Genomic DNA, 53,610 nt, shown 5'->3' on the forward strand with positions numbered 1-53,610 from the left:
GCGCGGTGCACGCGGCTATCACGCAACCATGGTCCAATGGCCAAGTGGAAGCTCAGATCACCAAGCTCAAGCTGGTCAAACGGCAAATGTACGGGCGCGCTAAGCTCGATCTCCTTCAGGCTAGGCTGATTGGCGCGCCATAAAAACAATCACGATCATCGAATATGCGTCAGAGCCAATATTGCAGGCCGAATGACAGGCAACACCGGCAGCCGAACGGTCGGCGTTCACGAGGTCGTCCAGAGATTTGCCGGGCCGGACTGCATCGGCGTCTGTATCGAAGAACCTTTCTCCGGACAGTTCTCCAGCGTCAAAGCTCTCTTCCCCATGCTCGGAGCTGCCGTACTCGCCTGCGAGCTGGCGGGCTCCCATGGTCGGCGATCCACCTCAGCAAACTGAAAATCCCCGCCACCGGCAAAGGCAACGCGAAGAAGCGGGACATGCAAGCGGCTGCGAAAACTCGTTGGGGCAAAGACCTTGGCGAAGATGAAGCCGACGCTGCCGGGGCCGGGGCATAAGCGCTGGACTGTGACCTGTTCACAGCAGCCCGTTTGAGACATTGCGATGGGCACTTAAGATGTCCGCTCATCGGGGCCGACGGGAAATCGTCGCGGGAGCACTAACCGACGCCATTGAGCAAGGAGCGGCTCATTGGTTCCCACTTGTGGCCCTAAGCCGAAGATCGTTTCAGCCGCCGTGATGTCCGCTGTAGTCGGTTAGCTCGACGCCGAGCTACGCTTGTCTCGCCAGCCGCTTTCGAGCCGTTGCGCGTTAAGCGCGGTCCAAATCGACAAGATATGCTAGAACCAAGTTTTCGGTCTGGGCTTGGATAGCGGCGTTGCGATAGATGACAATCTCGGCTTCGTCAGCTCTGCGAACTGTCAACTTCGCCGTGGAGGAGCAAAGCGGCACGCCGTTCGATGTCATCGTAATCAGGTCTTCACGAACCCAACCCTCTTTGCATAGCTCGAGTGCCTCTGGGAAGTTCTTCGCCTCGAAGGCGAACGTAGCTTTGCTGTCAACGTCCATTACGAACACCGAGCCTAAGAAAACAGTCATTGGCACTCGCTTTTCATCGGCATCGGGCGGCCGGAGCCATATGGTCACACACATTAGTTTAAGGCGCAATGATACGAACCGGACGATTAAGTCGAGTCAGCGGCGGGTTCGCGGCGGGCCTAAGATTGCTTAGCCGATGGTCGCTCGAACCCGTGTCATGTCGGCTGTCAGAGGCAAACCCGACGACAATCCAGCATCGCGGCTACCGCTGCTGTTGACCCGAAGCGGACTCCAGGACATCGCGCTGCCCCTGAGAGAGCAAAATAGGATGGACGGGCGAGGTCGACAGTTGGCATCCGCGCGCAATTGACACGGAGAGTTCGAGATGCCCCTTACCCCAGACCCATCCGGCGACTTCGAGGAGGCGCCGCCTGAAGCCGTTCTATTCGCGATGTTCAGCGGCGGTGACCGTATCACTTGCCGGGTCGAATGGACCACCTTACGCGAACGTGCCGCCGCCGACGGCGCCGATCCGAATGACATCGCCGGACGTTCAAAAACCATCGGTCTACCATCGAGCAGATCGCCAGCGACCTGTACGACGGCGGCAAGAAATCCCAGTGGTTCGCACTGAGCAGCTTGTGCCGGCCCGCGGACCGGGCGCGCCTTGCGATTTTTGAGGATCAGAGAGAAGCCGGGGGCGGCGATGAAACTGTTGACTGAATACCTAGAGCGCGCCGTGAGCCTGGAAAAATTGGCGGCGGGCGAGCAGGATTCGACCTTCAAAACCCAACTGTTGAACCAGGCGGCGGCCTATCGAAAGCTGGCGGCAAAGCGCGCCATGGAATATGGACTGCCGCCACCCAGTCCGCCAGAAGAGCCGCCGCATCGCTGAGGGAGTAGACCGCAAAGGGCGTTGTGGCTATTTTCGGCTCATGAGCCAAGAGGATGCAAACGGTTCCGCGAGCAGGCGGATGAGTGCCGCCAACAGGCGGCGACAGCGGTCAGCCTAGACGCCGCCGAAGTATGGTTGCGGCTCGCGGGCGACTGGATGAAGCTCGCCGAAGCCGCCGAGAAACGCGGAAGCCAATTTTGACAGAGATCCCGGCGGCACCGGGTTGGACGGAGAGAGCAAGAATTTCACGATGCCATCAGCGAAGGTCGCCAAGTACCTGGAGCGGGCCGACTTCTATCGCCGGCTCAAAGAGCAGATGTCACATCCGCCCACCCGCCACCTCTACGAGCAGATGGAAAGCAGCTACCGTTTGCTCGCCCAGAGCCAAGAACAGCTGGAACGGTCAGAGCAGCCCGTCGAAAATCTGGACCGTCGTAAAACTCCGCGCCCCTGAGGCGAGCGGCCGCTGCCGTGAAGGGGGCGGACGGATGGTCCGCTATTGAACCGAAGCGGAATGCGCATCCAAATGGCTCCCGTGCTTAGGCGAGCTAGGCAAATGCGAAAATTAACGGGCGGCTGTATCAATTGATACGACTAGGGAGATCGACGCCTGTACAACTAGCCTCAAGTCGGAGCGCGGCTTATGGACAGCCGAAGCGATCCCGGCGAATGGCGACTCAACGGTCCATTCGAGGGCTTGGCCATGGGTATCGAACGAATGCACACAGCGAAGTACTGGCGGATGCGCGCCGAGGAATTTCGCACCAAAGCCGACTGCTGCGAATTCCCGCAGACCAGAAATACGCTCCGCCAAGTTGCGAATAACTATGAGCAGCTGGCCCGGAGCGTCGAACAGATAGTCACCGTCACTGAGCTGGATGAGCGCACTTCAGAAGCTCGCCGAGTGGCGCGGGAATACGCTGACGACCCGCGGGCTATCATGCGCCAACAGCGGCATCGGATGACTTAACACCATCCCACCCCGCGGCTCTCCCGTTAAGCCGCAAGCAACGGCCGCTCGTGGCCCTTACCCCTGGCCTAGCCGCGCGGACTCCTGAGGGCAGTAAACCAGCATCCCTGAGGGAGTGCATTGGGCCGGTTCTGCCCTTAGCGGACCTGTGCTGCACGCCGTTGCATGGGCAGCTATTGACCCGTAGCAGACGTTTGTCGGATTCGGCTTCGTGCCGCGTTAACACAACCCGGTTATACGAGCCACCACGCTCCGAACGGATCGCCTTTCTTGCGAGGCATTGACCCAATGAAACGCATTTTTACGTTTCTCATAGTCGGGCCGCTGCTTATGGGCGGCGTGCTCGACTTTCTGTTTGGGTCGACGAGTGCTCTTGGTTGGTTGGTTGGGCTTCCGTTCTTGAGTGTTTTGGTTGCGTTTCCAAGTGCGCTTGTCGATTACTCTCTGGAAGGGCGGCGCTGGCAGCTCGCTCTCGTTACAGCGTCCGGCGTTGTTGGATCGTCTCTCGCGGGCTTCTCTTCCCAAAGCCATCTGCTTTTGATCGCCGCTGCTGGAGGTGTCTCGATGGCGTTCTTGGATGACCAATCAGAGCTGGTCCCCGGAACACAGGGCGTGATCAGGGCCGCCTCCTTTGCATTCACTTCCGCTTGTGATGCTGTGGACGGCTCCTCCACGGGCACGAGAGTGCCAAACAATGGGCGCCGTTTAAGGCTCCCACGATTCGGAGGAGCAGCCTATGCAGTCAATTTCAACGATTGGTCTGGATATCGCGAAGTCGGTCTTTCAAGTGCATGGGGTTGATACAGCCGGCAAGGTGATCATACGCCGTCAGCTCAAGCGCCGTTTCGTGCTGTCCTTCTTTGAGAAGTTGCCGCCGTGCCTAGTCGGGATCGAGGCTTGCGCTTCATCGCACCATTGGTCCCGCGAGCTGCAGGCGTTGGGGCATACGGTGCGACTGATGCCACCGGCCTATGTGAAGCCCTACGTCAAGCGGCAGAAGAACGACAGCACCGACGCAGAGGCTATTTGCGAGGCGGTCACAAGGCCCAACATGCGGTTCGTGCCGACCAAGACGATCGAGCAACAGAGCTGTCTGATGCTTCATCGCGTGCGCCATCTCTTCGTTCGCCAGCAGACTGCCGTCATCAACTCGATCCGCGCATATCTGGCCGAGTTCGGGATTGTTGCCCCCGTCGGGCGCAGGGGTGTGGAACAGCTGTTGGAAGTCGTCGCCGATCCAGCCGACCGCCGGGTCCCGGAGGTGGCCCGCGCGTGTCTTGCGGCTCTCGGCGGTCAGTTGCGGGGACTGAAGGCTCAGATCCTGGAGTTCGATAAGGGCATTATTGCCTGGCATCGATCAAACGCGACGAGCAAGCGACTGGATGCGATCCCTGGCGTCGGTCCAGCACTGGCAACGGCGCTAGTCGCAAGCGTTGCCGATGCCAAGACCTTCCGATCGGGGCGGGACTTCTCGGCTTGGGTCGGGCTCGTGCCGAAGGCTGCGCGCCATTTGCCCTCTGCCCGCACGGCCTCGAGCTGATCAGGGTTGGTTAAAAGACCGTAAAGCACTGTCAGCAGGGCGTCCCGCGGCTCATTGATGCCGCCGCCAATTGCGATTTTCACGTTGGCGATCATCTGGCTTTCCGGAATCGGATTCTTTGCATTCACCATGAAGGAGAGAGCGGAGGAGTCCGGCTCGGCTCGCACCCGTTCGGCATTGGCTCGGATACATCTATCATGCAGCAAGAGGCCCCGCGAGCGCTGGAAACTGTCGAGCGGCAACTTAAAAGAACGCGAATGAGTCAGAGGCCATGACCCAACCTGAAGCCGTGCAATTCTGCTAGGTTTCGAAATCCGGGCGTATAGCCCGTGCGGGAGGCGGCGGTGACAAACTGGGAGGTCTCCAACGATCCATCTGGCAAGCCGCCATCCGATAACAGGCAGCCGGACGAAGCAGAATCCGATCAGGGCGACCGGGGAAGCGGCCATCTGATCGCAGTTTAAGGATCCGCTTGCGGGCACGATTGCAGTTGATCGGCGGCGCGCTCGCCTCAATTGCGGCTGTGGGTGCTATCGCGGGTGGCCTCGTCGGGTACTGGACTGTTTGGAAGACGCTACGCACAGACGTCTTTCCGGAAAGCCAGAAAACGCAAAAAGAGGCTACGGCCCGGCCCGACATTGCTCCCCGTTTGTCTCTCGTTGTCCTGCCATTCGCAAACCTCAACAACGATGCAGAGCAGGACTATTTCGCCGACGGCATTACGACCGATCTGACGACCGACCTCGCGCAAATGCCCGATACATTCGTGATCGGACGCGGGACGGCTTTCACCTATAGGAATAAGCAGGTCGATCTCAAGACGCTCGGCAAGGACCTTGGTATCCGATGGGCGGTGCAGGGCGCCGTGCAACGGGCTGGAGATCGGGTTCGGATGAACGTGTCGCTTGCAGACCTTTCGACCGGTCGTGACGTCTGGTCGGATCGTTTTGACGGCGATCGGATGAATCTTGCCGCCCTGCAGGACCAGGTGACGGCGCGGCTTGCCCGCTCTCTCAACGTTGAACTCATCCAGGCCGAAAGTCGTCGCAGTTTGATGGACCAGCCCGCGAATCCAGATGCCGTGGATTTCACGATGCGCGGGTGGGCAAAAGTCTATGGACCTCAGAGCAACGTAACGATCACCGAGGCAAAGGACTTGTTTGAGGCCGCGCTGCATCTCGATCCGGACCACGTTGATGCGATGCTCGGTAAAGCGTGGTGCATAGCGAGCGGCATACTCAGCGGCTGGTCAACTGCCGTGACGGAAGACAAAAAGATCGCCACCAGCTTAATTGATAAAGTTCTTTCAAAGCGGCCGACGAGCGCGAATGCGCACATAACCAAAGGAAACATTTTACTCTATGGAGATCCCGAGGGAGCGTTATCTGAATTCGACGCCGCTTTGGAAGCCGACCCAAATTCGCCGCTTGCATACGCAACAAAAGGAATTGCACTTGTCACAGCGGGACGCGCGCACGAATCCTTCGACCCAGTTCAGATTGCTTTACGCCTAAGTCCCAAAGATCCGGCGCGTAGCACCTGGCATTTCTTCCTGTGCCATGCTCACGCCCATGTGCAGCAATACAACGAGGCCATTGAGGAATGCAGGCGCTCGATCAATCTGAACAAATTATACTGGATGCCGTATGTGGATCTGATTTCAGCTTATGGAGCCACCGGCCAACTTGAAATGACCTCCCAAGTGACGACCGAATTGGATGCAATCTTGCCGGACTTCACGGTCCAATGGTTCCGTCAAATAGGCTACGCACGTTCGAGCAATGCGCAGTTTCGCCGTGAGTACGACAGCATCCTTGATGGACTTAGAAAGGCTGGCGTCCGCGAGCAATGAGATCACCAGGATCCTTCGTTGCTTGCTTACCAGCAGAGTGTTCTCTGGCCCTGAGCCGAAAAGCACTGGAGCCGCGGTGACGTCCGCTGTCGCTGGTGAGTCAGACGCCGAGCAGCCTTAGCTCAACAAGCGCCCGTCCCCAAAACCGACATCAGTGCCGCGCTCGACGGCATTCACCAATACCTTTTCCCCACTCGCGCCAAGGCTATGTGCAAGCTGGCGGGGGGCTGTCCGAGTGTGGTGCTTGCTCGCCGATAGCGTTCCCACATTGCCTTTCCGTCTAGATCTTCAACCAGCTCAAGTCCAACACAGGCGAGATCGTTGATGATTTCATCCGGATAGAATCCCGAAATCCAAGGTTCGCCGGTCTGCGCTACCAGGTTAGCATTCTCGTTGTGTGGTGATTGCGATGTGTTCTGGGCGAACTCGGCTTGGTCCATATAGGTGAATACAAGTTCGCTTCCCGGAGCACCGCAAGTTGCCACTGCACGCAAGGTTGCCAGATTGGCTTGGCGTGTCAGGTACACCGAAACGCCGAGCCACGAGAAGAATGCTTTCTTGTCTTTCTGGAAGCACGAGCAAGCCAAAGCAGACACCAAATCGTCGTTCGTGAGGTCGGTAGCGATGAAATGTACAGACGGCGGAAGCGACATGCCGCATTCTTTAATACGCTGGATCTTCATCGTTTGCGTCGCCGGATGGTCTATCTCGAAGATCGTCAGGGCGTAGGAAAAAGCGGGCCGGCGAAGCGCGAAGCTATCCAACCCGGCGCCGATAAGGACATACTGACTGATGCCCCTGATTGTCGCCTCGCGCAGCGCGTCCTCTGCATAGCGAGAGCGGATTACCACTCCAGGCAGTGCGGTATTGGCGAGCAGGAAGTCGTCCAACACTGTATTGGTTCCCTGCAGGGCACGGGCACGCGCGTCTTTATCCATGCGGGCCAATACACGCTCAGTCATCCTTTCGCGTTCAGCTTCGGGAACGAGTCGATCGCCCCAGGGATCGTCGAAAAGGGGAGACGGGTCGAACCGCGAATGCAGCGCTCTCATCAGCGACGTTGCGAGTGCGGTGCGGCTGGGCAATGACTCCATCATCCCGATCCTTCCTGGGACGGCTTGTCTCGCTGAGTACTAGGGCGATCTGGCGCGTACGGACGATAGACTAGAATAGGCGATGGTTAAAGCTGCCCATCGACTGAACAGAGCAGCAACAACTTGCGCACCAGCCGCACTGAAGGCTTCGGAAGGAAACGCGATTGAGAGCGCTGCATAAGTCTGGACATGGCCTGAAGCCGGCAAACATCAATGACCGATTGAGTCGGCTTTAAAGCGGACTTGATGAATCTATCAGTTCGCGCCCAAGTACAAATCAGGTCGGCCTTTCTTTTTCAACGCCAGCCTACGACGGCACCAATTTAGCCAAGCCCACAAAAAGCTGGACGCGCTATCGGCTCGCACGAACCGATAGCAACGGAGTGAGCCAGCATGCAAGCCTTAACAGCATGGCGTCGAATCGCATGCGTTTTTCTACCTTTTGCTGCTGGATATTATCTCTCGTACGTGTTTCGAACGATCAACGCTTTGATTGGCGGTCAGCTGAGCTCGGATATCGGTCTGGAGACTGCCGATCTCGGGTTGCTTACGTCGGTCTATTTCCTTGTCTTTGCGGCGGTCCAGATTCCCATCGGGATATCGTTGGACCGCTTTGGTCCGCGCCGCATTCAGAGTGTTCTGCTCCTGGTCGCAGCGGCGGGGGCCGCACTGTTCGCGGTAGCGACTGGTTTCCTGTCACTTTTGATCGCGCGTGCCATGCTCGGGCTTGGCGTGGCCGGGGCGCTGATGGCAGGACTGAAGTCCATCGTCCTTTGGTTTCCCAAGGAACGAGTTGCCTTGCTCAACGGCTACATGATCATGCTGGGATCGCTGGGAGCTGTGACCGCTACGGCCCCCGCCGAATACCTGCTCCGTTGGATGAACTGGCGGCAGCTCTTTGAGATCCTGGCGTTCGCTACCGGAGCGACGGCAATTCTAATCTACGTCGTGGTGCCTGAGCGCATCATGGGCCGATCTACCATTCGCAATACCCTTAGCTCTGTTTTGGGCGATCCGCGTTTCTGGCGAATTGCCCCATTGTCAGCCGCTTGCATCGGATCGGCCTGGTCTCTGCAAGGGTTGTGGGCATCGCCATGGCTAACCGACGTGGAGAGATTCGACCATCCGAGGCTTGTTGGACAGCTGTTCACGATGTCCATCGTTCTTTGCGGCGGCGCCTGGTCGTTCGGGACATTGGTCCATTGCATCCGACAAAGACGGGCTGGAGTAGAGATCATCGTGGCCGCGATCGCAGGGCTATTCATCGCGGCCCAGCTATCCTTGATCCTTCGCTTGCCCTTGCCATCAATCTTGCCGTGGTCAGTGATCGCAATCGCTGGAACCGCGACTGTGGTCAGCTTCGCGGCAATCGCTGAATACTTTCCGCCGGAACTCACCGGTCGTGCCAACGGCGCCTTGAATGTGCTGCACTTCGGTTGGGCATTTGTTTCCCAATGCGGGACCGGCCTCATCTTGCAGCAGTGGCCAGTGGTGGATGGCCACAGGACCGTCTTTGCCTATCAAGTCGCGTTCGGTCTCAATCTGGTGGTGCAGATCGCCGCGTTTGTCTGGTTCGCTCTACCATGGCTTGGATCCTTCGGGCGGCGGATGGGTTCAAACCCGCTCCGTTTGCCCGCTAGCGTTTCCGACGCAGTCGAAACGTTCATGCCGTGCGAACAATTGCTCGTGGTCATGCCGGCGAATACCGATTCGGAGTGGTGAGGCACGTCCGCAGTAAGCTTGCCGACGAATAGCATCAATATTCAGCAGCGCTCCGGTTAGCTCCGCGGTGCGAATATGAGTTTTTGATCTTTCTTTTCCTACGCCAATCTACGCTTACCGTAAGCGCTTGTTGCGCCAAATCCATTGGTGCGTTTTCTAATCAACCGATCCGAGAACGCTCCAGACGTTCTCATTCGGTGGGGACGGCAGTGGCAATCAAATCTATTCAATCGGAAGCGAATTCGCGCGGTGCGCGAATGCTCCGCAGCGCACTTGGCGCGGCAATCGCAGGCTACCTGGAAGACGATACGATCGTCGAAGTCATGCTCAATCCCGATGGGCGGCTTTGGATTGACCGATTGTCGAGTGGGTTGGTTGACACTGGCGAAACCTTGTCGACGGCGGACGGCGAGCGCATCGTTCGTCTGGTGGCCCACCATGTAGGCGCGGAGGTGCACGCAAGCTCACCACGCGTCTCGGCTGAACTTCCCGGAACCGGCGAGCGTTTTGAGGGCCTGTTGCCTCCGGTCGTTGCTGCCCCCGCTTTCTCCATCCGCAAGCCCGCGGTCGCCGTCTTCACGCTCGACGACTACGTCGCCGCCGGGATCATGAGCTCCGGGCAAGCCGACGCCCTGAGGAGTGCGGTCGCCACTCGCAAGAATATCCTGGTGGCCGGTGGCACATCGACCGGCAAGACCACCTTGACCAACGCGCTTCTGGCCGAGGTAGCGAAGACCGCTGACCGCGTCGTCCTGATCGAAGATACGCGCGAACTTCAATGCAAGGCGCCCAATCTCGTAGCGCTACGGACCAAGGACGGCGTAGCCACTTTATCCGACCTTGTCCGCTCCTCGCTTCGACTGCGTCCTGACCGCATCCCGATCGGCGAGGTCCGCGGCGCCGAAGCTCTCGACCTCCTGAAGGCGTGGGGCACCGGTCACCCCGGCGGAATCGGCACCATTCATTCGGGTAGTGCGCTCGGCGCTCTGCGGAGGCTCGAGCAGCTCATCCAGGAAGCGGTCATCACGGTTCCGCGCGCCCTGATCGCCGAAACCATCAACCTCGTCGCCGTGCTCGGGGGGCGCGGTGCTGACCGTCGCCTCGCTGAACTCGCCCTTGTTACAGGGCTTGGCGCCGCCGGCGACTACAGCCTTTCCCCAGCAGGAGACTGACATGCGTCCACGATTCCGTATTCCCCGAGAAGCTGCTTTGCTGGCGATTGCCAGCCAGGTTGTACTGACGACAGCGCCCGCATGGGCGGCCGGCTCGAACATGCCATGGGAGCAGCCGCTCAACCAGATCCTGCAATCGGTCGAAGGCCCCGTCGCCAAGATCATCGCCGTTATCATCATCGTCGTAACCGGCCTTACCCTCGCTTTCGGCGATTCATCCGGCGGGTTTCGCAGGCTGATCCAGATCGTGTTCGGTCTGTCGATCGCATTCGCCGCCTCGAGCTTCTTCCTGTCGTTCTTCTCGTTCGGCGGCGGCGTGGTGATCTGATGGACGAGGCGGTCGCAGGTTTTGTCGTGCCGGTTCACCGTGCGCTTACCGAGCCGATCCTGATGGGCGGTGCGCCGCGGGCGGTCGCCATCGTCAACGGCACGTTGGCGGCCGCCCTTGGACTCGGACTGCGGCTCTGGATCGCAGGTCTTGTCCTCTGGTTCATCGGCCACATGGCCGCCGTCTGGGCTGCCAGGCGCGATCCCGCCTTTGTGGATGTCGTGCGGCGCCATCTGCGCATTCCCGGTCATCTCAACCTCTGAGTTCTCGGTCATGATGAACCTTGCCGAATATCGCCATTCCAATGCGCGTCTTGCCGATTTCCTGCCTTGGGCCGCCCTCGTCGACAAGGGCATCATCCTGAACAAGGATGGCTCGTTCCAGCGGACAGCGAAGTTCCGTGGACCCGACCTCGATAGCGCGGTGCCAGCTGAACTTGTCGCGGTCGCCGGTCGTCTGAACAACGCACTTCGCCGCCTGGGATCCGGCTGGGCCGTGTTCGTTGAGGCGCAGCGCCATTTTGCCGGCAGCTATCCTCCGAGCACATTTCCGGATGTCGCATCCGCGCTGGTCGACGCCGAGCGCAGGGCCCAGTTCGAGGAGGCCGGCGCCCACTACGAGTCCAGCTACTTCCTGACTTTCCTCTATCTGCCTCCGGAGGAGGGCGCAGCCAAGGCAGAGCGACTGCTCTATGAAGGGCGCGATCGGACCGTTGGAGCCGATGCTCGCGAGGTACTTCGCGGCTTTATCGATCAAACCAGCCGCGTACTCGGGCTTCTGGAAGGATTCATGCCCGAATGCGCATGGCTCGATGATCAGGCCACGCTGACCTACCTGCACTCGACGATCTCGACCAAGCGTCATCGGGTTCGCGTGCCCGAAATTCCCATGTACATCGATGCGTTGTTGGCGGACCAGCCGCTGACCGGCGGTCTCGAGCCGATGTTGGGCTCGGCGAATTTGCGAGTCCTCACGATCGTCGGCTTCCCGGGGGCAACGACGCCGGGAATTTTGGATGACCTCAATCGCCTGCCATTCTCGTACCGCTGGTCGACCCGGGCGATCATGCTCGACAAGACCGATGCCACCAAGCTTTTGACCAAGATCCGCCGCCAGTGGTTCGCCAAGCGAAAGTCGATTGGCGCCATTCTCAAGGAGGTCATGACCAATGAGGCGTCGACGCTGCTCGATACCGACGCCCACAACAAGGCACTCGATGCCGACGCGGCGCTGCAGGAACTGGGATCGGACCAGATCGGACAGGCCTTTGTCACGGCAACGATCACCGTCTGGGACGGTGCTGCCAATGTTGCGGATGAAAAGCTCCGCCTGGTCGAGAAGGTCGTTCAGGGCCGCGATTTCACCTGCATGATCGAGACGGTGAACGCCGTCGAAGCCTGGCTCGGCAGTCTGCCCGGACATGTCTATGCCAATGTGCGGCAGCCGCCGGTGTCGACCCTCAACCTCGCCCATATGATTCCGATGTCGGCTGTATGGGCGGGCGAGGCTCGGGATCTGCATTTTGGCGCTCCGCCGCTCCTGTTCGGCAAGACCGAGGGATCAACGCCGTTCCGTTTTTCGCTTCACGTCGGTGACGTCGGCCATACCCTGGTGGTGGGGCCGACAGGTGGTGGCAAATCCGTCCTGCTGGCGCTGATGGCAATGCAATTCCGCCGTTACCCGAACTCCCAGGTGTTTGCGTTCGATTTCGGCGGTTCGATCCGGGCAGCCGCGCTCGCCATGGGCGGCGATTGGCATGATCTCGGCGGTGCCTTGTCCGACGGAGGCGATCGGCCCGTCTCGTTGCAGCCGCTGGCTTGGATCGACGATCCTTCCGAGCGCGGATGGGCCACCGAGTGGATCGGCGCGATCCTGTCACGGGAAAGGGTCGAGATCACCCCAGAGGTGAAGGACCATCTGTGGTCGGCACTGACGTCTCTCGCGTCCGCGCCGAGGGAGGAACGTACGCTTACGGGCCTGTCAGTCCTCTTGCAATCGAACTCCCTGAAACGCGCCCTGCAACCCTATTGCCTGGGCGGGCCTTCCGGCCGGCTGCTCGATGCTGAATTCGAGCGCCTTGGCGAGTCCTCCGTCCAGGCGTTTGAAACCGAAGGTCTGATCGGAACGAGTGCTGCGCCCGCCGTGCTGGCGTATCTGTTTCATCGCATTGAGGATCGTCTCGACGGCCGTCCCACACTTCTCATCGTCGATGAGGGTTGGCTTGCCCTCGATGACGAGGATTTCGCCGGCCAGCTCCGCGAATGGCTGAAGACGCTTCGCAAGAAGAACGCGTCCGTCATCTTCGCCACCCAATCGCTTTCGGACATCGACGGCTCAGCAATCGCGCCGGCGATCATCGAGAGCTGCCCAACACGCTTGTTGCTGCCGAACGAACGGGCCATTGAACCTCAGATTACGGCCATCTATCGCCGCTTCGGTCTCAATGACCGCCAGATCGAACTACTGAGCCGGGCAACGCCCAAGCGTGACTACTACTGCCAGTCCCGTCGCGGCAACCGGATGTTTGAACTTGGCCTTGGCGAGGTTGCGCTCGCATTCACGGCGGCCTCATCCAAGACAGACCAGGCTGCCATCGCACAGCTCCTCGCCGAACATGGACCTGACGGGTTCGTGCCGGCCTGGCTTCAGCACCGCGGCGTTGCCTGGGCCACGGACCTGATTCCCGGTCTCATCAATCTGGAGAAGTCGCAATGAGACGCCTTGGTCTATTTGCCGCGGCCAGCACGATCGCCCTGACGCTTTGCGTCACGGTGCCCGCACGAGCGCAGTGGATCGTCTTTGATCCCAACAACTACGTCCAGAACGTGCTGACGGCCGCGCGCGAGCTGCAGCAGATCAGCAATCAGATCACCTCGTTGCAGAACGAAGCGCAGATGCTGATCAACCAGGCCAGGAATCTGGCAAGCCTGCCGTATTCTTCGCTCCAGCAACTGCAATCCTCGATCCAGCGCACCCAGCAGCTGCTGGCCCAGGCCCAACGCATCGCCTACGACGTCCAGCAGATCGATCGCGCGTTCTCGACCAGCTATGCGCCGGCCAGCGGCAGCCAGTCCAGCCAAGCGTTGATCATTAACGCTCAATCCCGGTGGCAGAATTCTGTCGCGGCGCTGCAAGACGCGCTCCGGGTCCAGGCTGGTGTCGTGGGCAACCTCGATACCAATCGCGTCCAGATATCGGCGCTTGTGACGTCGAGCCAGGGTGCCAGCGGCGCCCTGCAGGCGACCCAGGCTGGCAATCAGATCCTTGCGCTTCAGGCGCAGCAGCTTGCCGATCTCACTGCCACTGTCGCGGCGCAGGGCAGGGCGCAAAGCCTTGAAGCGGCGCAGCGTGCGGCAGCCCAAGACCAGGGGCGAGAACAACTCCGCCGGTTTTTGACGCCGGGGCAGGGCTATCAATCCCAAAACGTGCGGATGTTCCATTGATGACTGATACAGGCCCATTCAAAGCGCTATCGCTACTCATGTCGGTCGGGGTGCTGGTCGTCGCAGGCTGCGCGATCCAGCTAAGTGGCGGAGAAGATACGTCTTCGCCGCCTAAGGCAGAGCAGGCCAAAGACGTTGACCGTTCCGAGCTTGAGCGCTGCCGCACCGTCTCTTCGGAAGATGCCGCCGGCTATCAGCATTGCCAGAAGGTCTGGGCCGAAAACCGCCGTCGCTTCTTTGTCAGGCGGGACGGTGCTGCCGCTGCAGACACCGGCGTGACAGCCGCGCCAAAGGATCAGAGCCGGATGCCGCAAGGATATCCGTCCGTCGGGGTGCCCGAGGAGGATAGGCCATGACCGGCACCGGCATCATCGACCAGTTCCTTGAGACATTCACCCGCTACATCGATAACGGCTTCGGGCTTTTGGGTGGTGAGGTCGGGTATCTCGCGACAACGCTTGCCGCCATCGACATCACGCTCGCCGCGTTATTCTGGAGTTGGGGCCCGGACGAGGACATCGTCGCGCGTCTTGTCAAGAAAACGCTATTCGTTGGCATTTTTGCGTATGTGATCGGCAACTGGAACAGTCTGGCGCGCATCGTTTTTGAGAGCTTTGCCGGGCTTGGTCTGAAAGCGTCCGGTTCAAGCCTCTCCGCATCAGACTTCCTGCGACCGGGAAAGATCGCTCAGGTCGGGCTCGATGCCGGTCGGCCGCTGCTCGACTCGATCTCGAACTTGATGGGCTACATCAGCTTCTTCGAGAATTTCGTGCAGATCGTCGTTCTCCTGTTCGCGTGGGTCGTGGTGCTGCTCGCCTTCTTCATCTTGGCGATTCAGCTCTTCGTCACATTGATCGAGTTCAAGCTGACGACGTTGGCCGGCTTCGTTCTCATTCCCTTTGGCTTGTTTGGCAAGACGGCATTCGCGGCGGAGCGGGTCCTCGGCAATGTCATATCGTCCGGGATCAAGGTTTTGGTCCTGGCCGTCATCGTCGGCATCGGTTCAACCCTGTTCTCACAGTTCACGGCGGGCTTTGGCGGCGCGCAGCCAACAATCGAAGATGCGATGACCCTGGTGCTCGCGGCCCTCTCCTTGTTGGGCCTCGGAATCTTCGGCCCGGGAATCGCAAACGGCCTTGTATCGGGCGGACCCCAGCTCGGCGCCGGCGCCGCGATCGGGACGAGCCTTGCTGCCGGCGGGCTTGTTGCGGCAGGTGCCGGCCTTGCCGCTGGTGGCGCTGGTCTCGCTGGTGGTGCGCTCGCAGGTGCGGGGCGCGGTGGAGCTGCCATCGTGAGTGGCACATCAGCGGCGTATCGAAGCGGCGGTCTTGCTGGTGTCGCCGAGGCGGGTGGCTCGGCTGTGTTGAGCCCTTTACGTCGAGCCGCGGCCACATTCGCCGGCAGCGGTCAAGCGAGTGAGCCGACTGCGAGCACAGGCACAGACGGGCAACCCGATTGGGCGCGCCGCATGAAACACGCCCAGACCATTCGGCACGGCGCGTCGGCGGCCGGTCATGCTGTGCGCTCCGGCGATCATGGCGGCAGCGGCTCCTCAGTCGATCTCTCGGAAGGAGAGCGCTGACAGCCTGCCAACACCCGCCGGTTCGCCGGGCGCCAGCAGCGGCGTCAATCGGCACACCGCGACACTCGCAACCAATCACTCGATCTCAGGGGCGACATCCATGTTCAGACGACCTTCCGTTCACTACGGGCGTATGCCCGAACCTGTCACGCCCTACCAAAAGGCAGCGCAGGTCTGGGACGAACGCATTGGATCGGCGCGCGTGCAGGCCAAGAACTGGCGCTTGATGGCATTCGGTTGCCTCATGCTGTCAGCCGGTCTCGCCGGAGGCCTTGTTTGGCAGTCAATACAGGGATCAATCACGCCCTGGGTGGTCGAGGTCGATCGCCTGGGCCAAGCCCAACGTGTCGCGCCAGCCAACATCGACTATCAGCCCACCGACGCCCAGATCGCCTACCATTTGGCGCGGTTTATCGAGGACGTCAGAGGCTTACCGGCTGACGGCATCGTTCTGCGCCAGAACTGGCTTAGGGCATATGACTTTACGACCGATCGCGGCGCGGCCGCGCTCAACGATTTTGCACGTAACAATGATCCCTTTGCCAAGCTGGGCAAGGCGCAGATTTCCGTCGATGTCTCGAGCGTCATCCGTGCGTCTTCAGAGAGCTTCCGGGTCGCCTGGACCCAACGCGTTTACGAGAACGGCTCCCTGAGCGCGACCGAGCGCTGGACCGCAATTCTCACGGTGGCAATCGAGACGCCGCGCGATGCCGAACGCCTGCGCAAGAATCCCCTTGGCGTCTACGTGCGCGCCATCAACTGGTCAAAGGAGCTGGGGCAGTGATCAAGACGATGCGTAACATGCATTCAAAAGGTCCGATCCAATATCGCAGGTTCAGCTCGAGCAGGTGCAAGCTCGTGGCTTCGAGGCGAGCCCTTTTATCAGCTCTGCTGCTTGGCACATCGGCCCTTGCTGGATGCGCCACCTACATTCCGCCGGAAATCAGCTATGACGCGGAGGTCCCGCCCTTGCCAGTGCCTCCAGCGGCACTCGATGACCGACCTCAGCCGCTTCACGTTCCGCCGCTATGGAAACCGGTTCTCGGCGGCAAGTCGGGGGCCAAGGAAGAGGCTGAACCCGTGAGCCGGGTTGAGACCGCAAATAGCGCGGCGCGAGTCGAGCCGTGCAAAAGGGGATACTTTAACGCGGCGCAAATTTACGCCTTCAGCCCCGGTGCGCTCTACCAGGTCTACGCCGCTCCGGGACAGATCACGGACATTGCGCTGGAAGAGGGAGAGCAATTGACGGGATCTGGACCGATCGCGGCCGGAGATACCGTGCGCTGGGTAGTCGGAGATACCGAGAGCGGGAGCGGGGACACGCGTCGCGTCCACATCCTGGTCAAGCCGACGCGGGCGTCGATCGGGACCAATCTTGTCGTCAATACCGACCGGCGCACCTACCTGATCGAGCTCCGCTCCCGCGAGCGGCCGTACATGCCGTCTGTTGCCTGGTACTATCCGGAAACCGTTCGCGAACGGTCGCGCTCAGTCGCCCTTAGACCCGTCATTCCAAATCCAGCGCAGCGTGTGTTTCGGTATGCGATCGAGGGCGACAGTCCGCCTTGGCGGCCGCTAGCGGCCTATGATGACGGCCGGAAAGTTTATATCGAATTCCCACAAGGGATCGTCCAGGGCGAGATGCCACCGCTCTTCGTTATCGGCCCGGACGGCAAGACCGAACTCGTCAACTATCGTGCCCACGGCAATGTGCTGATCGTGGACCGGCTGTTTGCAGCCGCAGAACTGCGGCTAGGCAGTGAGCACCAGCAGAAGGTCAGAATTGTCAGGACCGACGGGAGGCCGTCGTCATGAACACGCAGAACGAACATCATCCGGAGGCGATTCCGCCGCAAACACCGGAGGAGCAATCCAGGAGCTTCCGCCTCCGAGCCGAACCTCCGCGGGTTACCCGATTGTCTCGCAAGGTACTGGCGGGAGGGAGCGCGGTTGCCCTGTTGATTATCGGCGGAGCCGTATTGTGGTCATTGCAAAGCAATCCCCCACGCAACCAGGCAACCGACGAGCTCTATAGCACCGATCATCACAATATTGCCGATGGTATCGAGGCGCTGCCGAAGGACTATACTTCACGCCAAACCGTGCCGCAGCTTGGTCCGCCGCTCCCAGGCGATCTTGGACGGCCAATCCTGGCCGCTCAAGGCCAGTCGCCGGCGGCCGGCGGAGATCCGGAACAGCAACGTCGGGATCAGGAGAGCGAGGCGGCCCGTATCAGCCATCTGTTCGCTTCGACCAACGGGAGAGAAGTGCGTCCACTCGCCGCGGTGGCAGCTGGAGGCGAGCGCGTCGTGCCGCTGAACGCAACGAGCACCGGCGAGGATGGATCCGCGCAAAACGCGCAGGACCGAAAACTTGCCTTTGTGAGCGCTTCTGTGGACCGTCGCACGGTGAGCCCTGACCGCGTCAGCAGGCCCGCTTCACCATACATTGTGCAGGCCGGGACGGTGATTCCAGGAGCGCTGATCACCGGGATCAGGTCAGACCTTCCCGGCCAAGTCACAGCGCAGGTGACGGAGAATTTATACGACACTCCGACCGGCCGCTTTTTGCTCGTGCCCCAAGGAGCGAAGCTGATCGGCAGTTATGACAGCCAGGTTTCGTTCGGCCAGTCGCGAGTGCTGCTGGTCTGGACCCGGTTAATCATGCCGAACGGCCGCTCGATCGTTCTGGAGCGGCAGCCTGGTGCTGACAGCGCAGGCTACGCGGGGCTCGAAGACCAGGTCGACAATCATCTGGGTGAACTATTAAAGGCTGCTGCGTTATCGACGTTCTTGGCTGTCGGGACGGAAGTAGGCGCAGGCTCCGACACCAATAGAAACGACAGCGCCATCATTCAGGCATTGCGGCATGGCGCCTCCGACTCACTAAACCAAACTGGACAGCAGGTGGTTCGGCGCAGCCTCAATATTCAACCTACTTTGACCGTACGACCTGGTTTTCCGGTCCGTGTTCTCGTCAATCGTGATCTCATACTCGTGCCATACGGGGGGTAACAGCATGCCCAAGCTTAGAATAGGAGCACTGCCCGACGACAAGCCGGTCAAGGTCCCCGTTGAACTTCCGGCATCTGTGCATCGGGATCTTGTTGCCTATGCAGAGGCAATGGCACGCGAAAGCGGGCAGCGGATCGATCCGACAAAGCTGGTCGCGCCCATGCTGGCCCGCTTCATGGCCACGGACCGCGGATTTGCAAAGGCAAGGCGAACCGGTCATCCGCCGAGAGCCGCCGGGGGCGAGGGATAGCGCTCTGCCAGTAGATCGAGGAAACGCTTCAGAGCCGGATTTTCGTTGTCATCGCGCCAATGCGCATAGAAGTCCAACCGGCTTGGTCCCGATCCGTCCTGCAACTCCCTGTACACGAGGCCTGCAAAACTTGCACCAATATCCGATTCCATCACCAGGCTGAGCCCCATGCCCATACTCGTCAGACTCTTGATAATGCCGCGGCTTACGTCATGGCGCTGCACCCTGGGTCGGTCGTCGGGTAGTAGGAGTTTCGAGATCAGCAGATCCTCAAGTTCTCGTCCGGGATCATACTCGCTTACAAGAATCGTCTGGTCACGCAAATCGGTCCAATAGATGATCTCACGTGACGCGAGGCAGTGATCCTGAGGCAGCGAGATCAGGATGCGTTCGCTCCAGAGCAATAGTGATCTGGTGCCCCTTGAAGGCAGACGTCCAGGGCTAACGACAACGTCGACGGTTCCGCTACTTAGCGCAGTCATCAGACGGAAGCGAGAGCGCTCCATCGTTGCCAATTCGAGCTGTGGGAGCAGCTTCTTAAGCTCACCTATCGTCGCTCGCAAATTGCCGGTGGACATGGAGGTGAAGAAGCCGATCACAAGATGGCCAGTCTCTCCACGACCACCGGACCTCCCGGTGTCAACGAGCATGTCGACTTGTTCCAGAATCAACCGTGCGATCCGCAGAATGGCCTGTCCAGCCTGAGTAGGCTTAATTCCTCCGCTTGAACGCTCAAACAGTGAAGTACCCACGAGGTGCTCGAGTTGACCGATAGAGCGGCTGAAGGCGGTATGTTTGATTGCAAGCGCCTCCGCGGCTCGTCGAAAGCTTCCGCAATCACAAGCGACAACTGCCAGTCGAAGCTGTTGCAGGTCAATAGCTCTGGCTGCGTTCCGCCGATGATTCCTGATCTTAATATCCGTCATGTTCATAGCTCGCCAGGCAAAGCGCAAGATACGGCGTCCCCGCTCTAGGCGGGGACGCGCATATCGTTTGTTGACATGGACCGTTCTAGGCGGCCGCGAAGATTACTGGCGTCCAAACGGCCGGTGCCGAAAGACCGCCGGCTTTACGAAGGCTGGCCAGAATATCGCGCGAAATCTCCAGGTAACCCGCCACGGCTAAGGTGTTGCCAATTGCGGAAGGATTGCCAATGCGCCGTAGGGGCCAGCCGGCTCGCCGAAGGATTCTCTCCATACGGACGTCCGTTACGGTGACGATGTCAGTGAGTTGTCGTGAGAGCCCGAACTCGACCATTCCCGCAAACAGCTCGTAAGCAGCACGAGTGATACCGTGGTCCCCTTTCGGGGCATCGGCAGCAACATCGATTGCGAATCTACTACTTTCCCAAACGAGAGGAGTTGACGGCGCCGGTCGGCCTTCAAGAAGCGCGGGGAAGGTGTCACAAAGCATGGTCGGGCCAAGTGTGGGGAGGAGGCGTACGGAACCTTGCACCTGCCCGTTGTCACATAGCTGGGTTAGGTAAGCGGGATGCAATGCATCAAAATCGTCGATCTCCATGTCGCCACTGGTTTGAACGTCCCATGCCATGCGAAGCTTGAAAACGCGATACCGTAGCCGATGCATTTCGACGAGAGTTTCGGCGAACTGGCCATACAAGGGTGGTGTGATAAGCTGAATCATAGTCCCTCCAGGTGTGTACATCGCCACCTTTGGAGCGGATCACGGATCTTAAGTCATTACCTGTAGTTGTAGGGGGGCTGCGTCCCTAATTTTGCTCTTTTCTTTTCACGGCGGCTAAGCGGGCTACCGCTTGTACAATCGTCCGAACACCGAGTTTTTTCTTCGCGCCTTCTAGGTAGAAGGCAACCGTGTTGCGCGAGATGCCGAGAATGCATCCAATCTCCCAAGCGCTCTTGCCCCGAGCTGCCCACTCCAAGCATTCGAACTCGCGCGGGGATAGGCATGCCCCCTCTATTTCGTGTGCATTTGCTAGCTTTCGCCGGGTATGAGCATGGAAATACATCGCCATTAGCTGAAGAACGCGTCCATGCGATTCAATGAACCGTTCGAATTGTGGGCGGCTCTGGTCAACGGCAAAGGTCAATGCAGCGATGGGGCCGTGGCCATCGTGAATGGGCACCGTAAAGCCAAACCGAATTCCGAATTCCGCGGCCTCTTCGAAAAGCCGATGCTGTGCTTTCGATGTGAACTTCGAGTTGAAATTAACCCCCCATCGAAAGGGCTCGGGGTTTCGAAGAGCTTCTCCGATGACGGGATCAAGCACTTGATAATTGTTTCGTAGATAGTGTGCTACCCACCGCGATGGATATGTAGAGATTAGGCGCGGTTTGCCTTTGCTTGAGTGCTGGAGGGCTAGATAGGCAAAACACGATAGGTCCAAAGCGGTCGCTGTGTCCGCCATGGCTTTGGAGAAGTCTTGAAGATCTTCTGCGGTCGCTAGGAGATCAATGAAATTTTGAAAGATGCGGTGCATCGCTGCCAAGCAAGCCGTGCATGGTGCGAGAGCAGAGATCTCGCCCAATTCGTTGATTGTGCCTACAACAAGTGACCAAAGAGCCGCGCTTCGCGGCCGGTGAAGTCAAGGCAAGACCCTCTTGTACCAAACACCACAACGTCGTGCCTCGTACAGTTTGTCTTTGCCTATTCTCATAACGCCCCCGGCATTTTGTGCCGAAATCGCAGCCGTCACCCCCAAAGCGCCGAATGTGATGCGGCTACGGTAACAAACGCTAGTTGTTTCAATGCTCCGGACCAGACTACGAATCTGAGGGTCGGACGTTCGAATCGTTCCGGGCGCGCCATTCGGCTTTGTTTTCATTAGATTTTCTTGGCGCCGGCTGAGCGCGTTACCGAGCGTTACCGTAAAACGCCCATGGTGTTTGGCGGTGCGTTGCGGTTTCCAACATTGACTTGCACCGTCGCAGTCGTTCCGACGATCAGGCGATCGACATCTTTGCGCGGGATGCGGACCCGAACCGGAATGCGCTGGGCGAGCCTGACCCAAGAGAACGATGGATTGACGCTGGCGAGCAGGCTGGACCCCAAACTTCGATCGCGGTCCTCGATTCCGCCAGCGATACTCTCGACCCGACCGCTCAGCGTCGCTCCGCTCATCAGCTTCACGTCAACGGCGTCACCGAGGTGGATCCGCGGGATCTTGGTCTCCTCGAAATAGCCTTCGACACGCACGGTGTCGATGTCGATCAGCGCCATGATGCCGCGCCCCGCGGCGAGATAGGTGCCGGGCCGTAAATCGAAATTGGTCACGCGGCCGTTCGCGGGTGCCCGGATTTCGGATCGATCGAGATCGAGCTGCGCGATCTGAAGGTCGGCCACGGCCTGACCATAAAGCGCCTTGGCTTGCAAATCCGTAGCGCGGATCGTCTCGCGCTGTTGCTGCGACACGACACCTTCGCTCAGCTTCTCGTATCGTACGCGGTCGCTCGCTGCCTTCTCCGCGGCGGCTTCGCGGTTGGCCAGAGACGCCTCTGCTTGTTGGACGGCGAGGCGGAAACGGTCGGGATTCAGCCGCAGCAAAATATCGCCCTTGCGGACGACCTGATTGTCCCGGACCAGCACCTCGTCGACCAGCCCGGAGACATCGGCGGCAACGGCGATGATGTCGGCGCGGACGCGGCCGTCCCGTGTCCATGGTGCCGCCTCATAATGCTCCCACATGCCGATGCCGACCGGTGCCGCGACGCTCACCATCAGGACAGTGAGCATCATGCGGGGAAACATCGAACTCATCGTTGTCATAGCGGCAGCTTTCCCAGAACAGCGTAGAAGATCTTGGTCAGAATGACGAAGACGGCGAGGTCGAGCAGCGCGGGGTGCCACGCATACCTTCGAATATCGACGCCGATGAATTTGCGGTTGGCCGCGGAGGCGATAAAGAAGGCCGCGAGCGCACAAGCACAGGCCAGCGCAAACGTCGGAACGTAGACGCCGGCAATGGCGATTTCTTCGTTCACGGCATGGCCTTGCTGGACAAAGCATGAGCATCCGGAAACATCGTCCGACGCAGGCCGATCAGCGCGAGCGTTCGCTGCTGGCAGGCGGTCGTGTCTTTGCGCGTGTCGCACAGCGCGTTGTCGATCGCGGCCAGAAGGGCGCGCGCAACGTCAGGCTTCAGTTTCGCGTTGCCGCGGGCCAGCCAGCGGAATGCCTGCGACAGCATCGGCAGAAGCTGCTGGAGGCCAGGGTCGCTGCGCGCGTCCTCGTGCACTGCGGCTTGCCTGAGCGCGAGCAGATCGAGGCCGATTTGCAGCCAAGGACGGGCTTCCACCGCGATGTCCGTCGTCGCGCCAGCCAGCCGAGGGATCACCAGGCCGAATCGATCAAGCATGATGCTGGTCCATCTGGCGCGGCTCATCGGCCGCCGTGCAGCAGCCAGCCTCGCCAGATCGGACCAGCCGTGGCGCAGCAGACGCTGCGCCGCTCCCGATGCTGACAGTGAACGCAGCAATCGAATTGCGATGAACACTGTGAGAAGTCCGATCATCGCAGCCGCATTGCTATTGATGAATAGAGCGAAGTCGGCGCTGAATTTGTTCTGGAGGTCGAGCGCGCTGATCAGTCCGAGACCGAGCGCCAGCGCCTTGATGAAATGCCGGGGATTGGCCTGCAGATAGCCGATCACCAGAAAGGTCGGCGCCAGCGAGAACACCAGCATCGGAAAGCCGGTGATGGCCGGGAAGATCACGAACAGGTAGATCGCGGCGATCGGCAGGCAGGCCAGCGTCCAGAGCGCGTAGGAAATCAGCGTTGGCGCGGGATCGTCGAGGCTGCTGTAGAGCGCCGCGGCGATGGCGGCGATTTGCGTGGCGACGCCGCCTTCCGGCCAGGCCGTCGTGATCCAGACCGTGCAGCAGCCGAGCACGGCGACGCTAAGAGCCACGACCGACAGAACGGCAAGGCCGGGATCGCTGTGCAGGCGGCGCCTCACGTGTCGATCCCGCAGGCCAGCTTGGCTCCAAATGGCAGGGTGAGCACCGCTGTGCAATGCGCGCGACAGGTTTCGCGCGGCAGCCAGCGCTTCGATCAGCGTGGCCAATCTGGCCGCGGTTCCGGCCTCGATCAGCCGATCCCATTCGCTGCGATCGTTGCAACAGGTCGCTTCGAACGATGTGCACTTTCTGATCAGTTCGTCGGAAGTGGCCGGTGATCGCTCCGGCGCACGTGTCCAGTCGGCGAGTTCAGACAGCAGGTGGTTCAACTCGGCCGAGCGCCGCTCTCCCAAGGCGGCGAGTCCGTCCTCCACCGACAGCAGCATCGGCAAGACCAATGCGAGCTGGTCCTGCACGGCACCGATGGCGCGCAGGTCCGGCTTGCTCGCGGCGGTGTCGTAGCGCAGGTGCGTCGACAGGATCTCGATTTGCGTGATGTCCGCAGCGAGCTTCCAGCGCCCCGTATTCGGTGCCTTGTCGACGCGCGCGCAGAGCACATCGGTGGTCCGGGCGAAGGCGTCCGACAATGCGGCGCAGAGGGATTTCAGCACAGGAGTAGTGACGTCGCGCGGGAACAGCAGGGTGTGCACCAGGGTCGCACAGCCGATGCCGAGCAGGATCTCCTCGACACGCGACAGCGCGGTCACAAATACCATCGCCGGAACGTTGACGCTCGAGAACGCGATTGTCGTCGCGGTGTAGCCTGCCAGCAGGAAAGCATAGCTGCGCGGCGTGCGGTCCTGCAAGGAGATATAGAGGCAGAGTCCGGCCCATGCGGTAACGGCAACCGACAATAACGCGGGTTGATCGACCAGGATCGGGACCAGCGCCAGCGCCGCGCAGGCGCCCAGCAATGTCCCGACAAAGCGGTAGACGGCGCGTGACCGAACCGCGCCGGCGAACGGCTGTGCGGTCAGATAGACCGTGAGCATCGCCCAATACGGCCGCTCCAATCCGAGCCGGAAGGCAAAATAGATCGCGAGCATTGCCGCGATGAAGGAGTTCGCCGAGAACAGCGCCCATTTCGGATCGAGCCGGCCGGGCGCTGCTGCTGCGAGAAGCCGAGACAGAAATGGTGAAGGCATGATGTGATCGTCCGTGAAGCACGGAGACCATAGGCGTTGCTGCGTCGAGAGAATTTCGTTATTCTGCCAATTAATTGCTAAAGGATGACAATGCGCGGCACGCTCTATCAGCACTATCGGCGGTTCGATCCTGACATTTTGGACCGTCCGATCGTGGCCGGCATGGTGGATACCCGGGAGCAGGAGGACGAACTGCCGGTTCATATCCATCGCAAGGGACAGCTCGTCCTCGCCCAGCGCGGCGGTGTGACGTGCGAAGTGCCGAGCGGCCTGTGGATGGTCCCGCCGCGCTGCGGCGTCTGGATTCCCGGCGGTATGCCCCACAGCAATCGCGTCAGCGGCAACGCCAGCCTGCTGTTTCTCTATGTGGACATGGATGCGGCGAGCGTGCCGCAGGAATGCTGCACGCTGTCGATCTCACCGCTGTTGCACGAGCTGATCCATCGGATGGCGACGCTGCCCCCGCTCTACGATCCCGACGGCCCGCCCGCGCAGATCGCCGCGGTGCTCCTCAACGAGTTGATCGCCATGCCGACCGAACGGCTGCATCTTCCGATCACGCGGAGTTCGAAACTGCGTATGATCGCCGATGCCTTGATGGACAATCCGGCCGACCGTAGGACCGTGGCGGAGTGGGCGCAAGCCGTCGCGCTCGGCGAGCGGACGCTGATGCGCATTGTGCTCGCCGAGACCGGCATGACCTTCAGTCGCTGGCGTCAGCAGCTTCAGATCATCGTCGCCATCCAGAAATTGTCTGCTGGCAACACGGTTCAGTCCGTGTCCGAGGCGCTCGGCTACGAGTCGGTGAGTGCGTTCATCACCATGTTCAAGAAGGCGCTTGGCAAATCGCCGGCGCGCTACTTCTCCGAGCGCGAGGCCGGCCAGGCTGGCCCGGGGGAGACCTGCCGCGAGACGAACTGCAAGCTTCGCCGGATGCCTGAGGTGCGGGACGCGCTCAATGGACTTTCGCAACGCGGATGGCTGGAGTTAGAGCGCTTCGTTTCGGACGATCTCGATGCCGAAGCCTGACAGTCCCTTGAAGTGATGCGTCGACGACGTGAGGTGACGGATGGAGCTGATCTTGAGATCCCGCAGGATCTGGGCGCCGACGCCGATCTCGCGCCATTGCCGATTACGGTCGTCTTCGCGCGAACTGATCGGGCCTAGCGGCGCAGGCGGAACGCCCGCCGCGCCGTCGCGCAGATAGACGAGCACGCCGCTGCCATTATCCTTGAAGCGTTGCAGAATGACGTTCATCTTGGCCTGTTCCTGACCCGAGAACAAATCGCGCAGGATGTTGGGTTTGTAGAAGCGCGTAAGGACGTTGGTGCCGTCGCCCAGTTCTCCGTAGATATAGGCGACGTGATGAATGGGGTCGAACGGCGAGCGATACGAATAGCCCTGGAGCGGGCCGATCGGGCTCTCCGCCGTGACGCTCGAGACGCGCTCGATCAGCGTCTCGCGGGCCTGCCGGAAGCTGATGAGGTCTGCGATGGTGACCTGTTTCAGCTTGTGCTTGTCGGCGAACGCCGCGACTTGCGGCCCCTTCATCACCGAGCCATCGTCGTTCATCAGTTCGCTGATGACGCCGACCGGCTCGAGACCTGCCAGTCTGCACAGGTCGACGGCGGCCTCGGTGTGACCCGAGCGCATGAGTACGCCCCCTTCTTTTGCGATCAGCGGGAAGACGTGTCCCGGCCGGCAAAAATCGCCGGCGCCAGCGTTGGGGTTGGCGAGTGCACGGCAGCACGAGGCCCGCTCTGCGGCCGAGATGCCCGTACCGTTATCCGGCCGGTAGTCCACTGACACGGTGAACGCCGTGGTGTGAGCCGAGTCGTTGTTGACAACCATCGGGTCAAGCCGCAGGCGTCTCGCGTCTTCGAGGGTAATCGGAGCGCAGACGATTCCCGATGTATGGCGAATGATGAAGGCCATCTTCTCAGCGGTACACCGCGAGGCGGCAACGATGAGGTCCCCTTCGCCCTCGCGATCGTCGTCGTCGGTGACCACGACGATTTCGCCGTCGGCGAGCGCCTGCAGGGCCGCTTCGATCACACCCGTCATCTCGGTCGCTCTGCTCGCTGGAACCGACGGGTGGTCGCGTTGGGTCTTGTGCGGATTGTCAGGCTCGCAGCGCCGCTCGAGCACTCTGCCGATCTTAACTTCACCATTATTGTCAACTGGCCGGAGCGCATGGCGGGGCGCCTCATAGTCTTTCCACGCTGTAGCTGGGACGATTGGTGTCCAGCCCGATCGGCGCATCGGACAGCAAAGGACCAGTTGGGTCGTATCGGGGTCTTGGTGAGCGCTCCAGAGGGCGCGAGGGGTTGGCGCAAGCCTTGACGGTGACCGGCCGATTGGTGTCGATCGGCAGCACGGTCTTGTACGAAATGCGCTTGAGGGCCAGATTTGATCGAATGCTGCTGACGCCGGGGATGCGGGATAGTTTGTTGACAATCAGGTCTTCGAGATCTTCGATGTCGGCCGCCATGACGCGGAGCATGTAGTCGCTCTCACCGGTCATGAGATAGCATTCCATTACCTGGGCCAGCCGGTCGATGGATCGTGTGAAATTCTCGAGGGACGTCTGGACCTGCTTTTCCAGCTTGATCTGGATGAAAGCCGTTACACCAATGCCGAGCACGGCGGGATCGAGAAGGGCGATCCGTCGATCGATCACACCGAGCTTTTCGAGTGTTCTGACGCGTGCCAGACACGGCGACGGCGAGAGATTCACGCGTGATGCGAGCTCGACATTGGTCAAGCTCGCATTCTGCTGGAGCTCGTTGAGGATCTTGATATCTATTCTGTCGAGAGAGGTCGTTGACATCGCGTATCTCCCAATTATGGCAGTCTTCTGCGGCGCGTATCACCGTCGTTTGCGGGGTGATGACAATCGCGTGGTAAAAGCTAACCGCAATTGCGCTTGTGGGATTTCGACAAATCATCGACTTATATTGAAAAACCGTCAACCTTCGCATTGTGCATTGCGATCAGGAGGTTAGTTGCCTAATTCTGATACATTTTTTGCGTATGCGATATGCAGGCCGACGTTGATCCGCGGATTCGGTCAAGATGTAATGCCCGCCGCTCCATCGATTGGCTCCCCGTGTCACTTGACGGGATGTGCAGCAGAGCTCGATGTCGAGAGCTGCCTGTTTCGTACAACCGCCTGTCGTCGCGTGTGGCCCTGGTCCCACTTCGCTGACCACGCCGCGGGCGTTGCGTGAGACAAAAGGTTCGGCAGCAACGACGCCCACCCTCGTCAACCAGAAAATGGCAAAGATCGGCCGGATGCAGAGTTGGATCTAGCGACTCGACAAGTTGTTACAGCATAAAATGCTGATGAAGTTTCTGTGACAGGCGTTGTTCAAGCAGTAATGCTGAGAGGCTCGGGCGACTATCCACCCACGATCGCACTTGGGTAGCGACGGTTTGGATGTCGAGCGTGAAACTGAAGCAAGTCTATTTGACAGCGAACGATCCTGGACGCCTGGCCGAGTTCTACGAAGGCCTGGGTCTGAAGGTGCGCTTCGCTGACCCCGGCAAGTGGATCCAGTTCGTGAGCGATGCGGCTGCGTTCTGCGTCGCCGGACCGACGGAGTCGGTCTCGGACCAGCTGCAAGATGCCGTTCTTGTCTTCGATGTCGATGACCTCGAGGCCGCCATGGAGCGTGCCGCAGCCATGGGGGCGCAAGTCGGCGCAGTTCGGGACATGGCCAGTCACGGCCGTGCGGTGAAGGTGCGGGATCCGGGCGGCAACGTCATCCAGTTCTATCAAGCAGCCGGATAGCTCAGACGTTCACCGGGGCAGCGCTGCATGCCCGGACTCACAACCAGACAAAGAGGGCGCATCCATCCCATGAATCCAAGGGTCGTAGCCATGCCGTCCGCAACACCGCCGCTGTCCGAAACGAGCCCACTCGATGCCGCAGCATTCCGCGCTGCAATGCGCAGCGTGCCGGGCACCGTGTCGATCGTCACGACAGGCCGGGCGCCGAACCGCCATGGTCTGACACTGACGGCGGGCTGCTCACTGTCGGCGGCTCCGCCCAGCGTGCTGGTTTGCGTCAATCGATCTGCCGGTGCGCACGACACCATTCTCAGCAGTCGGTCGTTCTGCTGGAATATTCTGGGGGTCGAGCATCGCGATCTGGCGCTCAAGTTTTCCGGGCAGGACGGCAGCAAGGGCGATATCCGCTTCGGCGACGGTTTGTGGTGCGATCTCAAAACCGGAGCACCGAGTCTGGTCGGCGCGGTCTGCAGCTTCGATTGCCGCGTGGTGAATGCTTACAGCGACAGTAGTCACACCATTTTCACCGGAGAGGTGGTGGCTCAGACCACGAGAGCCGGATGTGAGTCGCTCGTCTACATCGACGGATGTTTCGCCGCGCCAAAGGCGGTCTGAAACACAGACGACGTCAGGCGCCGCTACGTTTCCGCTACAGCCAAGATGGAACCGATCAGCATGCAAGGAAGACGAAGACTTTCCATCGCGCATCCATCAGCGGTCGGTCGCTGATGCTGTCGCTCTGGCTCAATGTCATCGCCGGCGGGGTGCTCATCGGACTGGTTTACGGGCTCGTCGCGCTCGGTCTCACGATCATCTTCGGCGTCATGCGCGTGGTCAATTTCGCTCATGGCGAGATGGTCGTGTTCGGGATCTACATCGGATACTGGACCGTTCGAATTTGGGACGTCCCGATCTTTCTAGCCGCTGCGGTCGCCGCGGTCGTCATGTTCGTGTTCGGCTATCTGCTGGAGACGCTCGTCGTGAAGCGGTTCGTCAATCGGCCGCATCATTATCAGTTTATCGTCTTCATCGGCCTCTCACTGCTTTTCAGCGGCGTATTGCTGATGTCGTTCGGTCCGGATCCGCGGCCGACGGCGTCTCAGCTGTCCTTCCAGACCGTGAGCGTGGGACCGCTCACCTTGGATTGGGCCCGCATCCAGGCGGCCGCTACGGCCGGCCTGCTAATCGCCGCACTGGGAGCCTATCTGAAGTACTCCGCATTCGGCCGATCGCTGCGGGGCGCCGCCAATAATCGACTCGGCGGACTGGTGGTCGGGCTTAATATCCCTCGGGTCTATGCGGTGACCTTCGGCATCGGAGCCGCCTGCGCTGGCGTCGCCGGCGCATTGATCTCGCCGCTGTTCGAAGCGCAACCCTATCTCGCCGTCGACTTCACGCTGCTGGCCTTCGTGACGGTGATCGTCGGCGGTCTCGGCAGCTTCGGCGGCGCTCTTCTGGGCGGCCTGACGATCGGAGTCGCCGAAGCGATCGCGGCCTTGATGTTCACGCCGTCGATGAAAACTGCACTCCCTTACGCGCTCCTGATAATCATCCTGATTTTACGTCCGAGGGGGTTTTTCGGTGCAAAGGACATCTGATCAAGCCAGCGACACCAAGCGTTGGGGCGCCGGCGCTCTGGTCTTCGCCGCCCTGGCCATGGTGGGTGGCATGTCCAACGCCTACGTCATCTCGCTTCTGACGATCGTCCTGTTGTTCACCTTCCTGGGACAATCGTGGAACCTGATGCTCGGGATCGGCGGGCAGCTATCCATCGGTCACGCGCTGTTCGTTGGAATCGGTGCGTATGCGGTGGCGATCCTGAACATCAAATACGGCGTCACCCCGTGGATCGGTCTGCTGCTGGGCGCGGTGATTGCGGGCTTCGTCGGCGCGGTGCTGGCGTGGCTGAGCTTCCGCTTCGAGGTCCGTGGCATCTATTTCGCGCTGCTCACGATCGCAGCCGCCGAATTCGCCCGGATCATGTTCGGCGGGTGGGACTATGTCGGCGGCATGCAGGGCCTGTTCTATCAGGCGCCGAGCGGCACGATGGACCTCGGGATGCTGCGCGGTGACGCGCGGTTTTACTACTTCGTCGCGCTCGCGCTTGCGGCCATCGGCGTCGCGGGAACGGAGCTGATCTCGCGGTCCTATTGGGGCTATGTCTGGCGGGCGATGCGGGACGACGACGAGGCCGCCCGCGCGCTGGGGGTGCGGACGTTTCGCCACAAGGTGCTGGTGGTCTCGATATCGGCCGCGACGGCCGCGATCGGCGGCGGCGTCCTGGGCCTGGTGCAGGGCGCGATCTTTCCGGATTCGATCATGGGCATGGCGATCTCGGTCGATGTCCTGATCGGCCCGGTGGTTGGCGGATTGGGCACTGCATTCGGCCCGCTGGTCGGCTCGATGGCCGCGATCCCGCTGCATCACGCCATGGGGGCGCTCGGCGACAGCCTGGGGCTCCCCGGACTGAACAGCGTCGCCTACGGGGCGGTGCTGATCCTGGTCGTGTGGTTTCTGCCCGACGGCATCTGGCCGGCGATCGTCCGGCTCTACGGGGCGATCCAGCTGCCGGCGCGCGGCCGGATCTCACAACTGCGGAAGGCCGAGGAATGACCGCGCTGCTCGAAGTGAAGAACTTGACCAAAGCGTTCGTTGGATTGGTCGCGGTCAATGACGTCAGCTTCTCACTGCAGGCAGGCCGCATCACCGCCCTGATCGGGCCGAACGGCGCCGGCAAGACCACCTGCTTCAATCTCGTCGCCGGGGCGCTGAGACCGACCGCCGGGCAGGTGTTGTTCGAGGGGTGTTCGCTCGAGCGCGAGCCGCCCGAAGCGGTGTGCCGCATGGGCATTGCGCGCACCTTCCAGATCGTCCGGCCGATGAAAGATATGTCGGTGCTCGAGAATGCCATGGTGGGCGCCTTCAGTTGGACGACGAACGTCAAGGAGGCGCGGGACAAGGCGTATGAGTCGCTCGAAAATGTCGGGCTCGCCGGCAAGGCGAATGCCCGGACGGATCAGTTGACGTTGCCCGATCGCAAGATGCTCGAGATGGCGAAGGCGCTCTCGACTCGCCCTAAGTTGCTGCTGCTCGACGAAGTGATGGCGGGGCTGCGTCCGACCGAAGCGGCCGGCGTCGTCGGCGTGCTGCACCGGCTCGCCGAGAGTGGACTGACGATCCTACTGGTCGAGCACGTGATGCGGATCGTGATGGAAGTGGCGTCGACCGTGGTGGTGCTTCACCACGGCGCCAAGATCGCCGAGGGCAAGCCGTCAGAGGTGGTAGCGGATCCTGCGGTGCTGGAAAGTTATCTGGGAGCCGGTTTCCATGCCTGACGACGCGCTTCTCGAAATCGACGACCTGTGCGTGGCCTATGACGGCTCCAATGCGCTGAACGGCGTGTCGCTCCGCATCGGCAAGGGTGAACTGATCTGCGTGGTCGGCGCCAACGGCGCCGGCAAGACCTCTCTGATCCGATCAATCGCGGGGATCGTGCCGTCGTCGCGCGGTTCCGTCAGGATCAACGGAGTCGAAATCTCGCGGCGACCGCCGTGGGACATCTGCGAAATGGGCATCGCTCAGGTCGCCGAGGGCCGCCAGATCTTCAGTGCGCTTTCCGTCGAGGACAATCTGCTGATCGGCGGCTCGCTGAAGCGGGCCAGGCACGACCTGGCAAATACGCTTGATTCCGTCTATCAGCTGTTCGGGCGACTTCGCGAGCGCCGCGACCAGCTCGCCGGCACGCTGTCCGGCGGCGAGCAACAGATGCTGGCGATCGGTCGGGCGATCATGTCGAAGCCAGAAATCGTGATGTTCGACGAGCCGTCGATCGGACTTTCGCCGGCGCTGACCGATGTGATGTTCGGCGTCGTCAAATCCCTTAACGAGCAGGGCATCACGGTCCTTCTCGTCGAGCAGAATGTCGCCAAGTCGCTCGCGATGAGCAGCCGCGGCTATGTGCTCGAGAACGGCTCCGTGGTGTTGCATGGATCTAGCCGCGATCTGCTCGAGAACCCCGATGTCCAGCGCGCCTATCTGGGATTGTGAGGCGCGCCGTCTCGGCGAGGCGTCGGGCGTTGCGGCTCTCGTCGCGCCGCCGTTCGGTCCACCGCTCCCGGCTGTTGCAGCCGCCTCTCGCTTGGGTCTCATTGATGAACACTGCCACTTCTCTCCTGATCGAGCGTGATCAAGACCTGGTCACGATCACGATGAACCGGCCGCCGGCCAATGCGCTGAATGCGCAACTCATCGTCGAGTTGCTGGAGGCGATCCGGCGCCTTGCCGACGACGAGAATCCGCCCGGCATCGTGCTCACCGGAAGCGGCGACCGCTTCTTCAGCGCAGGCGGCGACATCAAGGAAGTCGTCGGGATCGACGTCGCGAGGCCGCGCATCCGGTTCTTCCACGAACTCCTCGTGGCGATGGAGAACTATCCGGGCCCGATCGTCTGCGCCGTCCGCGGCTATGCGGTCGGAGGCGCCCTGGAGTTTCTGCTGCATGCGGACTATGTTGTGGCCGATGCGGTGTGCAAGATTGGATTTCCGGAAATCAACCATGGCCTGCTGCCGGTGACCAAAGGCATGCGCCGGGCCGTCGAGAAGCTCGGCGTGCGGGCGGCGCAAGAGCTGCTCTACTGGGGCGAGCTCGTCGGCGCGGAGCGCGCCGTGGCGATCGGCGCCGTGAATGAGATCGTCCCGACCGAGGAGGTCGCGTCCCGTGCGCGAAACGTGTGCGGCGTGTTGCGGCAGAAAGACCGCAAGCTGTTCCATGCCATCAAGCGATCGCTCAACCTCACCGCGCAAATGAGCGATCAGGCGCTCGAAAAAATGACCGTGGCCGACCTCGATGCCTATGTCACAGCCGAGAGCTCAACCAACGCGCGTGCGAGATTTTTGTCGAAGAACAGTAAGGGCTGAGCCGATGACGCGCGGATATCCCGATCAGATCTATCTGGAGCAGATGAGCCACGAGGAAGTCGCCGCGGCGCTGGCCGATGGGTGCACGACGGTAGTGATCCCGCTGGGGGCCGTCGAGCAGCATGGGCCGCATTTGTCTTTGGGCATGGATGCGGATCATGCCGATGCTCTGGCCGAGCGGATCGCGCGCAGCCGCGGCAACACGCTGGTGGCGCCGACCATCACGGTCGGCTGCTCGTCTCACCATCTGCCATTCGCGGGTACGATCTCGCTACGGCCGGAGACGCTGGAAGCGATTTGTGTCGATTATTGCACAAGCCTGGCGCGGCACGGCTTCAAGCGTATCCTGATTCACTCGGGTCACATCGGCAATTTTCCGGTCCTGAAGGACATGCTCGGTCGCTTGCGCGAGGCCGTCCCCTCGGATGTCGAGATCCTGGCGTTCTTCGACTCGACGAAATGGATCGACACGTGGCGCGATGCGGTGCGCGAAGCCGGAGGAGACGTGTCGGCCGTCGGCGGGCACGCCGACATCGCCGAGACGTCGCTGATGATGGTCATTAGGCCCGACAGCGTCAGACCGGACCGCTTCGAGGTGGGCCATCTTGGCGGCTTGTCGGAGGCTGATCTCGAGCTGATGTGGAAGAACGGCATCCGATCGGTTTCGCAGAACGGCGTGATCGGAAGTCCGATCGGCTCGAGCTACGCCATCGGCGAAGCGTGCCTCGCGGCGGTCGCCGAGTTGCTGATCAAGACCTTCGATAGCGAGGCCGGAGCCGCCAGCGCCCGCCGTTGACGGTCAGCCCGTCCGCTGCGTGGCGAAGCTTCCCGGGGCGTCTACCATGTTGCGAATGCTGACAGCATAAAATTCGGAAAGCGTTACTACGCAACGCGGCTTTCGGGCGAAAATATCGCCACGCCTATGAAACCCTGTGCCATCTCGCAAGCTAAAAGGATTGAGACATGGCACTTACGTTTGGGTTCTGGTCTGAACAGGAAACCCAGGTCGGCCACAGTTACTCGCGCAGGCTTCACGAACTGGTCGACGAAGTCCGTCTGGCCGAGAAGGTCGGCTTCGACTGCGTCGCGCTCTCCGAGCAGCACGTGGCACTGGGCGGGATCTCGAGCTCGGCGCCCGAAGTGGTGTTCGGCTATCTGGCCGCGGTGACGTCGCGCGTCAAGCTGCGCGCGGCGGTGACGCTGATGCCGCAGCGCATCAATCACGCCTTGCGTTCGGCCGAGCGGCTTGCCGTGACCGACATCCTGTCCAACGGCCGCATGGAATTCTACGGCGGCCGCGCCAACACCACCATCGCGATGCGGGCGTTCAACGTCGATCCGAACGAAACGCTGGCGCAGATGGAAGAAGGACTGGCGCTGCTGAAAACGGCGATGCGCCAGGACATTTTCACGTTTGACGGCAAGTACTACCAGATCCCTCCGCGCCAGCTGGTTCCGAAGCCGCTGCAGAAGCCGCATCCGGTGATCGGGATCGCGGCGACCAGCGAGCGCAGTCATCTCTGGGCGGCCTCGCAGGGCTTCGCCGTGATGAGCAGCAACATCTATCAGGGCTGGGAAGCTCAGCAGAAGCTGATCGACGCCTATCAAAAGAACTGGAAGTGCGACGCGGAGGGACCGCTGCAGCGTCCGCGTATCGGCATTCCGCTGTTCATCGGCATCGGGAAAACGGACGAGCAGGCCAAGGCAGATTATGCCGGCCCGCTAATGCACTATGCCAAGATCTCGACCGATGCCTATCCGCGTCTCGCGGCGATTGCCGACGACTACAAATACATGGGGGAGAGCGTGCCGTCGATGGAGCGCGCCGCCAACGACTGGGACTATCTGGTCAACGAGTCGGCCACGACGGTGTGCGGCAGCCCCGATACGGTCATTCGTCAGATCGAGAAGTTCGAGGCCATGGGTATCGACGAGGTGCTGCTGCACATGGACTCCGTCCCGCACGAAAAGATCATGGAGGCGATCGACATGGTCGGTCGCTACGTCATCCCGCATTTCAACGACGGGAACAATGTCGTGCGGCCGACCGAGGAGATCCTCGGGCAGATCCGGCTGATGCGGACCCAGAAGCAGTAATCGAACGGTGAAATCAATGTCGCAATACGGCTACAAGTACCTGATCGTCGAGCAGCGCGCCACTGGCGTCGCGATCGTCACGATGAACCGCCCGGAGATCCTCAACGCGATCAACTGGGAGATGCACGAGGAGCTCGAAGGCGTCTTCGTCAAGCTGGATCACGACAGTTCTGTCAACGCGATCGTTCTCACCGGTGCGGGCCGCGGATTTTGCTCTGGTGGCGATCAGAAGTCGCTGGATAAGGGAACGCTGCCGTCGCCGACGCGCAGCGGTCGCCACCTCATCCGCAACATGCTGGAAGTCGAAGTGCCGATCGTCGCGGCCGTCAACGGTGTCGCGGTCGGCCTGGGTGCCACGCTCGCGCTGTTCTGCGACGTGATCTATGCGAGCTCGACAGCCCGTTTCGCCGACACGCACGTCAATGCCGGCGTCGTCGCGGGCGATGGCGGCGCGGTGATCTGGCCGCTGCTGATGGGGCCGGTACGCGCGAAGCACTATCTGATGACCGGCGAATTCATCTCCGCCGAGAAAGCGGCTGCTATCGGCATGATCAACGAGGTGGTCGCAGACGGCAACGTTCTCGATGCCGCGATCGAATACGCCGAACTGCTGGCAAGCGGGCCGAAGGAATCGATCGTGTGGACCAAGTACAGCGTCAACAAGATCATCAAGCAGTACGCCCACCTGCTGCTCGACACCTCTGCGGCGCTGGAGATGTTGACGTTCAAGTCGCCCGAGCGGGCCGAGGCGGTTGCCGCATTCGCAGCCAAGCGCAAGCGTTTCGCGGAGCGCTGAGATGAACGTCGCTGAGATGACATCCGGCGCCCAGTTGGCGGATACGACCGTCGTGCAGCTTTTGGCCGCGCGACTCGCGGAGCGGCCCGACAAGATCGCCTTGCAACAAAAGCGTCACGGCGCCTGGACCGCCATGACGTGGGGCGCCTATGCGCAGCGTGTCGTGAACCTGGCCAGCGCGCTGCGGCGTGCTGGTCTCGAGCGCGGCGATCGGGTCGCGATCATGGGCGATTCGTCCGAGGAATGGCTGATCGCGGACATGGCCACGATGTGCGCCGGCGGCGTCATGGTGGGCGTGTACTTCACCTCGTCACCCGAAGAAGTGGCTTACTGCTTCACGGATTCAGGCGCGAAGTTCGCGTTCGTCGGCGGGGAGCCGCAGCTTCGCATCGTGCTCGCCTCCGGTCGGGCCGAGCAGCTCCGCGGCATCATCGTGCTCGACCTGGATTGGACCGGCGAGGCCTCGGCGTCGATCAAGTCGCTGGCCGACTTTGTTGGAGCACTCGATGTCGATGCGCATGACTATCTGCAGAAGGAGAGCGCGACAGCAAAGGCGTCCGATGTCGTCAGCATCGGCTATACGTCCGGGACGACCGGAAACCCCAAAGGCGCCATGCTGACGCACCTTTCCATTCTCGCCGGCGTTCATTGCATCACCCTGTTCGGCCCCAGCATGCGCGAAGAGGAGCACCGGGTGGTCGTGCATTTGCCGATGTCGCACACCGTGGCGCGCGGGCAGGCGACCACGTTGCCGCTGATCGCCGACGCAGTTCCATATTTCGGCGAGACGACCGCGGATTTCGCCCAGACGATCAAAGAGGTGAAGCCGACCTACTATATGGCGCCGCCGCGGTTCTACCAGCGCTTTGCGACACAGATCCTCAGCAAAGTGCATCCCGCCGGGGAAGCGGGAGATCAGAACTACACGCTCGCCATGACGATCGCGCGCAGGGCGCTCGAAGACCGTCAGCGCGGCCACGAGGATGCCTTCGTCTCGAAACTGTTCGCGGCCTGCCGCGAGCAAGTGTTCCTGCCGCTGCTCGCGGAGGTCGGTTTCGACGAGCTGAAGGTCGCGTTCACCTCGTCGGCGGCGATGCCATCCGAGCTGATGTCGCTGTGGCAGTTGTGGGGCTTGCAGCTCAAGGAGTGCTACGGCCAGACCGAACTGGTCGGTGCCAATCTGGTGCAGATGGCGGAGTGGCCGAAGGCCGGCAACGTCGGGGTCCCGCTGCCGGATCCGGCCTGGGAAACCGCCGTGCTCCAGGACGGCGAGATGATCGTCCGTGGACCGGGATTGTTCGCGGGCTATTGGAACAAGCCGGACGAGACGAAAGCGGCGCTTCGCGACGGCTGGCTCTACACCGGCGACATCGTCGAAGTGTCGCCGGAAGGAACCTTCAAGCTTGTCGACCGGAAGAAGGAGATCATCAACACGTCGAACGGCAAATCGATCAGCCCGACTCAGATCGAGAACCAGCTGAGGCACAGCCCGTTCATCTCCGAGGCGGCTGTGATCGGCGAGGGGCGAAAATATCTCGCCGCCCTGATCGAAGTGGATGCCACCGCCACAATGGACTGGGCGAAGTCGCGCGACGACAAGATCGCGAGTTACGCGGACCTGGCAGGCTCCGAGATCGTCAACCGGCTGATCGAGGCGGAGATCGGCAGGGCCAACGGAAGGCTGGCGCGAGCCGAGCAGATCAAGGCGTTCCGCATTCTGCCGGAGGAGCTGTCGCTCGAGAATGGCGTGATGACGCCGACGCGGAAGAAGCGTCGCAAGCAGATCAACGAGCGCTATCAGTCGCTGATCGCGTCGCTCTACGACGAATCCGAGGAGAAATTGATCAAGGCCGAGATGGGCCTTTGACGTCGGCGGTCGCTCCTCAAACGTACGAAACCACTAGTCGAGAGAGATTTCACCCCTTAGCAACAGGACGTTGAGATGACCAAGCGAAGCGGAATCACGCGGCGGACGATTGTAGGAAGCGGATTGGGAATTGCGGCAGGCCTGGTATCTAGGCCATCGTTTGCGGCGAACACGAAGGTGAAGGTGGGAGCGATCATGCCCAGCAGCGGCGTGCTGGCGTTTCCCGGTCAAGCCTGCGTGCGCGGCATCGATCTCGGCGTCAAATTCGCGCGTGAGAAGTTCGGCCTCGACATCGAGATCGTTCACGCCGATACGCAAAGCCGTCCGGAGAACGGTCGGATTGCCGCCGAGAGCCTGATCCGGCAGGGCTGCGCCGTGCTGATCGGCGCGTGGGATTCCGGCGCCACCATTTCGGCGTTGCAGGCCTGCGAGGCCGCCAAGGTGCCCATGGTGGTCCACATCGCGAGCGCTACCCAGGTGACTTCGCAGGGCTTCACCCAGGTGTTCCGCTATTATCCCACGTCGCTGACCATCGTGCGGCAATCGCTGACCGAGCTGAAGTCCGTGCTCGGCACGCTGAAGGATCCGCCGAGCAGCGCGGTCGTTCTCCATCTCAACAACACGATGGGGCAGTCGACGGCGGCCAGCATCGATCAGGCGTGGAAGGAAGTGGATGTTCCACTCAAGATCGCGCAGTACATTGCCTATGACGAGAAAGCGAAGGATCTGTCGGTGGAGGTCGCCAAGGCGAAAGCGTCGGGTGCCGATGCTTTGATCTCGGTCACGCGCGTCAACGACGCGATCATGATCGCGCGCGAATGCATCAAGCAGGGCTGGGACCCAAAGATGGTGTTTTCGCCCAACTCCAACGGCGTGTCGGACAAGGCGTATCACGACGCGCTCGGAAAGTATGGTGACGGTCCGATTCTGTCGGCGTTGTGGCTCAATCCCAAGGGCGCCGAGACCGACAAGATCGTGAAGATGTTCGCGGCCGACTACCCGAATGACTGGTTCGATGCCAATGCGGGCTGCGCGTTTGAGGCGGTGCAGATCGTCGCAGACGCCGTGACGCGGGCGGCGTCGCCGGAGTCGGCGGCGATTCACGGCGCGCTCAAGAAGACCGACATGAAGCCGATCCTGATGTACGGCGACAACACCAAGTTCGACGAGACCGGCCAGAACATCCACTGTTCGATGGTGATGCTGCAGGGTCTGAAAGGCAGGCCGCGGGTGGTGGCTCCAAAGGCCATTGCGGAAGCGTCGCTCGAGTATCCGCTTGCGCCTTACAGCAAACGCTGACGTCGTTACGGGCGGCCCCACGAAAGCGTCGTGGGGTCGCGGTCGTCAAAGGCTCAGGCAGGGACGTGCGAACTAGGGCAAACCGTCCGAATTGATCAGGCGCGACCGCTCGGCAAGGAAGCGGCGGGGGCTCTTTCCCATCGTCTTCTTGAACATCGTGATGAACGCGCTGGGCGTTTCGTAGCCCAGTTCCAGCGACACAGCCTGGACCGAAGTGCCCGCCGTGAGGCGCTGCATGGCGATCAGAATGTGGAGACGCTGGCGCCAGCGTCCGAAGGTCATCCCTGTTTCCTTGGTGATGAAGCGTGCGAACGTACTCTCGCTCATCGCGTAGCGCGAGGCGACTTCGTCCATCGTGCTGCGGTCGCCCGGATTATTCAACAAGGAGGTCGCGAGGTGTTGAAGACGGGCGTCGGGGGAGATCGGCAGATACATTTCATCCGTTGTCGACATCTGCACGAGTTCGTCGAGCAAAACGCGGCCGAGACGGCTGGTTGGTCCTTCCAGCGGATAGAGCGGTGGGAACACCGAGAGACGGTGGATCAATTCGCGCACCAGCGACGTGATCATCAGCGTGCAGCAGGTCCGCGGCAGCATGCTGACCTGCGGATCGATGAACACGGTGTAGAGTTTGCCGAAATCGGCCACGCAATTGCTGTGCTGCACGCCGGCCGGGATCCATACCGCGCCTTGCGGAGGCACGATCCACAAGCCGCCAGGCGCCCGGCACATCACCGAGCCATGAGATGCGACGACCAATTGGCCTTTGCGGTGTGAGTGCAGCGGCAGATCGTCATTGTCTTTGCTGGTTTCGAGACAGAATGAAGTGACGGGACGATCGAACTGATCCGGATCGACAGGATCATAGTTGATCCGAAGATCGGGCAGATCCATTCGCGCAAATTCGCGATCGAACTCGGTCTCGGGCGGCATTTCAATCCTGCCAATTCGTCAAGTCGGTCAAGCTTTGATGCAGATCCTGCTGCTAGCCGAGGTTAGCTGTTTTGAAAGGTCAGGTCACTAGTCGCGGCGAGCCGTCGAGTTCGCTGATCTGCGACAAGATGCCCGCTACTGCGGCGTGAGCGCTGAGCGATGCGGCATGCTGCGCCGTGACCAAGCGGGAGCACCTGTCAGGCGGCCGACGGCTCGATCACTCGCCCGATTAAACCAACAGCAGAGAATGCTGCAATGCGAGCCTCGGCGTCCCGCCGGAGCCGGGCAATCCGTCGGAACGCGGCCGTATTCAGCAGCACGTGCCATAGCACCCGATGCTACCAAGTGCGGGCTTTCTCGGAGCCCGACGCATGACTGCACACATCGATCCGCCACGCAAGGCCGTCAACGCCGATCAGGATCCGGTCGAAACCGCCGATTGGCTCGCCTCGCTTGGATCGCTCTACCACAGCGCCGGTGCCGAGCGCGTGCGATATATCCTGGCTGCGCTCGATCGGCGCGCGAGGGAGCTCGGCGTTCCGCCGGACTCTCCGCCGTTTTCGCCCTATCGCAATTCTATTCCGCTCGAGCAGCAGAAGCCCTACCCCGGCGACATCGCGATCGAGACCCGCCTGACGGCGATCATTCGCTGGAACGCGCTCGCGATGGTGGTCCGTGCCAACAAGGCCTATGGGGAGCTCGGCGGGCACGTCGCCAGCTACGCCTCGGCCGCGGAGATTTTCGAAGTCGGTTTCAATCATTTCTTTCGCGCGTCAAGCTCCGAGTCGGAGGGCGACTTGGTGTATTTCCAGCCGCATTCGTCCCCCGGAGTCTATGCACGAGCGTATCTCGAAGGCCGACTGTCGGACGAAAATCTGAAGCTGTATCGCCAGGAACTGAGCGGCCCCGGTCTGTCGTCCTATCCGCATCCCTGGCTGATGCCGGAGTTCTGGCAGGTGCCGTCGGCGTCGATGGGCCTTGGGCCGATCAGCGCGATCTACCAGGCGCGGTTCATGAAGTATCTGGAGCATCGCGGCCTGGTGCAGACGGCTGGTCGCCACGTCTGGGGTGTGTTCGGCGACGGCGAGATGGACGAGCCGGAATCGATCGCCGGGCTCGCCCTGGCGGCGCGGGAAAATCTCGACAACCTCACCTTCGTCGTCAATTGCAACCTGCAGCGCCTGGATGGGCCGGTCCGAGGCAACGGGCAGGTGATTCAGGAACTCGAATCACTTTTCCAGGGCGCCGGCTGGAACGTCATCAAGGTGCTGTGGGGATCGGACTGGGACGATATCTTCGCGCGCGATAGCAAGCATGCGCTGCTGCGCAAATTCGCTGACACCGTCGATGGCAAATATCAGACGCTCGGCGCCAAGGATGGGGCCTACAACCTCGCCCACTTCTTCAGCGAGGATCCCGACGTCCGGGCGCTAGTTGCGCACATGTCGGACGCGGATATCGACGGCCTGAAGCGCGGTGGCCACGACTTCAAGAAGCTGTTCGCGGCCTTTGCCGCCGCGAAGGACATTAAGGGTCGGCCGACCGTCATTCTGGCGAAGACCAAGAAGGGCTACGGCATGGGCGGCGCCGGCGAGTCGCGCATGACGTCGCACCAGGCCAAGAAGCTCGACGTCGACGCGCTGTATGCGTTCCGCGACCGGTTCGCCCTGCCGCTCAGCAACGAGCAAGTCGAGGATCTGGAATTCTTCAGGCCTGCGGAAGACAGCGCGGAAATTCAGTACCTGCGCGCCCGTCGCGCGGCACTCGGTGGCTACATGCCGGCGCGGCGACGCGCTTCGGCGGCGCTGCCGGTGCCGCCGCTGCAATCCTACGCGAAGTTCGCGCTGCGCGGCGACGGCAAGGAGACGTCGACCACGATGGCGATCGTGCGGCTGTTCACCAATTTGCTCAAGGATAAAACGCTCGGCCCGCGCATCGTTCCGATCGTCGCCGACGAAGCCCGCACCTTCGGAATGGCGAACCTGTTCAGACAGGTCGGCATCTACTCGCCGACGGGACAGCTCTACGAGCCGGAAGATGCCGGTTCGATGCTGTACTACAAGGAAGCGATCGACGGTCAATTGCTGGAGGAGGGGATCACCGAGGCGGGGGCGATTTCGTCATGGACCGCGGCGGCGACCTCCTATAGCATCCATAACTTCCCGATGCTGCCGTTCTATATCTACTATTCGATGTTCGGCTTTCAGCGGGTCGGCGATCTGATCTGGGCGGCGGCGGACCAGCGCGCGCGTGGCTTTTTGATCGGGGCGACGGCCGGCCGGACGACGCTCGGCGGCGAAGGCTTGCAGCATCAGGACGGGTCCAGCCATCTGATGGCGGCGACCGTTCCGAACTGCCGGGCCTACGATCCGGCATTCTCCTACGAGGTGGCCGTCATCGTCGATCACGGCATGCGGTCGATGCTCGAGCAGGGCAACGACGAGTTCTATTACCTCACGGCGATGAACGAGAACTATGCGCAGCCCTCGATGCCCGACGATGCACGCGACGGCATCATCAAGGGTCTCTATCGGGTTCTGCCGAGCGCTGACGGGCCGGCGAAGATCAGGCTGGTCGGCTCGGGCGCCATTCTCCCGGAGGCGCTCGCCGCCGCAGCGATGCTGCAAAGCGAATGGAAAGTGGCCTGTGAAGTCTGGTCGGCAACGAGCTTTTCCGAGTTGGCGCGGGAGGCGCGCGATGTGGAGCGAACTAATCGGCTCTCGCCACTGTCGACCCCGGTCGAGAGCCACGTCGTACAATGCCTCGGCGGCAAGGTGCCGATCGTCGCGGCATCGGATTATGTCCGGGCGTATCCGCAACTGATCGGTTCTTACATCGAGGCGCCCTATACGGTGCTGGGCACCGACGGCTTCGGGCGCAGCGATACACGCGCGGCGCTGAGATCGTTCTTCGAGGTCGATCGCAAGCAGATCGTCGTTGCGGCGCTGTCGGCACTGGCAAAATTGGGTCAAGTGGCGCGTGAGCAGGTCGCCGAAGCCATCGCCAGCTACGAATTGCCGACCGGCGTTGCATCGCCTTGGTCGCGCTGAGAGAGGGCGAAGCGCGCATGTCTCGTTCAATTGAAGTCGTTCTGCCAGATATTGGGGACTACAAGGATGTCCCGGTAGTCGAAATCAATGTGTCGGTCGGCGACGAGGTCACGATCGACATGCCGTTGCTGTCGATCGAGTCCGACAAAGCGACGATGGAGGTGCCATCCCCAGCCGCAGGCACGGTGGCCAAACTGATGATCGACGTCGGGGTGCGGGTTTCTCAAGGTTCGGTTCTGATGGTCCTCGAAGGTCGCGGCGAATCCACCGCGCCTCCGCCGGCGACTGCGTCGGCACCGCTGGTGGAGCAACGGATCTCGCAGCAGGAGGCGCTGTCACGGCCGGCGCCCGCGGCTCCAGTCGATGACTCGCGAGCACGTGCACAGCAGCCGCAGCCTAGCGGGGCGGCGCATGCATCGCCGTCGGTCCGCGCTTTGGCGCGTGAGCTCGGCGTGACGCTGGACTCTGTCGTGCCCACAGGCCCCAAGGGCCGGATTTTGCGCGAGGATGTGGCGGCCTTCGTCAACGGCCTGGTGCGATCGAGACCGGCGATGGCGCCTGAGCCCGGCGCCCCGGTCGATTGGCCCAAGGTGGATTTCGAGAGGTACGGCGCGGTCGAGCGCCTGCCGCTGACACGGATCCAGAAGCTGACCGGTACGAACCTCTCGCGCAACTGGAGCGTCATTCCCCATGTAACGAATTTCGACAGAGCGGATGTGACCGACGCCGAAGCCTTTCGTCAGCTCGCCAATGCCGAGGCCGCGAAGGACACGGCGAAGCTCACCATGGTGTCGCTGCTGATCAAGGCCGCGGCCTTGGCGCTGCAGAAATACCCGCGCTTCAATTCGTCGCTCGATGGCGATGAGTTGATCCTCAAGCACTACGTCCACATCGGCGTCGCTGTCGACACGCCGAGAGGTCTGGTCGTGCCGGTGATCCGGGACTGCGATAAGAAGGGCCTTCGGCAGATTGCCGCGGAGATGCGCTCGCTCGCCGACAAGGCGCACGCGGGGCAGCTCGCGTCGGGCGACATGCAGGGCGGCTGTTTCTCGGTGTCGTCTCTCGGCGGCATCGGCGGTCAGGGATTTACGCCCATCATCAACGCGCCCGAGGTGGCGATCCTCGGCGCCGGGCGGGCCGCCACCGAGGCGGTCTGGAACGGCCGCGAGTTTGAACCGCGCCTCGTCCTTCCGATGAGTCTGTCGTGGGATCACCGGGTCGTCGACGGCGTGGCTGGGGCCCGGTTCCTGGGCTTCGTCGCGTCGGTGCTCTCCGATCTGCGGCGCTTCGCATTGTGAGGACGCAGATGCGGACAGAGGAAATCCGGGTCCCCGACATCGGGGATTTCCGAGACGTCGAAGTCGTCGAGGTCCACGTCAGGGCGGGCGACGTCGTCGTGCGGGAACAGGCGTTGATCACAGTGGAATCCGACAAGGCCACGCTGGAGATTCCGTCGCCGATCGCAGGGGTGATCACGAGCATGCCGCTCCGTGTTGGAGACAAGGTGTCTCAAGGCTCCATGATTGGCACGGCGTCGGCGTCGGACGAAGCGGGCGCGCAAGGCGAGCCGATCTCGGCGGATCAGGATGTTGGCCAGCGCGCAACAGATTATACGCGCTACGATCTTGTCGTGATCGGAGGCGGGCCGGGCGGCTATTCAGCAGCGTTTCGGGCCGCAGACCTTGGACTGAACACCGCGATCGTCGAACGATACGGCACCTTGGGCGGAGTTTGCCTGAACGTTGGATGTATCCCGTCGAAGGCGCTGCTTCATGTTGCGGCCGTCAAGGAGGAAGCCGAACGGATCGCGGACAAGGGCATTCGCTTCGCCGCGCCGCAGATCGATCTGCAGGAGCTGCGCGCCTTCAAGCACGGCACCGTCAAGAAGCTGACGGATGGGCTGAGCCAGATGGCGGCAGCGCGCCGCGTCACGGTGATCCGCGGCATCGCGAAATTCGCCTCCGCCATGCGGCTCGAGATTGTCGGTGAGGGGGCAGGCTCGCAGCAAATTGAATTTGGTCAATGCATCATCGCCACGGGCTCGCGCGCGGTGCAGCTGGCGGTGCTTCCCAAGGACGAGCGGGTCGTGACCTCGACCGGCGCGCTCGCGCTGCGAAGCATTCCGGGCCGCATGCTCGTGATCGGAGCGGGGATCATCGGGCTGGAGATGGCGACCGTCTACAGCTCGCTCGGCGCCAAGATCAATCTTGTCGAAAGGCTTCCCGATATCCTGGCGGGCGTGGATGCCGACGCGGTGAAGATCTGGCGTTCGCGCAACGCGCATCGCTTCGAGCATATCGACGTCGCAAGCAGCGTATCAACCGCCGAAATCACGCCGGACGGCGTGAGGGTCGGTACCACAGGCGCATCGGTACGGACACGATCGTACGATTTGGTGTTGCAATCGGCCGGCCGTGTTCCCAACAGTAGCGAGCTCGGCCTCGAACGGATCGACGTTGCCATCGATTCGAATGGCTTCATTCAGGTCGACGAGCAGATGAGAACGACGGCGCGCAACGTCTTCGCCATCGGCGACGTCGTCGGCGGTTCGATGCTGGCGCACAAGGCCGTTCACGAGGGGCACGTCGCCGCGGAAGTAGCTGCCGGGAAGCCGGCGGCCTTTACCGCGAAGATCGTCCCCAATGTCGCCTACACCGATCCTGAGATCGCCTGGGTCGGCAAGTCCGAGCGTGATGTCGCCGAATCCGGACGGAAGATCCGTTCGGCAAAATTCCCATGGGCCGCGTCCGGCCGGGCCATCGCGTCGGGCGCGTCCTATGGCATGACGAAGCTGCTGTTCGACGCCGAAACCGGTCGCATCGTCGGGGGCGTGATCGTCGGACCGCATGCCGGCGATATGATCGGGGAAATCTGTCTCGCTATCGAAATGGGGGCTGACGCGATCGATATCGGAAAGACCATTCACCCGCATCCGACCCTCGGCGAGACGATCGGCATGGCTGCCGAAGTCCATGAGGGCATTTGCACCGACCTGCCTCCAATCGCCAGAAAGCGGTAGATCAGTTGGCCCAATCGATGTCCGTTATCGAGGCCCTTGAACAACGTCGCGCCGGCGCCAAGCTCGGCGGCGGCGAGAAGCGCATCGACGCGCAGCATGCGCGCGGCCGCCTCACCGCGCGGGAGCGGATCGATCTGCTGCTCGACAAGCATTCGTTCGAGGAGATGGACATGTTCGTCCAGCACCGCTCGACCGAATTCGCGATGGAGAAGACCAAGATTCCGGGAGACGGCGTGGTCACCGGCTGGGGCACCGTCAACGGCCGCAAAACCTTTGTCTTCGCCAAAGACTTCACGGTGTTCGGCGGTTCGCTGTCGGAGACCCACGCTCTGAAAATTACAAAATTGCAGGACATAGCGATGAAGGCGCGTGCGCCCATCATCGGCCTCTACGACGCGGGCGGCGCCCGCATCCAGGAAGGTGTGGCCGCGCTCGCCGGCTATTCCTACGTGTTCCGACGGAACGTGCTCGCCTCGGGCGTGATCCCGCAGATCTCCGTCATCATGGGCCCCTGCGCCGGCGGCGACGTCTATTCGCCTGCGATGACCGACTTCATCTTCATGGTGAAGAACACCAGCTACATGTTCGTCACTGGCCCCGACGTGGTGAAGACCGTCACCAACGAGGTCGTCACCGCGGAAGAGCTCGGCGGCGCCTCGGTGCATGCCACGCGCTCCTCGATCGCCGACGGTGCCTTCGAGAACGACGTCGAGACGCTCTTGCAGATGCGGCGCCTGATCGACTTCCTGCCGTCCAACAACACCGACGGCGTGCCGGAATGGCCGAGCTTCGACGACATCGGCCGCGTCGACATGTCGCTCGACACTCTGATCCCCGACAATCCGAACAAGCCCTACGACATGAAGGAGCTGATCCTGAAGGTCGTGGACGAGGGCGACTTCTTCGAGATCGCGGATGCTTTCGCCAAGAACATCGTCACCGGCTTCGGCCGCATCGCCGGCCGCACGGTGGGCTTCGTCGCCAACCAGCCCATGGTGCTGGCCGGCGTGCTCGACTCCGACGCTTCGCGCAAGGCGGCGCGCTTCGTTCGTTTCTGCGATGCCTTCAACATCCCGATCGTCACCTTCGTCGACGTGCCGGGCTTCCTGCCGGGTACCGCGCAGGAATATGGCGGCCTGATCAAGCACGGCGCGAAACTCCTGTTCGCCTATTCGCAATGCACCGTGCCGCTCGTGACCATCATCACGCGCAAGGCCTATGGCGGCGCCTTCGACGTCATGGCCTCCAAGGAGATCGGCGCCGACATGAACTACGCCTGGCCGACCGCGCAGATCGCGGTCATGGGTGCCAAGGGTGCGGTCGAGATCATCTTCCGCAGCGACATCGGCGACCCCGACAAGATCGCGGCCCGCACCAAGGAATACGAAGATCGCTTCCTGTCACCCTTCATCGCCGCCGAGCGCGGCTATATCGACGACGTCATCATGCCGCATGCAACGAGGCGCCGCATCGCACGGGCGCTGGCCATGCTGGGTGACAAGAAGATGGAAATTCCGGCCAAGAAGCACGACAACATTCCGTTGTAGGAAGAGCTGTGTTCAAGAAGATTCTGATCGCCAATCGCGGCGAAATCGCCTGCCGGGTCATCAAGACCGCCCGCCGGATGGGAATTCAGACGGTCGCGGTCTATTCCGAGGCTGACCGCGATGCCCTCCATGTCGAGATGGCCGACGAGGCCGTGCTGATCGGCCCGCCCGCCGCCGCCGAGAGCTATCTGGTGATCGAGAAGATCGTGGAGGCCTGCCGCAAGACGGGCGCCGAGGCCGTGCATCCCGGCTACGGCTTCCTGTCCGAGCGCGAGGCGTTCCCGCGGGCGCTGGAAGCCGCCGGCATCGTCTTCATCGGCCCCAACCCGGGCGCGATCGCGGCGATGGGCGACAAGATCGAATCCAAGAAGGCCGCGGCCGAGGCCGACGTTTCGACCGTGCCGGGCTTCCTCGGCGTGATCGAGGACGCGAAGCACGCGGTCAAGATCGCCGACGAGATCGGCTATCCCGTGATGATCAAGGCCTCGGCCGGCGGTGGCGGCAAGGGCATGCGCATCGCCTATTCGACCAGCGAGGTCGCCGAGGGGTTCAACCTCGCCAAGGCGGAGGCCAAGGCCTCGTTCGGCGACGACCGGGTCTTCGTCGAGAAGTTCATCGTCGATCCCCGCCACATCGAGATCCAGGTGCTGGGCGACAAGCACGGCAACGTCATCTATCTCGGCGAGCGCGAATGCTCGATCCAGCGCCGCAACCAGAAGGTCATCGAGGAGGCGCCGTCGCCGCTGCTCGACGAAGCCACCCGCCGCAAGATGGGCGAGCAGGCGGTCGCGCTGGCCAAAGCCGTGAACTACGATTCTGCCGGCACCGTCGAATTCGTCGCAGGGCAGGACAAGAGCTTCTACTTCCTGGAGATGAACACGCGCCTCCAGGTCGAGCATCCCGTCACCGAGCTCGTCACCGGCATCGACCTCGTCGAGCAGATGATCCGGGTCGCCGCCGGCGAGAAGCTGTCCATCAAGCAGAAGGACGTCACGCTCACGGGGTGGGCCGTGGAATCCCGCCTTTACGCCGAAGACCCGTTCCGCAACTTCCTGCCCTCGATCGGGCGTCTGGTGAAGTACCGCCCGCCGGCGGAAGTTAGCCAGGACGGCATCACCGTTCGCAACGACACCGGCGTGCAGGAGGGCGGCGAGATCTCGATCCATTACGATCCGATGATCGCCAAGCTCGTCACCCACGCGCCGTCGCGCGCCGCCGCGATCGAGGCGCAGTCGACTGCGCTGGACTCGTTCTATGTGGACGGTATCCGCCACAACATCCCGTTCCTGTCGGCGCTGATGAACCATCCGCGCTGGCGCGAGGGCCGGCTCTCGACCGGCTTCATTGCCGAGGAATTCCCCAAGGGCTTTGCGGTGCGGGTGCCCGAAGGCGAGGTCGCCCGGCGGATCGCCGCGGTCGGTGCCGCCATCGACCACGTGCTCGGCGAGCGCAAGCGCCAGATCTCGGGCCAGATGGGCGGCCGGATCGTGCAGCGCGAACGCCGCCGCGCGCTCTGGCTCGACCGCCAGGAGATCCTGCTCGAGGTTGCCCGCGAGGGCGAGGCGATTGCGGTGAGCTTCATCGATGCCGACGGCAAGGCCGGCAGAGCGCATCTGTTGCAGTCATCATGGAAGCCGGGCGATCCGGTCTGGCAGGGCACCATCGATGGCCATGTCGTCGCGGTGCAGGCGCGCCCGATCGCCAACGGCATCCGTCTTGCGCATCAGGGCGTCGAGGTGCCGGTCTATGTCTGGACCGAAGCGGAAGCCGCGTCCGCCCGGCTGATGCCGGTGACGACGGCCGCCGATACCGGCAAGAAACTGCTCTGCCCGATGCCTGGCCTCGTCGTCTCGATCGCGGTGACCGAGGGGCAGGAGGTCAAGGCCGGCGAGACGCTCGCGGTGGTCGAAGCCATGAAGATGCAGAACGTGCTCCGCGCCGAGCAGGACGGCACCGTGAAGAAGATCCACGCCAGTGCGGGTGCGACGCTCGCGGTCGACGCGCTGATTTTGGAGTTTTCCTGAATACCGCAAGAGGCGACCTGAGATGGGCAGCCTGACTGCAGGAATTCCGGTTACTTCCAGGCAGAAGTCATGTTGGGCAGCTCGGCGTCACTTGGGATTAGGTGGACTTGATGAAAACCGAACGATTGGCATTGGCATCGGGCTTTGCGCCTGCTTCACGCCAGGACTGGCACAAGCTGGTTGATGGCGTGCTAAAGGGAGCGCCGTTCGAAAAGCTGATTGGTAGGACGTACGACGACTTGAGAATCGAGCCGATTTATCTCCGCGCGAAAGACATTGCACTAGTCGACGGGCGGGCACCCGCGGCGCCTTGGCAGATCATGCAGCGCATCGATCATCCAGACCCGGTGACGGCCAATAGGCAGGCCCTTCACGATCTGGAGAATGGGGCGACGGGCCTGGCGCTCGTCTTTGCCGGCGCCAACAGCAGCCGCGGGTTCGGTCTCGATCAAACGGCAGGTACCGTCGCCAAAGCTTTAAAGGACGTCCACCTTGATGCCGGCATCGGGATTGAACTCCAAATTGGTACAGACGGGCGTAAGACCGCGATCCATGTTGCGGAATATGTGAAGTCGGTCGGTCTCGATCCTGCCGTCTGCGACATTCGATTTGGGCTCGATCCGCTGGGCGCGTGCGCCCTAAGCGGACGCAGTCCATACACTTGGGAAGAAATCGCACGGAACGTTGCCAGCACGATCAAAGGGCTTGTAACGCTGGGGTTCAAGGGGCCGTTTGCCGCGAGCGACGGGCGTATCGTTCATGACGCCGGCGGCTCAGAAGTGCAGGAGCTTGCCTTTGTGCTCGCCTGCGGCGTGGCATATCTGCACGCTATGGAGGCAGCGCGCATTCCGCTGGATCAAGCGCGAAGTATGATCTATGCGCGACTCACTGCTGACGCCGACCAGTTTTTGACTATGGCTAAATTCCGCGCGTTGCGACTCCTCTGGGCGCGCATCGAATCGGTGTGCGGTGTGACGCCGAGGCCGCTGTTCATTGCGGCTGACACGTCCTGGCGCATGTTGACCCGGCGCGATCCCTACGTAAACATGTTGCGCGCTACCTTGGCTACATTCTCTGCGGGAATCGCCGGTGCCAATGCGATCACAGTCCTGCCGCACACGTTGGCGCTCGGCCTTCCAGACTCGTTTGCCCGGCGCGTGGCCCGCAACACGCAACTTCTGCTGCTGGAGGAAAGCAATCTTGCCAAGGTTAGCGATCCTGCCGCAGGTGCTGGCGGCATTGAGGCGCTAACAACGGAGCTTTGCGACGCGGCCTGGAGGAGTTTTCAAGAGACTGAAAATGCGGGCGGCATTTTTGCCGCTCTACAGCAAGGAACGCTTCAGGCGAAGATCACAGCTACACGCACAGCGCGCTGTGCAAATCTCGCGAAACGCAGCGACCCGCTGACCGGAGTGAGCGAGTTCGCAAACCTTAGCGAAGGCGCAGCGGCGGTACTAAGCGTAAGACCGATGGCTCTTCCGCCTAGCTTTGATCAGAAATTCGTATTCGACCCACTGCCGCCGATCCGGCTTGCGGAACCGTTCGAATCGCTCCGCGATAAGTCCGATGCGATATTGAAGCTACTCGGCGCGCGGCCGCGAGTGTTTCTTGCTAATCTCGGCACACCGACCGACTTTACGGCCCGCGCGACATTCGCCAAGAGCTTCTTCGAAGCGGGAGGAATTGAGGCTATCGACGGCGCCGGCTTCGCCGACCCAGCCGAGCTTGCCCTCGCATTCACGGGCTCTGGTGCCGAACTTGCCTGCCTTTGCTCCAGCGATAAGATCTATGCGGAGTGCGCCGAAATCTCCGCCCACGCGCTTCAGCAAGTCGGAGCTAGGCACATCTATTTGGCGGGACTTCCCTCTCTATCCGACCCCGCGTTTCGGCGGGCTGGCATCTGCAGCTTTATTCACGTCAGTTGCGACGCCTTGGCAACGCTAAATGCCGCTTACAACCGGATCCAAAACCCGAAGGTTTTCGGATAATCGACAATCGAACGCGAACACTCAGATGTCATCCATCAGCGTTATCCCGAATTTTGCAAGTATTGCTTTCGAAAGGTGCTCGGTCGCCGCTTCTTCCGTCTCCGTCGATCCGTGGGTGACTCCGGAGGGCATTCCGGTCAAGTCGGCATACGGAGAAGCAGATATCGCCGGGCTCGATTTCCTTGAGACCTGGCCAGGCATCGCGCCGTTCCTGCGCGGTCCCTACCCGACCATGTATGTCAACCAGCCCTGGACGGTCCGGCAATATGCCGGCTTCTCCACGGCGGAGGATTCCAACGCGTTCTACCGCCGTAACCTCGCGGCCGGACAGAAGGGCCTCTCGGTCGCGTTCGATCTCGCCACCCACCGCGGCTATGACTCCGATCATCCGCGCGTCGGCGGCGACGTCGGCATGGCCGGCGTCGCCATCGATTCCATCTACGACATGCGCACGCTGTTTGCGGGCATTCCGCTCGACCAGATGAGCGTGTCCATGACCATGAACGGCGCGGTGCTGCCGATCCTGGCGCTCTATGTCGCCGCGGCGAGCGAACAGGGCGTGCCGCCGGAAAAACTGTCGGGCACCATTCAGAACGACATTCTGAAAGAGTTCATGGTGCGCAACACCTATATCTATCCGCCCGCGCCCTCGATGCGGATCATCTCGGACATCTTCGCCTATACCTCGCAGAAGATGCCGAAATACAATTCGATCTCGATCTCCGGCTATCACATGCAGGAGGCCGGCGCGACGCAGGACCTCGAGCTCGCCTATACGCTCGCCGACGGCGTCGAATACTTACGCGCCGGCATTGCCGCGGGTCTCGACGTCGATCGCTTCGCACCACGTCTGTCGTTCTTCTGGGCGATCGGCATGAACTTCTTCATGGAAGTCGCCAAGCTGCGCGCCGCGCGCCTCTTGTGGGCGAAGCTGCTGAAGCCGTTCAATCCGAAGGACCCACGCTCGCTGTCGCTGCGCACGCATAGCCAGACCTCGGGGTGGTCGCTGACCGCGCAGGACGTCTTCAACAACGTGATGCGCACGACGGTCGAGGCGATGGCGGCAACGCAAGGCCATACCCAGTCGCTGCACACCAATGCGCTCGACGAAGCGCTGGCGCTGCCGACTGATTTCTCGGCCCGCATCGCCCGCAACACCCAGCTCTTCCTGCAGCAGGAGAGCGGCACCACCCGCATCATCGATCCCTGGGGCGGCTCGTATTACGTCGAGCGTCTCACCCGCGACCTCGCCGCCAAGGCCTGGGGCCACATCCAGGAGGTCGAGGAGCTCGGGGGTATGGCCAAGGCGATCGAGGCCGGCGTACCGAAGCTGCGCATCGAGGAAGCCTCGGCCAAGACCCAGGCCCGCATCGACGCCGGCAAGCAGGCGGTGATCGGCGT

At 61.6% G+C, this 53,610-nt stretch carries 50 protein-coding genes, 1 tRNA gene and 1 pseudogene; 39 read left to right on the top strand and 13 right to left on the bottom strand.

Going from position 1 to position 53,610, the window contains the following annotated elements:
- Positions 1 to 120: 120 nt before the first annotated feature.
- Complete coding sequence (locus ACFQX9_RS35315) at positions 121 to 372, bottom strand: hypothetical protein (protein WP_377791813.1); 252 nt, start codon at positions 370 to 372, stop codon at positions 121 to 123.
- Between the two features lie 399 nt (positions 373 to 771).
- Positions 772 to 1,059, bottom strand: coding sequence for a hypothetical protein (locus tag ACFQX9_RS35320; protein WP_377791814.1), 288 nt, complete (start codon positions 1,057 to 1,059; stop codon positions 772 to 774).
- Positions 1,060 to 1,705: 646 nt separating this feature from the next.
- Between ACFQX9_RS35320 and ACFQX9_RS35325 the strand changes: the two genes are divergently transcribed.
- The 5 genes from ACFQX9_RS35325 to ACFQX9_RS35345 all read left to right on the top strand — a co-directional run bounded on the left by ACFQX9_RS35325 (position 1,706) and on the right by ACFQX9_RS35345 (position 4,404).
- Entirely contained in the window at positions 1,706 to 1,894 is a 189-nt protein-coding gene (locus ACFQX9_RS35325) for a hypothetical protein (protein WP_377791815.1), read from the top strand.
- 250 nt (positions 1,895 to 2,144) lie between these two features.
- Positions 2,145 to 2,348 carry a hypothetical protein gene (locus ACFQX9_RS35330; RefSeq protein WP_377791816.1) on the top strand — a complete coding sequence of 68 codons (204 nt, stop codon included), beginning with the start codon at positions 2,145 to 2,147 and terminating at the stop codon, positions 2,346 to 2,348.
- A gap of 189 nt (positions 2,349 to 2,537) precedes the next feature.
- Complete coding sequence (locus ACFQX9_RS35335; RefSeq protein WP_377791817.1) at positions 2,538 to 2,864, top strand: hypothetical protein; 327 nt, start codon at positions 2,538 to 2,540, stop codon at positions 2,862 to 2,864.
- A gap of 288 nt (positions 2,865 to 3,152) precedes the next feature.
- Entirely contained in the window at positions 3,153 to 3,665 is a 513-nt protein-coding gene (locus ACFQX9_RS35340; protein ID WP_377791818.1) for a hypothetical protein, read from the top strand.
- A complete protein-coding gene (locus ACFQX9_RS35345; RefSeq protein ID WP_377791819.1) occupies positions 3,601 to 4,404 on the top strand; it encodes an IS110 family transposase in 804 nt (267 codons plus the stop codon). The genes ACFQX9_RS35340 and ACFQX9_RS35345 overlap by 65 nt, the downstream gene beginning before the upstream one ends.
- Here the strand turns inward: ACFQX9_RS35345 and ACFQX9_RS35350 are convergent.
- A pseudogene (locus ACFQX9_RS35350) lies at positions 4,359 to 4,601 on the bottom strand (cytochrome P450); the annotation flags it as partial. The gene ACFQX9_RS35345 and the pseudogene ACFQX9_RS35350 sit on opposite strands and share 46 nt — an antisense overlap.
- A gap of 287 nt (positions 4,602 to 4,888) precedes the next feature.
- On the opposite strand from ACFQX9_RS35350, the gene ACFQX9_RS35355 reads away from it, so the two are divergent.
- Positions 4,889 to 6,256 (top strand): tetratricopeptide repeat protein, encoded by a 1,368-nt coding sequence (locus ACFQX9_RS35355; protein ID WP_377791821.1) that lies wholly within the window; start codon positions 4,889 to 4,891, stop codon positions 6,254 to 6,256.
- A 173-nt stretch (positions 6,257 to 6,429) separates the two neighbouring features.
- Here the strand turns inward: ACFQX9_RS35355 and ACFQX9_RS35360 are convergent, their stop codons facing one another.
- Complete coding sequence (locus ACFQX9_RS35360; RefSeq protein ID WP_377791822.1) at positions 6,430 to 7,353, bottom strand: class I SAM-dependent methyltransferase; 924 nt, start codon at positions 7,351 to 7,353, stop codon at positions 6,430 to 6,432.
- Between the two features lie 390 nt (positions 7,354 to 7,743).
- Here ACFQX9_RS35360 and ACFQX9_RS35365 point away from each other — a divergent pair, with 390 nt between their 5' ends.
- The 12 genes from ACFQX9_RS35365 (at position 7,744) to ACFQX9_RS35420 (ending at position 18,861) form a co-directional block, all read left to right on the top strand.
- Entirely contained in the window at positions 7,744 to 9,072 is a 1,329-nt protein-coding gene (locus ACFQX9_RS35365; protein WP_377791823.1) for an MFS transporter, read from the top strand.
- A 257-nt stretch (positions 9,073 to 9,329) separates the two neighbouring features.
- Entirely contained in the window at positions 9,330 to 10,244 is a 915-nt protein-coding gene (gene trbB, locus ACFQX9_RS35370; protein ID WP_317246408.1) for a P-type conjugative transfer ATPase TrbB, read from the top strand.
- A gap of 1 nt (position 10,245) precedes the next feature.
- Positions 10,246 to 10,572, top strand: coding sequence for a TrbC/VirB2 family protein (locus ACFQX9_RS35375; protein WP_085394394.1), 327 nt, complete (start codon positions 10,246 to 10,248; stop codon positions 10,570 to 10,572).
- Positions 10,572 to 10,835, top strand: a complete 264-nt coding sequence (locus ACFQX9_RS35380; protein ID WP_085394395.1) for a VirB3 family type IV secretion system protein — start codon at positions 10,572 to 10,574, stop codon at positions 10,833 to 10,835. The genes ACFQX9_RS35375 and ACFQX9_RS35380 overlap by 1 nt, the downstream gene beginning before the upstream one ends.
- A gap of 10 nt (positions 10,836 to 10,845) precedes the next feature.
- Positions 10,846 to 13,287, top strand: a complete 2,442-nt coding sequence (gene trbE / locus ACFQX9_RS35385; protein ID WP_377791856.1) for a conjugal transfer protein TrbE — start codon at positions 10,846 to 10,848, stop codon at positions 13,285 to 13,287.
- The gene (trbJ, locus tag ACFQX9_RS35390) at positions 13,284 to 14,015 is read left to right on the top strand and encodes a P-type conjugative transfer protein TrbJ (protein ID WP_377791824.1); all 732 of its coding nucleotides are present in this window, start codon (positions 13,284 to 13,286) and stop codon (positions 14,013 to 14,015) included. The genes trbE and trbJ overlap by 4 nt, the downstream gene beginning before the upstream one ends.
- Complete coding sequence (gene trbK-alt / locus ACFQX9_RS35395) at positions 14,015 to 14,371, top strand: putative entry exclusion protein TrbK-alt (RefSeq protein ID WP_377791825.1); 357 nt, start codon at positions 14,015 to 14,017, stop codon at positions 14,369 to 14,371. Before trbJ ends, trbK-alt begins: the two co-directional genes overlap by 1 nt.
- A complete protein-coding gene (gene trbL, locus ACFQX9_RS35400) occupies positions 14,368 to 15,597 on the top strand; it encodes a P-type conjugative transfer protein TrbL (protein ID WP_377791826.1) in 1,230 nt (409 codons plus the stop codon). The genes trbK-alt and trbL overlap by 4 nt, the downstream gene beginning before the upstream one ends.
- Positions 15,598 to 15,697: 100 nt before the next feature.
- Positions 15,698 to 16,381: a conjugal transfer protein TrbF gene (gene trbF, locus ACFQX9_RS35405; protein WP_377791857.1), complete on the top strand. Its 684-nt coding sequence runs from the start codon at positions 15,698 to 15,700 to the stop codon at positions 16,379 to 16,381.
- Positions 16,382 to 16,398: 17 nt separating this feature from the next.
- On the top strand, positions 16,399 to 17,412 hold the full coding sequence (gene trbG / locus ACFQX9_RS35410; RefSeq protein ID WP_377791858.1) for a P-type conjugative transfer protein TrbG: 1,014 nt from the start codon (positions 16,399 to 16,401) through the stop codon (positions 17,410 to 17,412).
- Entirely contained in the window at positions 17,409 to 18,611 is a 1,203-nt protein-coding gene (locus tag ACFQX9_RS35415) for a TrbI/VirB10 family protein (protein ID WP_377791827.1), read from the top strand. The genes trbG and ACFQX9_RS35415 overlap by 4 nt, the downstream gene beginning before the upstream one ends.
- Positions 18,612 to 18,615: 4 nt before the next feature.
- Complete coding sequence (locus ACFQX9_RS35420) at positions 18,616 to 18,861, top strand: DUF2274 domain-containing protein (RefSeq protein WP_377791828.1); 246 nt, start codon at positions 18,616 to 18,618, stop codon at positions 18,859 to 18,861.
- Here the strand turns inward: ACFQX9_RS35420 and ACFQX9_RS35425 are convergent.
- The 3 genes from ACFQX9_RS35425 to ACFQX9_RS35435 form a co-directional block, all read right to left on the bottom strand.
- Positions 18,828 to 19,787: a LysR family transcriptional regulator gene (locus tag ACFQX9_RS35425; protein ID WP_377791829.1), complete on the bottom strand. Its 960-nt coding sequence runs from the start codon at positions 19,785 to 19,787 to the stop codon at positions 18,828 to 18,830. The genes ACFQX9_RS35420 and ACFQX9_RS35425 overlap by 34 nt on opposite strands.
- 85 nt (positions 19,788 to 19,872) lie before the next feature.
- Positions 19,873 to 20,505, bottom strand: coding sequence for an acyl-homoserine-lactone synthase (locus ACFQX9_RS35430; RefSeq protein ID WP_377791830.1), 633 nt, complete (start codon positions 20,503 to 20,505; stop codon positions 19,873 to 19,875).
- A gap of 85 nt (positions 20,506 to 20,590) precedes the next feature.
- On the bottom strand, positions 20,591 to 21,319 hold the full coding sequence (locus ACFQX9_RS35435; protein WP_283018909.1) for a LuxR family transcriptional regulator: 729 nt from the start codon (positions 21,317 to 21,319) through the stop codon (positions 20,591 to 20,593).
- A gap of 223 nt (positions 21,320 to 21,542) precedes the next feature.
- Between ACFQX9_RS35435 and ACFQX9_RS35440 the strand changes: the two genes are divergently transcribed.
- Positions 21,543 to 21,647, top strand: a tRNA-Ser gene (locus ACFQX9_RS35440).
- 55 nt (positions 21,648 to 21,702) lie between these two features.
- Here ACFQX9_RS35440 and ACFQX9_RS35445 read toward each other — a convergent pair.
- The 3 genes from ACFQX9_RS35445 to ACFQX9_RS35455 are packed head-to-tail and all read right to left on the bottom strand — an operon-like array spanning position 21,703 to position 24,880.
- Entirely contained in the window at positions 21,703 to 22,605 is a 903-nt protein-coding gene (locus tag ACFQX9_RS35445) for an HlyD family secretion protein (protein WP_231142541.1), read from the bottom strand.
- Positions 22,602 to 22,820 (bottom strand): DUF1656 domain-containing protein, encoded by a 219-nt coding sequence (locus ACFQX9_RS35450; RefSeq protein ID WP_377791831.1) that lies wholly within the window; start codon positions 22,818 to 22,820, stop codon positions 22,602 to 22,604. Before ACFQX9_RS35450 ends, ACFQX9_RS35445 begins: the two co-directional genes overlap by 4 nt.
- Positions 22,817 to 24,880 (bottom strand): FUSC family protein, encoded by a 2,064-nt coding sequence (locus ACFQX9_RS35455; protein ID WP_377791832.1) that lies wholly within the window; start codon positions 24,878 to 24,880, stop codon positions 22,817 to 22,819. Before ACFQX9_RS35455 ends, ACFQX9_RS35450 begins: the two co-directional genes overlap by 4 nt.
- 90 nt (positions 24,881 to 24,970) lie before the next feature.
- On the opposite strand from ACFQX9_RS35455, the gene ACFQX9_RS35460 reads away from it, so the two are divergent.
- A complete protein-coding gene (locus ACFQX9_RS35460) occupies positions 24,971 to 25,909 on the top strand; it encodes a helix-turn-helix domain-containing protein (protein ID WP_148754953.1) in 939 nt (312 codons plus the stop codon).
- Here the strand turns inward: ACFQX9_RS35460 and ribB are convergent.
- Both ribB and ACFQX9_RS35470 read right to left on the bottom strand, forming a co-directional pair.
- Positions 25,868 to 26,944 carry a 3,4-dihydroxy-2-butanone-4-phosphate synthase gene (ribB, locus tag ACFQX9_RS35465; RefSeq protein WP_377791833.1) on the bottom strand — a complete coding sequence of 359 codons (1,077 nt, stop codon included), beginning with the start codon at positions 26,942 to 26,944 and terminating at the stop codon, positions 25,868 to 25,870. The genes ACFQX9_RS35460 and ribB overlap by 42 nt on opposite strands.
- Positions 26,945 to 27,086: 142 nt before the next feature.
- A complete protein-coding gene (locus tag ACFQX9_RS35470; protein ID WP_245285907.1) occupies positions 27,087 to 27,644 on the bottom strand; it encodes an Lrp/AsnC family transcriptional regulator in 558 nt (185 codons plus the stop codon).
- A 675-nt stretch (positions 27,645 to 28,319) separates the two neighbouring features.
- Here ACFQX9_RS35470 and ACFQX9_RS35475 point away from each other — a divergent pair.
- The 12 genes from ACFQX9_RS35475 to ACFQX9_RS35530 all read left to right on the top strand — a co-directional run bounded on the left by ACFQX9_RS35475 (position 28,320) and on the right by ACFQX9_RS35530 (position 39,648).
- On the top strand, positions 28,320 to 28,673 hold the full coding sequence (locus ACFQX9_RS35475) for a VOC family protein (RefSeq protein WP_007594462.1): 354 nt from the start codon (positions 28,320 to 28,322) through the stop codon (positions 28,671 to 28,673).
- 156 nt (positions 28,674 to 28,829) lie between these two features.
- Entirely contained in the window at positions 28,830 to 29,288 is a 459-nt protein-coding gene (locus ACFQX9_RS35480) for a flavin reductase family protein (RefSeq protein WP_377791834.1), read from the top strand.
- Positions 29,261 to 30,271 (top strand): branched-chain amino acid ABC transporter permease, encoded by a 1,011-nt coding sequence (locus ACFQX9_RS35485; RefSeq protein WP_377791835.1) that lies wholly within the window; start codon positions 29,261 to 29,263, stop codon positions 30,269 to 30,271. Before ACFQX9_RS35480 ends, ACFQX9_RS35485 begins: the two co-directional genes overlap by 28 nt.
- Entirely contained in the window at positions 30,255 to 31,286 is a 1,032-nt protein-coding gene (locus tag ACFQX9_RS35490; protein ID WP_007594458.1) for a branched-chain amino acid ABC transporter permease, read from the top strand. Before ACFQX9_RS35485 ends, ACFQX9_RS35490 begins: the two co-directional genes overlap by 17 nt.
- Positions 31,283 to 32,008 (top strand): ABC transporter ATP-binding protein, encoded by a 726-nt coding sequence (locus ACFQX9_RS35495; RefSeq protein ID WP_377791837.1) that lies wholly within the window; start codon positions 31,283 to 31,285, stop codon positions 32,006 to 32,008. Before ACFQX9_RS35490 ends, ACFQX9_RS35495 begins: the two co-directional genes overlap by 4 nt.
- Positions 32,001 to 32,720 carry an ABC transporter ATP-binding protein gene (locus ACFQX9_RS35500; RefSeq protein WP_007594456.1) on the top strand — a complete coding sequence of 240 codons (720 nt, stop codon included), beginning with the start codon at positions 32,001 to 32,003 and terminating at the stop codon, positions 32,718 to 32,720. Before ACFQX9_RS35495 ends, ACFQX9_RS35500 begins: the two co-directional genes overlap by 8 nt.
- 104 nt (positions 32,721 to 32,824) lie before the next feature.
- A complete protein-coding gene (locus ACFQX9_RS35505; protein WP_377791838.1) occupies positions 32,825 to 33,589 on the top strand; it encodes an enoyl-CoA hydratase/isomerase family protein in 765 nt (254 codons plus the stop codon).
- Between the two features lie 4 nt (positions 33,590 to 33,593).
- Positions 33,594 to 34,385 carry a creatininase family protein gene (locus tag ACFQX9_RS35510; RefSeq protein WP_007594454.1) on the top strand — a complete coding sequence of 264 codons (792 nt, stop codon included), beginning with the start codon at positions 33,594 to 33,596 and terminating at the stop codon, positions 34,383 to 34,385.
- Between the two features lie 167 nt (positions 34,386 to 34,552).
- Positions 34,553 to 35,686 (top strand): LLM class flavin-dependent oxidoreductase, encoded by a 1,134-nt coding sequence (locus ACFQX9_RS35515; RefSeq protein ID WP_007594451.1) that lies wholly within the window; start codon positions 34,553 to 34,555, stop codon positions 35,684 to 35,686.
- Between the two features lie 16 nt (positions 35,687 to 35,702).
- The gene (locus ACFQX9_RS35520; RefSeq protein WP_377791839.1) at positions 35,703 to 36,482 is read left to right on the top strand and encodes an enoyl-CoA hydratase/isomerase family protein; all 780 of its coding nucleotides are present in this window, start codon (positions 35,703 to 35,705) and stop codon (positions 36,480 to 36,482) included.
- 1 nt (position 36,483) lies between these two features.
- Complete coding sequence (locus ACFQX9_RS35525) at positions 36,484 to 38,349, top strand: AMP-dependent synthetase/ligase (RefSeq protein WP_377791840.1); 1,866 nt, start codon at positions 36,484 to 36,486, stop codon at positions 38,347 to 38,349.
- A gap of 75 nt (positions 38,350 to 38,424) precedes the next feature.
- A complete protein-coding gene (locus ACFQX9_RS35530; protein WP_377791841.1) occupies positions 38,425 to 39,648 on the top strand; it encodes an ABC transporter substrate-binding protein in 1,224 nt (407 codons plus the stop codon).
- A 72-nt stretch (positions 39,649 to 39,720) separates the two neighbouring features.
- Here the strand turns inward: ACFQX9_RS35530 and ACFQX9_RS35535 are convergent, their stop codons facing one another.
- The gene (locus tag ACFQX9_RS35535; protein WP_377791842.1) at positions 39,721 to 40,542 is read right to left on the bottom strand and encodes an AraC family transcriptional regulator; all 822 of its coding nucleotides are present in this window, start codon (positions 40,540 to 40,542) and stop codon (positions 39,721 to 39,723) included.
- Between the two features lie 410 nt (positions 40,543 to 40,952).
- Here ACFQX9_RS35535 and mdeB point away from each other — a divergent pair, with 410 nt between their 5' ends.
- The 7 genes from mdeB to scpA all read left to right on the top strand — a co-directional run.
- A complete protein-coding gene (mdeB, locus tag ACFQX9_RS35540; RefSeq protein WP_377791843.1) occupies positions 40,953 to 43,631 on the top strand; it encodes an alpha-ketoglutarate dehydrogenase in 2,679 nt (892 codons plus the stop codon).
- Between the two features lie 17 nt (positions 43,632 to 43,648).
- Complete coding sequence (locus ACFQX9_RS35545) at positions 43,649 to 44,929, top strand: 2-oxo acid dehydrogenase subunit E2 (protein ID WP_377791844.1); 1,281 nt, start codon at positions 43,649 to 43,651, stop codon at positions 44,927 to 44,929.
- A gap of 8 nt (positions 44,930 to 44,937) precedes the next feature.
- Positions 44,938 to 46,650: a dihydrolipoyl dehydrogenase gene (gene lpdA, locus ACFQX9_RS35550; RefSeq protein WP_377791845.1), complete on the top strand. Its 1,713-nt coding sequence runs from the start codon at positions 44,938 to 44,940 to the stop codon at positions 46,648 to 46,650.
- Between the two features lie 17 nt (positions 46,651 to 46,667).
- Positions 46,668 to 48,197: an acyl-CoA carboxylase subunit beta gene (locus tag ACFQX9_RS35555; RefSeq protein WP_377791846.1), complete on the top strand. Its 1,530-nt coding sequence runs from the start codon at positions 46,668 to 46,670 to the stop codon at positions 48,195 to 48,197.
- An 8-nt stretch (positions 48,198 to 48,205) separates the two neighbouring features.
- On the top strand, positions 48,206 to 50,221 hold the full coding sequence (locus tag ACFQX9_RS35560; protein ID WP_377791847.1) for an acetyl-CoA carboxylase biotin carboxylase subunit: 2,016 nt from the start codon (positions 48,206 to 48,208) through the stop codon (positions 50,219 to 50,221).
- A 110-nt stretch (positions 50,222 to 50,331) separates the two neighbouring features.
- Positions 50,332 to 52,209, top strand: a complete 1,878-nt coding sequence (locus tag ACFQX9_RS35565; protein WP_377791859.1) for a methylmalonyl-CoA mutase family protein — start codon at positions 50,332 to 50,334, stop codon at positions 52,207 to 52,209.
- Positions 52,210 to 52,243: 34 nt separating this feature from the next.
- Positions 52,244 to 53,610: methylmalonyl-CoA mutase (gene scpA / locus ACFQX9_RS35570; protein ID WP_377791860.1), on the top strand; the 1,367-nt coding region annotated here is incomplete at its 3' end.

Origin of the sequence: Bradyrhizobium sp. GCM10028915 (assembly GCF_042666195.1) — a bacterium.
Taxonomy (GTDB): Bacteria; Pseudomonadota; Alphaproteobacteria; order Rhizobiales; family Xanthobacteraceae; genus Bradyrhizobium; species Bradyrhizobium canariense_D.

What these genes read in the sequence shown, in the direction of transcription:
- ACFQX9_RS35435 (WP_283018909.1), bottom strand. Translation starts at nt 21,319, where the DNA reads ATGCACCGCATCTTTCAAAATTTCATTGATCTCCTAGCGACCGCAGAA.
- ACFQX9_RS35505 (WP_377791838.1), top strand. Translation starts at nt 32,825, where the DNA reads ATGAACACTGCCACTTCTCTCCTGATCGAGCGTGATCAAGACCTGGTC.
- ACFQX9_RS35315 (WP_377791813.1), bottom strand. Translation starts at nt 372, where the DNA reads ATGGGAGCCCGCCAGCTCGCAGGCGAGTACGGCAGCTCCGAGCATGGG.
- ACFQX9_RS35325 (WP_377791815.1), top strand. Translation starts at nt 1,706, where the DNA reads ATGAAACTGTTGACTGAATACCTAGAGCGCGCCGTGAGCCTGGAAAAA.
- ACFQX9_RS35475 (WP_007594462.1), top strand. Translation starts at nt 28,320, where the DNA reads ATGTCGAGCGTGAAACTGAAGCAAGTCTATTTGACAGCGAACGATCCT.
- ACFQX9_RS35360 (WP_377791822.1), bottom strand. Translation starts at nt 7,353, where the DNA reads ATGATGGAGTCATTGCCCAGCCGCACCGCACTCGCAACGTCGCTGATG.
- ACFQX9_RS35525 (WP_377791840.1), top strand. Translation starts at nt 36,484, where the DNA reads ATGAACGTCGCTGAGATGACATCCGGCGCCCAGTTGGCGGATACGACC.
- trbE (WP_377791856.1), top strand. Translation starts at nt 10,846, where the DNA reads ATGATGAACCTTGCCGAATATCGCCATTCCAATGCGCGTCTTGCCGAT.
- ACFQX9_RS35460 (WP_148754953.1), top strand. Translation starts at nt 24,971, where the DNA reads ATGCGCGGCACGCTCTATCAGCACTATCGGCGGTTCGATCCTGACATT.
- ACFQX9_RS35455 (WP_377791832.1), bottom strand. Translation starts at nt 24,880, where the DNA reads ATGCCTTCACCATTTCTGTCTCGGCTTCTCGCAGCAGCAGCGCCCGGC.
- ACFQX9_RS35495 (WP_377791837.1), top strand. Translation starts at nt 31,283, where the DNA reads ATGACCGCGCTGCTCGAAGTGAAGAACTTGACCAAAGCGTTCGTTGGA.
- ACFQX9_RS35365 (WP_377791823.1), top strand. Translation starts at nt 7,744, where the DNA reads ATGCAAGCCTTAACAGCATGGCGTCGAATCGCATGCGTTTTTCTACCT.
- ACFQX9_RS35425 (WP_377791829.1), bottom strand. Translation starts at nt 19,787, where the DNA reads ATGACGGATATTAAGATCAGGAATCATCGGCGGAACGCAGCCAGAGCT.
- ACFQX9_RS35445 (WP_231142541.1), bottom strand. Translation starts at nt 22,605, where the DNA reads ATGACAACGATGAGTTCGATGTTTCCCCGCATGATGCTCACTGTCCTG.
- ACFQX9_RS35565 (WP_377791859.1), top strand. Translation starts at nt 50,332, where the DNA reads ATGAAAACCGAACGATTGGCATTGGCATCGGGCTTTGCGCCTGCTTCA.
- ACFQX9_RS35335 (WP_377791817.1), top strand. Translation starts at nt 2,538, where the DNA reads ATGGACAGCCGAAGCGATCCCGGCGAATGGCGACTCAACGGTCCATTC.
- ACFQX9_RS35500 (WP_007594456.1), top strand. Translation starts at nt 32,001, where the DNA reads ATGCCTGACGACGCGCTTCTCGAAATCGACGACCTGTGCGTGGCCTAT.
- ACFQX9_RS35420 (WP_377791828.1), top strand. Translation starts at nt 18,616, where the DNA reads ATGCCCAAGCTTAGAATAGGAGCACTGCCCGACGACAAGCCGGTCAAG.
- lpdA (WP_377791845.1), top strand. Translation starts at nt 44,938, where the DNA reads ATGCGGACAGAGGAAATCCGGGTCCCCGACATCGGGGATTTCCGAGAC.
- ribB (WP_377791833.1), bottom strand. Translation starts at nt 26,944, where the DNA reads ATGACGGGTGTGATCGAAGCGGCCCTGCAGGCGCTCGCCGACGGCGAA.
- ACFQX9_RS35485 (WP_377791835.1), top strand. Translation starts at nt 29,261, where the DNA reads ATGTTTCGCCGCGCCAAAGGCGGTCTGAAACACAGACGACGTCAGGCG.
- trbL (WP_377791826.1), top strand. Translation starts at nt 14,368, where the DNA reads ATGACCGGCACCGGCATCATCGACCAGTTCCTTGAGACATTCACCCGC.
- ACFQX9_RS35555 (WP_377791846.1), top strand. Translation starts at nt 46,668, where the DNA reads ATGTCCGTTATCGAGGCCCTTGAACAACGTCGCGCCGGCGCCAAGCTC.
- ACFQX9_RS35430 (WP_377791830.1), bottom strand. Translation starts at nt 20,505, where the DNA reads ATGATTCAGCTTATCACACCACCCTTGTATGGCCAGTTCGCCGAAACT.
- trbF (WP_377791857.1), top strand. Translation starts at nt 15,698, where the DNA reads ATGTTCAGACGACCTTCCGTTCACTACGGGCGTATGCCCGAACCTGTC.
- trbJ (WP_377791824.1), top strand. Translation starts at nt 13,284, where the DNA reads ATGAGACGCCTTGGTCTATTTGCCGCGGCCAGCACGATCGCCCTGACG.
- ACFQX9_RS35535 (WP_377791842.1), bottom strand. Translation starts at nt 40,542, where the DNA reads ATGGATCTGCCCGATCTTCGGATCAACTATGATCCTGTCGATCCGGAT.
- ACFQX9_RS35510 (WP_007594454.1), top strand. Translation starts at nt 33,594, where the DNA reads ATGACGCGCGGATATCCCGATCAGATCTATCTGGAGCAGATGAGCCAC.
- ACFQX9_RS35515 (WP_007594451.1), top strand. Translation starts at nt 34,553, where the DNA reads ATGGCACTTACGTTTGGGTTCTGGTCTGAACAGGAAACCCAGGTCGGC.
- mdeB (WP_377791843.1), top strand. Translation starts at nt 40,953, where the DNA reads ATGACTGCACACATCGATCCGCCACGCAAGGCCGTCAACGCCGATCAG.
- trbK-alt (WP_377791825.1), top strand. Translation starts at nt 14,015, where the DNA reads ATGACTGATACAGGCCCATTCAAAGCGCTATCGCTACTCATGTCGGTC.
- ACFQX9_RS35345 (WP_377791819.1), top strand. Translation starts at nt 3,601, where the DNA reads ATGCAGTCAATTTCAACGATTGGTCTGGATATCGCGAAGTCGGTCTTT.
- ACFQX9_RS35330 (WP_377791816.1), top strand. Translation starts at nt 2,145, where the DNA reads ATGCCATCAGCGAAGGTCGCCAAGTACCTGGAGCGGGCCGACTTCTAT.
- ACFQX9_RS35380 (WP_085394395.1), top strand. Translation starts at nt 10,572, where the DNA reads ATGGACGAGGCGGTCGCAGGTTTTGTCGTGCCGGTTCACCGTGCGCTT.
- ACFQX9_RS35545 (WP_377791844.1), top strand. Translation starts at nt 43,649, where the DNA reads ATGTCTCGTTCAATTGAAGTCGTTCTGCCAGATATTGGGGACTACAAG.
- ACFQX9_RS35520 (WP_377791839.1), top strand. Translation starts at nt 35,703, where the DNA reads ATGTCGCAATACGGCTACAAGTACCTGATCGTCGAGCAGCGCGCCACT.
- ACFQX9_RS35375 (WP_085394394.1), top strand. Translation starts at nt 10,246, where the DNA reads ATGCGTCCACGATTCCGTATTCCCCGAGAAGCTGCTTTGCTGGCGATT.
- ACFQX9_RS35480 (WP_377791834.1), top strand. Translation starts at nt 28,830, where the DNA reads ATGCGCAGCGTGCCGGGCACCGTGTCGATCGTCACGACAGGCCGGGCG.
- ACFQX9_RS35415 (WP_377791827.1), top strand. Translation starts at nt 17,409, where the DNA reads ATGAACACGCAGAACGAACATCATCCGGAGGCGATTCCGCCGCAAACA.
- trbG (WP_377791858.1), top strand. Translation starts at nt 16,399, where the DNA reads ATGCATTCAAAAGGTCCGATCCAATATCGCAGGTTCAGCTCGAGCAGG.
- trbB (WP_317246408.1), top strand. Translation starts at nt 9,330, where the DNA reads ATGCTCCGCAGCGCACTTGGCGCGGCAATCGCAGGCTACCTGGAAGAC.
- ACFQX9_RS35340 (WP_377791818.1), top strand. Translation starts at nt 3,153, where the DNA reads ATGAAACGCATTTTTACGTTTCTCATAGTCGGGCCGCTGCTTATGGGC.
- ACFQX9_RS35320 (WP_377791814.1), bottom strand. Translation starts at nt 1,059, where the DNA reads ATGACTGTTTTCTTAGGCTCGGTGTTCGTAATGGACGTTGACAGCAAA.
- ACFQX9_RS35530 (WP_377791841.1), top strand. Translation starts at nt 38,425, where the DNA reads ATGACCAAGCGAAGCGGAATCACGCGGCGGACGATTGTAGGAAGCGGA.